The organism is Streptomyces sp. SID12488, assembly GCF_010548275.1.
Classification (GTDB): Bacteria; Actinomycetota; Actinomycetes; order Streptomycetales; family Streptomycetaceae; genus Streptomyces.
In genome coordinates, this window is record NZ_JAAGLT010000035.1 from 1 (window position 1) to 57,411 (window position 57,411).

Consider the following 57,411-nt stretch of genomic DNA (forward strand, 5'->3'; position numbering starts at 1 on the left):
CCCCCTCGGCGAGTTGTGGTACCTCAAAGAACTCGCCGGCTGGCTGCGCGAACACCACCGCAGCCGCTTCCTCCTCACCGCACCCCCACTCAACCTCCCCGGCACCCAAGGCAGCCCCCTCACACCGATCGCCACCGTCTAGGCGACCCGGTCGGCATCGAGCGCCGTTCGGTGCGGGTCGGGAATCCTGCCCCCGGTCGGCGCCGAACCGGCATTCATCCGCCGCCTCCCCGAGGTGGGTACGCATTGATCGTGTATCGTCACGCGGTGCTACAGGCAGATCCGGGAAGCCAGTTGTGGCCCCCGTGGCGATGCACCGGGTTGCGAAGGATTGGTGAGATGCCGCCCACTCGGAAGGAGCGCGGGAAGACCGAGCGCTACTACCGCATGCGTGAGAACGTGGTGGACATCGCCGTCGAGCTGTTCTCGAAGAACGGGTACACCGGCACGGGTGTGGCGGACATCGGCGAGGCGGCCGGACTGGCCCGGGGTGCCCTGTACTACTACATCGGCTCGAAGGACGCGCTCCTCGTCGAGATCCACGACCGCGTCATGGATCCGCTGCTGAAGGAAGCCGCCGCGATCGTCGAACTCGACCTGAGCTTCCAGGCCCGGCTGCGACTGCTGTCGGAATCCCTGCTCTGGCAGATCGTCAACAGGCATGACCACGTATGGGTGTTCCTGCACGAGTACCGCCAACTCCAGGGTGAGCACCGCGATTCGTTCCGTGAGAAGCGGCGGCGTTTCGAGTCGCGCATCCGTGGCGTACTCGCCGACGGGCACCGCCGGGGACTGCTCCAGGGGCGCCCGCAGGAGGACTTGGAGCTGGCGACGCTCGCGTTCCTGAATCTGCACAACTACACGTACCAGTGGCTTGGCGGCCATCGGGACAAGCGGGTCGAGGAGCTCTCCGCCTTCTACTGCGACATCTTCCTGACCGGCGTCCTGGCCGAACCCGTCGACCAGGCGCGCGCCGAGGACGAGTTGGAGCGAGGGCGGTCCGTCCTCCAGGAGTTGCGAGGCGTGAAGTCCGAGGTCGACGCCAAGGCCGAGGCGTAGGGTCCTGTTCTGTTCGTGCTGGGCGTGCGCTACGCTCCCAATAATGTACCGACCGGTCGATACTTTGATGGAGGGTCGAATGCCGACAACCGCCGGAAACCCCGAGGTCGCCGGGCGACGTGTCGTGATCACCGGGGCGGGACGCGGCCTGGGGCGTGTCCTCGCGCAGGCCTTCGACTCCGCGGGGGCGCGGCTGGGCCTGGTGGCGCGCTCCGAGGACGCACTCAAGGAGGTGGCCGGGACACTCCATGGCGACCCTCTCGTCTGCGCGGGGGACGTGCGTGACGAGGCCTTCAACGAGTCCGTCGCCGAGGGCATGGTCGAGCGGTTCGGCGGTGTGGACGCCTGGATCTGCAACGCCGGGGTCTCGCCCGGGGTCGCGACGGTGACCGACACCAGCCCCGACGCCTGGCGCCAGGTCATCGACGTCAACCTGACCGGGACGTTCCTCGGGGCGCGGGCAGCCGCGGCGGTGCTGGGCGCCGGAGGGCGGATCATCGTCACCGGTTCCGTGCTGGGCGACCGGCCCAAAGGCGGCCTCGCCGCGTACTCGGCGTCGAAGAGCGGCGTCCAGTCCCTGGTGGGGGCGCTGGCGCAGGAGCTCGGCCCGCGCGGGATCACCGTCAACACAGTGGCCCTCGGCTGGTTCGACACCGGGCTCGGCGCGCACTGGCGGCGCAGCTCGGAGCGCGACAGTGGCATCGTCGAGCACACGGCGCTGGGACGCTGGGGCACTCCCGACGATCTCCCCGGCATCTATCTGTTCCTGGCCTCCCAGTCCTCGGCCTATGTGACCGGCACGACGATCACGGTCGACGGCGGCTACTCACTGCTCTGAATGCGCCGGGTCCGTTGGCGTCACGTGACGCCAACGGACCTCGTCCGATTCTGATTGTCAGTCGGCGCTGAACACCCGTACGTCCCAGGCGCCGAGCTCCAGTTCGGTGCCTGCGGGGACCGGGCTGTCGTTCAGTACGTCGGTCAGATCGGCCGGGGCCGTGACACGGGCGGGCTCCCAGCTCCAGTTGTGGACGATGTGCACGCGCCGCCCGTCCTCGGCCGTACCGGTGGTCGCCGTGACCGAGGCCGGGAGGTTCCCCCAGAGGCTGCGGGCGGTGGGGGTCAGCCAGGTCGCCAGCTCCCGGGCGAGGTCGCGGCCCGGCACCGTCCCGACGTATGTCACCTGGCCCGCGCCGTGGCGGCGGGTGGTGACCGCCGGCCAGCGGCCGAAGTGCGGGTGGTCGTACGTGACCAGCGGCTCGGCGTCGGTGACGGTGAGGCCGTCGGCCCAGTGCAACGCCGTTGCACCGTCCGGCAGTTGGAGCGGGCCGCCGGGTACGGCACGCACCGGGATCTCCTGCGTCAGGTTGCTGAACTCGTCGTAGCTGACGCCCGCCGCGTCCACCAGACGGCCGGGGGCGAGCTCGTTGCGGGCCCGCGCCTCGTGGTCGGCGTACGCCGTGCGCGGGCCGAGGACCAGGTGGCCGCCCGCGTGGGCGTACGCGGCGAACCAGTCGAGGGTCGAGTCGGCGGCGATGTACAACGCCGGGACCATCAGGACCGGGTGGCGGCTCACCGCCTCCTCGGGGGTCAGGCCGCCTCGTTCACCGCTCGGGTCGTGGAGCTGGCGGCCGTGGACGATCCGGACCTGGCGGCCCGCGTCGAAGGCCCCCCGGTAGAAGGGGTCGAAGATCCGGTGGTAGGCGGTCTCGTCCGGGCCGCCGTCGCCCGTCGCGATCGGCGGATACTTCTGCATCAGCCACTTGCTGGGCGTCGAGTACACCATCGTGATGTCGGCGTCCGGTTCGAGACCGGCGACCAGCGGGCCCGCCGCGTCCAACTCGGCGCCCAGTCTGGCCAGTTCGGCGTACGTACGGCCGGGCCGGCCGCTGTGCGGGAGGACGCCGCCCCAGTACGTCTCGGCGCCGAAGTGCAGGGTGTGCCAGTGCCAGTACTCGATCATCCTGGCCCCGCGGCCGACCAGCGCCCAGGCGGCCTGGCGCCACTGGCCGTCGTAGGCGGGGCGGTTGTGCCACGGCTCGCCGATGGACGAGGCGTTCGTCTCTGTGACCAGGAACGGTGCCTGCTTGGAGGAGAACATCCAGTCGGCGGTCTGGTACAGCGCCCAGACACCCGTTGTCTTCCAGCGCTGCGCGTACGCGTCCGGCGTACGGTCGGGCAGCGCGAGGCCGTCCTGCATGTCGTAGTACGGGTTGCCCGACGCGATGTCGAGCCGGTCGGTCAGCTCGTCGTCCTCCACCGCCGGGCGGGTGTACGAGATGCAGGTGGTGACGAACTGGTCGGGGTTCGCGTACTCGCGGACGATGTCGGCCTGCCAGCCGATGAACTCGGTGACCTGCCGGGCCTGGAACTCCCGCCAGGCGACGTCGTACTGGGGCTGGACGTTGCCGTCCGGCGTCCACAGGTCGGCCCAGGTGGACAGGCGGTGCGACCAGTAGACGAGCCCCCATTCGCGGTTCAGGGTCTCGATGTCCCCGTACTTCGCCCGGATATGGTCGACGAAGCGCTCGAACACGCCCCGGTTGTGCAGGAGTTCGTTGCCGGGTTCGTTGTCGACCTGGAAACCGATGACCGCCGGGTGGCCGGCGTACCGTGCGACGATCTTCCGGATCACGCGCTCGGCGTGGAAGCGGAACGCGGGGTGCGTGAAGTCGACCTCCTGCCGGGCGCCCCAGCCGATGCGCTCGCCGGTGCGCCGCTCGCCGGTGATCTCCGGGTACTGGCGGGCCAGCCACGGCGGCACGGCGTACGTCGGGGTGCCGAGGACCACGTCGATACCGCGCTCATGGGCGCCGTCGAGCACCGGCTCCAGCCAGTCGAGGTCGAAGGTCCCGTTCTCGGGCTCCCAGGTCGACCAGACCGACTCGCCGACCCGGATCACGGTGAACCGGGCCTCCGCCATCAGGTCGAGGTCGGTCTTGAGCTGTTCGCCGCGGCGGTACTCGGGGCCGTGGACGGGCTGGTACTCGTGGTAGTACGCGGCGCCGAAGAGGACGCGGGCGGGCAGAACCGCCATGAAGTCAACCTCCAGTGGGGGAAGGGGAGTTGGGGCTGCATTTTCCTGGGGTACGACCCCCGGACCCCCAGCAGGAAAGCCAGCCGGTAGGTGTGAACCGGTGCGGACGTCGCGACGGCGAACCCGAGGAATGCAGGCAACTCGGGGCACATGTATGGGAGTTACTGCTTGACACCACCGGTGGCCAGGCCGCTCTGCCAGTACCGCTGGAGCAGCACGAAGGCCACGACGAGCGGGACCACCGAGACCATCGACCCGGTCACGACGAGCGCGAGCATGTCGCTGCTGGCACCCGCCCCGCCGTTCTGCGCCTGGGCGGCCCAGGAGGAGAGCCCGACCGTGATCGGGTACAGATCCGGGTCGTTGAGCATGATCAGCGGCAGGAAGTAGTTGTTCCAGGTCGCCACGAGCGTGAACAGCAGCACGGTCACCAGCCCCGGTGCCAGCAGCCGCAGCACGATCTGGAAGAAGATCCGGAACTCACCGGCCCCATCCACCCGGGCGGCTTCGAGGATGCTGTCGGGCACCGCGTCCTGCGCGTACACCCGCATGAGATACAGCCCGAAGGGACTCACCAGCGAAGGCAGGATGATCGCCCACGGCGTGTTCACCAGCCCGACCTTGGCGAACAGCAGGTACGTCGGAATGGCCAGGGCCGTCGCCGGCACCATGACCGCGCCGAGCACGAGGTTGAAGGCGGCGCCGTTCCCGCGGAAGCGGAACTTGGCGAACCCGTACCCCGCCGCAGCCGCCAGGATCGCGGCGCCGACGGCGCTGACACCGGCGTACAGCAGGGTGTTGAGCAGCCAGTGCAGGAAGACGCCGTCGTCCTGGGTGAAGGTGTCGCGGATGTTCGTCAGCAGCTGCGGGGTGTCGGAGAACCACAGGCCGAAGCTGTTGATCAGGTCCTGGGTGCTCTTGGTGGAGGCGATCAGGAGCCAGACGAGGGGGAGGAGGAAGTAGGCGAGCGCCGCGAACATGGCGATCGTCAGGGGGGTGCTGCGGCGGCCGGTCTGTCGCCCGCGCCGCTGCTTCGGCGCCTTGGGCGGGTGGTCCGTCGTACGAACCACGGTGGTCGCGGGGGGAGTTGTGGTGGTCACGCGGGCCTCCTGCGGTTCGCGGTGAGCAGGAAGGCGTACGAGATGATCACGATGAGCAGACCGAGGAGGAAGGACACCGCTGCCGCGTAGTTGATCTGCTGGCTGGTGAAGGCGAGCGTGTAGGCGTAGAGGTTGGCGGTGTACGAGCTGTCGATGACGTCCGGGACGATCTTCATCAGCAGGTTGGGCTCGTTGAAGAGCTGGAAGCTGCCGATCACCGAGAAGAGCAGGGTGAGCGTCAACGCAGGCCGCAGTGCCGGGAGTTTGATGGACCAGGCGATCCGCCAGGCCCCCGCCCCGTCCAGTGCGGCGGCCTCGTACAGGTCCTGCGGAATGGTCCGCAGGGCCGCGTACAGGATGATCATGTTGTAGCCGACGAACTCCCACGTCACGATGTTCGCCAGACTGCCGAGCATCCAGCTGTCGGTGAGGAAGTGCGGGGCGGGCAGGCTCAGTTTGTCGCTGAGCTGGGCGAACGGGCCGAAGTCCGGGCCGTAGAGGTAGCCCCACATCAGGGTGGCGACCACGCTCGGGACGGCGTACGGCACGAAGATGCCCAGCCGGATCACCCGGGACAGCCGCAGCAGACCGCTGTCCAGGGCGAGCGCGAAGAGCAGGGCGAGCAGCAGCATCACCGGGACCTGGATCACGAAGAACGTCGCCACCCGGATGACACCCTCGCGGAGCTGGGGGTCCTTGACGGCGGTGAGGTAGTTCTCCAGGCCGACGAACGACGTGCCGCCGACCAACTTCTCCTGGAACAGGCTCAGGTAGGCGGCGTAGCCGAGCGGGGCGAGGAAGAGGAGGAGGAACAGGATCATGAAGGGGGCGATGAACAGCGGGCCTGCCGAGCGTGGCCGTGCGAGGTGCCTGGCCATGTCAGGGAGCCGCCTTCACGGTGAAGCCCTGGCTCTTGGCGAACGTGGTGATCCGCGTCTGCCAGCCGCCGAGCGCGGCGACCGTGTCGGTCTTCCTGGCCAGGGAGCGGCCGACGGTCTCCGTCCAGTCGGTGGCCACCTGGTCGAGGAACGGCGGCCACTGGAAGGCGGGGTCGACCTGGGCGCTGATGCCGGCGAAGACCTCGTTGACCTTCTGGCCGCCGTAGAAGGCGGGGGTGTCGCCGATGTAACTCGCGTCCGCGAGAAGCGCCTTGGTGGCAGGGAAGAAGAACTGCTTCGTCGCGAACATCTTCGCGCTCTCGGGGTCGCTGTTGAGGAACTTGGCGAACTCGGCCGCGGCGATGGGGTTCTTGCTGGAACGGATCACGGCGGTCGTCGAGCCGCCCCAGTTGCCGGCGCTCGGCTTGGCGGCGTCCCACTGCGGCAGCGGGGCCGCCCGCCACTTGCCGGCGGTGTCCTTGGCCGAGCCGGAGAGGAAGGCCGGGCCCCAGGCCCCGACGATCCAGGTGGCGTACTTGCCCTTGTTGAGCGCGGCGTACCAGGAGTCCGTGAAGTCCGGCTCGACGCCGATGACGCCCTCCTGCGCGAGCCCGCCCCAGAACGCGCCGAGCTTCTTGGAGACCGCGTCGTCGACACTGATGGTGATGTCGCTCTTGCCGGAGGTGGCGTACGGCTTGGCGCCCGCCTGCCACAACAGGCCGTGCCAGGCCGCCACTTGGTTCGCGGCCAGGTTGGTCAGATAGACGTCCGGGTCGGCCTTGTGCAGCTTGCGCGCGGCCTCGGCGAACTCGTCCCAGGTCTTGGGGACTTCGATGCCGTGCTTGTCGAAGATGTCCTGCCGGTACAGCATGCCCATCGGGCCGGTGTCCTGCGGGACCGCCCACACCTCGCCGCCGGTGCCGCTGACCTGGCTCCAGGTCCAGTCGACGAACTGCGACTTGAGGGCGGAGACGCCGTACGGCCGCAGGTCGAGGAGGCTGTCGGTGATCGTGAAGGTCGGGATGGCCTGGTACTCGATCTGCACCATGTCCGGGGCGCCGCTGCCGGCCTTGAGGGCGGTACGCAGCTTGGTGTACTCCGGGACGCCCTGACCGGCGTTGACGGCCTTGACCTTGATCGCCGGGTACTTCTTCTCGAAGAGGGCGATCTCCTGCGCGATCTCCGGGACCCACGTCCAGAACGTCAGCTCGGTCGGGGTCTTCATCGCCTTGTCGATGTCGGCCTGACTGACCGGCTTCGACGAGGACGATCCGCTGTCGGAGCCGCCCCCGCCGCAGGCGGTGAGGGCCGCCCCGAGCGAGGCGGCGCCGGCCGCGGTGAGGAGGAGGCGACGGCTGATGGCAGAGGAGGAGACGGTGTTTCTGGGCATGGTGAACTCCGGCCGGGGCGAAAGGGAGTGGAGAGAAGGAGGCGATACGGGGGAGGGGGCCGCAGGTGGGGCTGACCGGCCTCTTGTCGGTGCGGCTACCGGTGGGGCGGGGGTGCGGTGGAGGACCGTACGACGAGGTCGACCGGTGGGTCGCTCGGCGGCAGGGGTTCCGCGTCCGGGTTCTCGATGGCGTGCAGGAGCCGTTTGAGGCCTTCCTGCGCCACGGCGTCGAACGGCTGCCGCACGGTGGTGAGCGGCGGGGTGATGTAGGCGGCGACCGGGATGTCGTCGAACCCGACCACGCTGACGTCGTCCGGCACGCGCCGGCCGGCCTCCGTCAGGGCCCGGATCAGCCCGATGGCCATGTCGTCGTTGGCGGCGAACACGGCTGTCACCGAGGGATCGGCGGCGAGTTCACGGCCCGCCGCGTATCCGGAGGCGGCCGACCAGTCGCCCACGACGACGGGCGGCTCGGGCGCGCCGTGGGCGGCGAGGGCGGCCCGCCAGGCGGTGAGCCGGTCCCTGGCCGCGAACCAGCGTGGCGGACCGGAGAGGTGATGGACCGTCACATGGCCGAGATCCAGCAGGTGTTGGGTGGCGGCCCGGGTCAGCAGATCCGCACCGCCGCCCGAGGTGACCGGGCGGGAGGCGGCGAAGGGTGACGGCGCACCGATGACCAGGACCGGCACGTCGACGGACAGCTCCGCCAGGCCCGTACCCCCGTCCTGGCCTTCGTCGATCGGCTCGGAGACGACGATGCCGTCCACCCCCTGGTCGAGGAGTGAGCCGACGGCGCCGGCGACACCCGCCGGGTCGCCCTCCACGGTGTTGACGACCCGCAGCGCGTATCCGGTGTCCCGGACGGCCCGCTCGATGCCCATGAGCAGCGACGCGGGCCCGTACAGGGCGGTGCCCAGTGTCACCACGCCGATGGATCTCGTCCGCCCGGAGGCGAGTGCCCGGGCGGCGTTGTTCATCCGGTAGCCGAGGTCCTCGGCGGCCTGGAGAACACGGCGGCGTACGTCCTCGGAGACGTACGGCTCGCTGTTGAAGACCCGGGACACGGTCTTCTGCGAGACCCCCGCGAGGCGTGCCACGTCGACACTGCGCGGTGTCGACGAGGTCGCACCCCGTCCTGTCTGTCGTGTCACGGATACTCCCGGTGGCCGGTGCCCACGGTAGCCGGAGGGTGACACCGGCTGCCGTGGACATGACGTAGAACCACGCTCGCCAGTTTTCTGACTGCGCTGTCATGACTGCGCAGTCATATCTACGCAGTCGGAGCGGGTGCGTCAAGAGTTCGCGCAATCTCCGCGTAACTTCATCGGGTTTCCGGGTAGCTACCGGGTTTGCCGAGTCGTCCGAGGAGCTACCTGTGCCGCTGCACGACATCGAGTCCCTGGCCCGTACCGCCCTGCCCGAGATGACCGACGACCTGCGGGCGCTGGTCGAGTACGAGACCCCCAGCGGCGACAAGGAACTGCTGACCGCCGGGCTCGCCGCCATCGAGACCTGGGCGGCCCGACGCCTCGGGCCGCCGGACGAGACCGTGCGCCATGACGGCGGGGAGCACGGGGACGTCCTGGAGTTCCTCTACCGGGGCACCTCGCAGACGTCGGTGCTGCTGCTCGCCCACTACGACACCGTGTGGCCGGCAGGCACCCTCGCCGAGTGGCCGTTCACCGTGACGGACGACGGCCGGGTGAGCGCGCCGGGCGCGTTCGACATGAAGTGCGGCCTGGTGCAGGCGGTCTGGGCGCTGCGCCTTCTCCGTGAACGGGACCTGCCGCGCCCGACGGTGCGCCTGCTCCTCAACGGCGACGAGGAGATCGGCAGCCCGTTCTCCCGGCCGCACATCGAGCGGCTCAGCGAGCTGGCGGCGGCCACCCTGGTGTGCGAGCCGGCGGCGGGGCCGGACGGGGACCTGAAGACGGCCCGCAAGGGCGTCGGCCTGTTCGAGGTGGCGGTGGAGGGGGTGGAGGCACACGCGGGTCTCGACCCGTACGGCGGCGCCAGCGCCGTGCACGCCCTGGCGGAACTGGTCACCCGCATAGTGGAGTTGGGCTCACGCGTACATGGCACGACGGTCAACGTCGGTGTGATCAGCGGCGGTACGGGCCGCAATGTCATCGCCGCCCACGCCCGCTGCGGTGTCGACGTACGCATCGCCGACCCCGCCGAGGCGGCCCGCATCGACACCGGACTGGCCGCCCTCACGGCCTCCGACCCCCGGGTACGGGTGTCCGTCTCCGGGGGCTGGAACCGTCCGGCGATGGTGCCGACGCCCGCCTCCCGACTCCTCTTCGAGCAGGCGCGGTCGGTGGCGGCCGAACTCGGTCTGACGATCCGTGAGACGGGCGTGGGCGGGGCGAGCGACGGCAACTTCGTCTCCGCGCTGCGACGCCCGGTCCTGGACGGCCTGGGGCCCGTGGGCGGGGGCGCGCACGCCCGCGACGAGCATGTGCTGTTGGCCCACGTTCCCGCCCGGACCGCACTCCTCGCGGGCCTGCTGATGGCCTACGCGGCATAATTCGGCCCTCACGTACGCTGGAGGAGAGGTCGGCTCAAGCGAGCGGGGATCCAGATGACGTACGAAGTGAAGATCGAGCTGAAGTCCGAACCGAAGTCCGAACCGAAAACCGGAGCCTCGGCCGAAGTGAAGGCCCCGGAGACCGCCGAAGCCGTGCGCCACGCCCGCTTCGGGCAGCTGCCGGAGCGGATCCGTGCGGAGGACATGGTGGCGGCGCAGCCGGCGTCGGTGCCGGACCCGGCGAAGGGCGCGTACAACGAGGACGAGTGGCTGGTCCGGTACTGCCTCTGAGCTGAGGGGCCGCGCCCGTCGGACGTGGGCGGGCGGGCCGCCGGAGGGATTCCGGTGGCCCGCCCGTGTGGACGTGCTGAGCGGGTCGGTCAGCCGACGTCGGAGGCGTCCAGGCGGTACAGGCCGCTGCTGGTCGACGTGGTTGATGTGGTTGATGTGGAAGTCGACGTCGACGAGCTGGTTGTCGAACCGGAGCTGTACGCCGAGGAGTTGACCGCCGTGCCGTGTGCTTTCACCCAGGTGGCGATCTCCGAGTTCGTGCCCTGGCCGGTGTCGCTGCTGACGATGATGTAGTGCAGCTTCCCCGACTTCACGAGGCTCTTGAGCTTGGCCAGGGTCATGGCGTCGTCGCTGCCCGACCAGCCGCCCATGGAGATCACCGGCTGGCCCGACTCCAGGATGATCGAGGACGCCGTCTGGTCGGTGGCCACTGCCAGCAGCCAAGTCGCCCCGTCCTGGTGCTTCTTGAGGTACGTGATCATGTCGGACGACACCTGGGTGCCGCCGCCCATCCCGCCACCACCGCCACCGGTGTCTCCGCCGTCACCGCTCGGACGCGTGCCCGACTCGGCCGCCGCCTCCGACGAACTCCGGCTGGAGGAGGAGGAGTTGCCGGACGGGGGCTGCCCCATGGACTGGTTGCCGCTGTTGCTCGTACCGCTGCTGCCAGTCGTACCGCTGGAACCCTGCGGAGCACCGCCACCGCCACCCATGCCGCCACCCATTCCGCCGCCCGTGCTGGGGCCTGCCGTCGGGTTCGTGCCGTTGGTGGAGCTGGTGGCCGCCGAGACGGAGTAGGCCGCCGGGCCCGCCAGGAGGGCGACGACCGCTGCCAGGGCCGCGATGCCCAGCAGGCGCTGCCGCTTCATGAACCGCCCGGTCAGCAGGCCGATGACCGAGACCGTGGCCGCCACGGCCACCACGATCTCCGCGACCGTGTACAGCGTGCCGGAGCCCGAGACCCGCTGGAGCAGGACGACCGCCCAGACCGCGCTCGCCGCGACCGCCACCGGGAGCACCCAGGCCCACTTCGCGGCCGAGCCCTCACGGAAGGCGCGGTACAGCATGACGCCGCCGGCGCCCGCCAGGGCCGCGATGCCCGGGGCCATGGCCGTGACGTAGTAGGGGTGGAAGGTGCCCTCGGCAAGGGCGAAGGTCAGGTAGTGCAGGACGAACCAGCCGCCCCACAGCATCAGCGACGCCCGCTTGGCGTCCGTACGGGGGGCCCGGCCGCGCAGGACGAGGCCCGCGACCAGGGCGATCAGCGCGAACGGGATCAGCCAGGAGATCTGGCCGCCCATGATCTCGTTGAACATCCGGTAGATGCCCGAACTGCCGCCGAAACTCGCGCCGTTGCCCTGCGAGCCCACCGACGAACTCGCTCCGAAGATCCGGCCGAAGCCGTTGTAGCCGATGACCAGGTCCCAGACGGTGTTGTCGGTCGAACCACCGATGTAGGGGCGGGAGGAGGCGGGGATCAGGTCGACGACCACCATCCACCAGGCGGAGGACACGACCAGCGCCACCGTGGCCAGGGCCAGGTTGCGGACGCGCCTGCCGAGCCCGGCGTTCGCCGCCCAGAGGTAGACCAGGAAGAAGACCGGCAGGACGACGTACGCCTGCATCATCTTGGTGTTGAACGCGAAGCCGATCGCGACCGCCGACCACACCAGCGGCATCAGCCGTCCGGTGCGCACGGCCTTCATCAGAGCCGCCGCGCCCAGCAGCATCAGGAAGACCAGGATCGGGTCCGGGTTGGTGTCCCGGGTGATGGCCACCGTGATGGGCGTCAGGGTGAGCGCGAGAGCGGCGATCGTCGCCGCGACGGGTCCGAAGTCACGCTTCACCATGCGGTGCAGCAACGCGACCGAGCCCGTGCCCACCGCGACCATCGGAAGCATCAACTGCCAGGTGCCGTAACCGAACACGCGGGCCGACAGGCCCATCACCCAGAGGGCGAAGGGGGGTTTGTCGACGGTGATGAAGCTGCCCGAGTCCAACGCGCCGAAGAAGAAGGCCTTCCAGCTCTTCGTGCCGCTGTACACGGCGGCGTCGTAGAAGGTGTTGCCGGTGATGGAGGAGAGGTTCCAGGCGTAGAGCGCCGTGGCCAGGAGGAGGATGCCCCACAGGGTCGGGCGGGTCCAGCGCGGGTCCTCCGGGGCGCCGGTGAACAGGCGCCGGGCGCGGGCCCCGAGACTGCCGTCGGCGGCCGGGGGTTCGGCCCGATGGCTGTGGTTCGGTGCGCTGTCGCGGGTCGGCGGCGGGGCGAGGGTCGTCATGACGCGTACTCCAAGCTGGGGGCGGGGCTGCTGATGTGCTGAGGTGCGCCGATGGCGCTCTGGCTCCGGGCTGCGGGCACGCGGTGCGGTACGGGGATCCGGGAGCGGCCGGTGAGACCGGCGCGCAGCATCCGGCGTATGCCTCTGAGGTCGTCCAGGGCGGTGCGGACGATGTCGACCCGGCTGTCGGGGTCGTCGACCCAGTCGACCGGTACTTCGTGGATGCGCAGGCCGTTGCGCTGGGCCAGGACCAGCAGCTCGGTGTCGAAGAACCAGGCGTTGTCCTGAATGTGCGGCTCCAGGGCCCGGAAGACATCGGTGCGGACCGCCTTGAAGCCGCACTGGGCGTCCGAGAAGCGGGCCGCGAGGCCGAGCCTCAGCAGGGCGTTGTACGAGCGCGAGATGAACTCGCGCTTCGGGCCGCGCACCACGTCGGACTGGCGGTGCAGCCGACTGCCGATGGCCACGTCGCTGTGGTCGGAGAGAAGGGGGGCCACCAGCGGGAGGAAGCCCGCGAGACCGGTGGACAGGTCGACGTCCATGTAGGCGACCACGTCGGCCGTCGAGCGGCTCCACACGTGCTTCAGGGCACGGCCCCGGCCCTTGGCGTCCAGATGGACGGCGTGGACATGGGGAAGGCGGAGCGTCAGATCGGTCGCCGCCTGCCAGGTGGCGTCAGTGCTGGCGTTGTCCGCGACCGTGATCCGGAACGGGAACGGGAAGGAGGCTTCGAGGTAGGCGTGGAGACGGCCGATGCTGTCGGCGAGTACGTGCGCCTCGTTGTACACCGGCACCACGATCTCGACCGAACGCTGCCGGACGCCCCTCGCGTTCGTTTCGTTCATGCCAGTGACGATCGGGGCCGTATCTGGGGCGACCCTGAGGCGACTCTGAGCGACGAATGAGAATCAGCGAACTCACAGCCTGCCCACAGAGTCGCGTTGACACGTGACTTCAGGGCGTGTGCGCGCTTCCGCCGCCCGGGTTCGCCGCCGCTATCAACCGGTCGATCAGGGCTATCAGCACATCCCGGCACGACTCCCGGTTCCGCGCGTCGCACAGCAGGACCGGCGTGCGCTCCGGCAGCGCCAGCGCCTCCCGGATCTCGTCCGGCTCGTACGGATGTTCCCCGTGGAAGCCGTTCACCCCGACGACGAACGGGATGTCCCGGCGCTCGAAGAAGTCGATCGCCGCGAAGCTGGACTCCGGACGGCGTACGTCGATGAGGACCACGGCCCCCAGCGCGCCGATCGCCAGGTCGTTCCACATGAACCAGAACCGCTGCTGACCCGGCGTACCGAAGAGGTACAGGATCAGCTCCCGGCTGAGGGTGATGCGGCCGAAGTCGAGAGCCACCGTGGTGGACTTCTTCTCCTCGATGCCGTCGAGGTCGTCGATGCCGAGGCCGGCCGCCGTGAGCGGTTCCTCGGTGCGCAGGGGCACGATCTCGCTGACCGAGCCGACCATCGTCGTCTTGCCGACGCCGAAGCCCCCGGCGATGAGGATCTTGACGGTGTCGGGCGCCGAGGTCCCGTTCACGGTCAGGCTAGAGCCGGCCAAGTCCGTCCCTCACTTTCTGGAGCAGGTCCATGTCCGTGGTGCGCGAGATCTGGCGCGGGGACTGAGCGGTGATCCGGCCGACCTCCAGCAGGTCGCACAGCATGATGACGACCACGCTCACCGGGAGGTCCAGATGGGCCGCGAGCTCCGCGACCACGACGGGCCGCGCGCACAGCCGCAGGATCCGGGCGTGCTCGGGCTGCGGCCGTCTGGCCCCGTCGGGCTGCGGCTCCACCGCCGTCACCGACGTGATCAGTGTGAAGTCGGCGCGGCTGGGCCGGGTCCGCCCGCCGGTGAGCGTGAACGGCCGTACCAGACGGCCGGCCGCGTCGCTTCCGTTCACCTCACTCGCCGGCCGCGCCGACGACCCCGGCACGCGGCGCCGCGCTGAGGTGCTCACCGATCTTCTTCACCAGCATGTTCATCTGGTACGCCACCACGCCGACGTCCGCGCCCTGGCTGGTCAGCACCGCGAGGTGGGCGCCCGGGCCGGCCGCGGTGAGGATCAGGTAGCCGTTGCGCATCTCGATCAGCGCCTGGCGTACCGGGCCGCCCCGGAAGTCCATGCTGACGCCCTTGCTGAGGCTCATCAGCCCGGACGCGGTCGCCGCGAGCCGCTCGGCGTCGTCACGCAGGAACGCCGTGGATCTGCTGACGACCAGTCCGTCCTCGGACAGCACGACGGCGTGGTTGACCTCGGCTACCCGGTCCACGAGTCCGGTGAGCAACTGGTCGAGCTCGGTGTGCGTGGCGGGGGTGGGGCGTGTCATTTCTCTGTCCTTCATCAGCGGTCTGCGGGCGGAGTCGAGGTGACCGGAGTGCCTGCGGCAGGGAGCGGTGCGTCGGATTCCAGAGGCGTGTTGTCCTCCCCATGGTCGTACTGCTCTTCGGCGTCGTCGTCACGGGCCTGGAGGGTTCCGCGCTGGAAACCGGAGAGCGAGGAGGCCGCGCGTTCCGCCGAGAACTCGTCGGGCGCGTCCTCGGACATGTCGTCGGGTGTGGTGTCCTCCAGCAGTTCCGCGGCCAGACTGGTCTGCGGCACCCGGCGCGGCAGCGGGGTGAGCCCGCCCTTGCCGGGGCCGGCGCCCCGGTCCGCCCCGACGAGGGCGGCCGGCCGGGGCGCGGAACCGGCGTCGGCGGTCCGGACGCGGGCCACGACGGGCTGCGGCTCCCGGACGCGCTCGTGGGCCTGGCGCTCCGCGGCGGCCGTGCCAGGAGCCTCGTCGGACGCCGGCTTCGCGAACGAGGAGTCCGTGTCGGGCGCGCTGAGTTCCCGTACGACGACATCGTGCGGGATCAGTACGATCGCCGTCGTACCGCCGTACGGCGAGGAGCGCAGCGTGACATGGATGCCGTGCCGGACGGCGAGGCGCGCGATCACGAACATGCCGAGCCGCAGGTCGTCGGCGAGCGCCACCACATCGAACTGCGGGGCCTTGGAGAGGTGTTCGTTGAAGGACGCGTAGTCCTCCTCGGACATGCCGAGCCCGCGGTCCTCGACCTCGATGGCCAACCCCTTGGCGACCATCGAGGCCCGTACGCCCACCGGGCTGGGCGCGGGGGAGTAGGCGGTCGCGTTGTCGATCAGCTCGGCCAGCAGATGGATGACGTCGGCCACCGCGGGCGGCGCGAGGTACACGTCCTCCTCGGTCTGCACCTCCACCCGCTGGTACTCGGCGACCTCACCGACGGCGCTGCGCAGAATGTCGATCAGCGCGACCGGCTCGGTCCAGCTGCGGCCGGGCCGCTCACCGCTGATGATGACGAGGTTCTCCTCGTAGCGGCGCAACTGGCTGGCCGTGGAGTCCAGTTCGTACAGACCCTTGAGGATCTCCGGGTCCTGGTGGGCGCGTTCGAGCGCGTCCAGCTTGGTGAGCTGGAGGTTGACCAGGTTCTGGCTCTGCCGGGCGATGCCCAGGATGACCTTCTGGAAGCCGCGCCGGGTGTCGGCGAGTTCGACCGCGGTGTGCACGGCGGTGCGCTGGGCGGCGTTGAACGCGTGTGCCACCTGGCCGAGTTCGTCGTGGCCGTAGTCCAGCGGCGGGGTGGCCGACTCGACGTCGACCTTCTCGCCCCGGTTGAGCCGTGCCACGACGTCCGGCAGCCGCTCCTCGGCCAGGCTCAGGGTGGCCACGCGCAGCCCGCGCAGCCGACGGGACAGGGACCGGGTGATGCGCCAGGACAGGATGATGCACAGCAGCAGCCCGCCGAGTCCGCCGGCGCTCAGCGAAGCGGCCTTGATCAGCAGTGACCGCGCCTCGTCGTCGCTGCGGCCGAGCAGCCCCTGGGTCTCGTCATTGATGAGCGAGCCGTACTGGACGCTCAGTTCGTCCATCGCCGCGGTCCACTGCTTCTGCGTGTCGGGCAGGGTGATCTTCCGTTCGGCACCGCCGCCGGGAGTGCCCGACGCGAGCACCTGGTCCTCGATGGAGGTCAGGGTCTGCCAGGCGCGCCCCTGGAGGATCGCCTCGGTGCGCTTCTTCGCCGTGCCGCTCAGGGACTGGATCAGCTGGTCCTCGACGACCCAGCGCCGGGCGCTCACCAGCCGGACGTACGACTCCCACTCTTTCTGGTCGAAGTGACCCGAGGGCCAGGCCAGCATGAGCTGCGAGTCCTCCTGGGCGACCAGTTCGGCCGCCTGCTCCAGTGAGACGAGCGGGCCGGCCTGCGAGGTGAGGTCGCCGTCGTCGACCTGGGAGAGCTCCTGGAACGAGTGGATCTGGTTGCCGATCATCGACGAGTACTGGTCCAGCACCTGCTGGGGGGAGATGTCGGTGAGATGGTCGACCTGACCGCGGTAGTACTCCAGGCTGCCCGTCGCCGCGATGACCGAGTACATCCGGTCCCCGATGCGGTCGGGGGCCTCCTGGATGGCCTTCGTCTGGCCGACCAGTTTCGCGACCGCCGCGTCCGTCATCTTGCGCTGCTCGTCCAGGGCGCTGCGGTCACCCCTGGGTGTGGCCAGCCAGGTGGCCGACAGGGTGCGTTCCCTCTGCAGCGCGAGTGTGGCGTCGGTGCCCATGGCACCGGTCGCCCTGCTGAGTTCCGTCTGGTCCCGCAGCCGCTGGCCCTCCGAGAACATCTGAATCGTCGTCACACCCCACATCGCGGCGAGCGTGACGCTGGGAACCAGCGCGAGCAGGATCAGCGAGAGACGTATGGAGCCGAGACGGCGCCGGGCACCTTTGCGTGGAGGCATCGTCGTCCTAGGGCGATCAGCGGTGGGCGGGAGTGACAAGTGGCATGTGACAGGCGGTGGATGACAGCGGAAACGGAACGGGTGGCGGAACACGCGTGGGTCCGCAGGATGCTATCCGTACAAGTGAGCGTACGCACCGTGAGCCCCCAAAGCTTGGTGCAGCCGTTGTACGACGGTTGCTGCGCGAGCGGATTCGGTAGCGAGCGGAAGGCGATACGGAACGTCTGCGGAAGAGAGTGGGAGCGGGAGCGGGAGTGGGAGTGGGAGTGGGAGTGGGAGTGGGACGGGAGGCCGGAGGCGGGGACGGGTGACGGGGTGACGCTCAGCGGGTGCCGTCGGCCGCGAACCTGGCGACATCGGCGATGTTCTGCTTGGTGACGAAGGCCGGCCCGGTGAGTACGGGAGCCGATCCGCCGCCGCTGAAGTTGCCGTTGGACTTGTACAGCCAGAGAGAGTCGACGGCGAGATAGCCCTGGAGGTAGGGCTGCTGGTCCACGGCGAACTGCACGTCACCGCTCTTGATGGCGCCCACGATGTCGTTGTCGAGGTCGAAGGTGGCGATCTTCGCCTTGCTGTTCGCCTGGTCCACCGACTTCACCGCCGAGAGCGCGAACTGCGCGCCCAGCGTGACCACTTCGTCGATGCTCGAGTCCTGGGTCAGCCGGGCCGCGACGACCGCGGTCACCGCGTCCAGGTCGGTGCCGTTCACGTACAGGTTCTCGGTCTGTCCGGTGAACGTCTTCTTCACACCGGCACAGCGGGCCTCCAGTCCGACGTTCCCCTGCTCGTGGATGACACAGAGGGTGTGCTTGACCCTGAGCGCGTCCAGCTTGTCGCCGAGCGCCCGGCCGGCGGTGCTCTCGTCCTGGCCGAAGAACTCCAGCAGGCCTGTCGAACGCCAGGCGTCGATCCCCGAGTTGAGACCGACCACGGGTATCCCCGCCGCCTTCGCCCCTGCGACCGCGCTCTTCATCGCGTCGGGCTTGGCGAGGGTCACGGCGATCCCGTCGACCTTGTCCTTGACCGCGTCGCGCACCAGCTCGGCCTGGGCGGCGGCATCGGGGTCACTCGCGTACGTCAACTCGATGTTGTCCTTGGCCGCGGCTGCCTGTGCGCCCTTGCGCACCCGCTCCCAGAAGGCGTCGCCCTTGGCTCCGTGGGTGATCAGGACGACCTTGAGCCGGGCGGTGCCGGCGGCGGCCCGGCCGGAGTCCGACGCGTTGGAACCGGAGGCCGAGCAGCCGGCGGCGAGGAGACAGCCGGCGGCCATACCGGCGACAACGGCCGTGACACGGGCGGATCGTGGGGAACGGGGAAGGGCGGGGGGTGTGTTCATGGAAGTGCGGCACCTCGTTGCGCGGCCGAGGAGGAGAGGGGCGTGGGAGAGGAAGGGGAGCGGGACAAAGGGGGTGTGGGTACGCCGAAATCTGCGCGATCGTCGGGTGACGTGCACTGACTGTCCGACTTTCGCTGGGGCGGAGCCAATCGGATGTGACGCCTCGTAGTCAAGTGAGCAACTAGTTGGAACCAGGGCCGACGAGCCGGTACGGGGTGTGCCGGACGAGTGTGATCCTCCTCGGCCGGTCCTGGGTGGTATCAGAAGGATTGCCGGTGTGGAGGGTGATTGGAAGGGGAAATGGCACCTCCGGTTCCCTTTCGTGCCCTGGTGTTTGCCAACCCGTCGTACGCACCGGGGGCGGCACCCGCACGAAGGCGCTGGGTGCGAACAGCCCGTTCACCCTGGCGGTGCGCCAGGGTGAACGGGCGTACGGGGACTTCGAACCGCGGCCGGAGCAACCGGGGTCACCGAACCACCGCCACCCTTCCCCCTACGGCTTCCGGGCCACCGCCCCGTACATGGCGATGTCCTCGTCCCTGATCCCCTCGCCGCTCGTGGCGTCCGGGTGCCACTTGTGGACCTGGACGATGCCCGGCTCGACCAGGTCGAGGCCCTCGAAGAAGTCCTGCGCCTCCGGGAACGTGCGCAGGCGCATCGGCATGTTGCGGGCCTTGTACTCGCGGGCGACCCGGCCCACCTCCTCCGGGGCGAACTCGGCGGTGCCGATGGACATCGCCAGGTAGCTGCCCGAGGGGAGGGGGTCGAGGAGCCGGCGGACGATGCCGACCGCGTCGTCCTCGTCCAGGACGAAGTGGACGATGGCGATCACCGTGAGGGCCACCGGCTTGGTCAGGTCGAGGGTCTCGCGGAAGTCGGGGGAGTCGAGAATGGCCTCCGGGTGCTGGAAGTCGGCCTCGATGTAAGCCGTCCGGCCCTCCGGTGTGCTGGCCAGCAGGCCCTGGGAGAGGGTGAGGACGATCGGGTCGTTGTCCACGTAGACCACCCGGGACTCGGGGGCCACCGACTGGGCGATCTCGTGCAGGTTGGGGGAGGTGGGGATGCCGGTGCCTATGTCGAGGAACTGGCGGATGCCCGCCTCCTTGGCCAGGTAGGCCACCGCACGGTTCATCCAGTCGCGGTTGGCCTTCATGTGGATCGGCAGGGCGGGCCACTCGCGCGACATGGCGTCGCCCGCTTCCTTGTCGGCGGGGTAGTAGTCCTTACCGCCGAGGATGTAGTCGTAGATCCGCGCGGAGTGTGCGTTCTCCGTGTCGATTCGGTCGGCCGGCCATCCGTTTTCGGGCACGCGGCCCCTCCCATTCAGGTCGTAAGGCTGAGGTAGGTCGATCAAGGCGCAGTAGAAACAAGGCAGTTCAGAGCAGAAAGTCTGCGACACCCGCCTTGACCCCGGCCAGGAAACTCGTCATCTCGTGCGGTGTGAAGACCAGGGCCGGACTGTCGGGATCGGTCGACTGGCGGACGGCGACCCGGCCGTCGGCGAGCTTCATCACTTCGACGCAGGCGCCGCCCGCGTCGTCGCTCCACGGCTTGGACCAGCCCCGGGTCCCGAGTTCACGGGCCGGCATGCCGTTGCGTACGGGGTGGGAGTGGCCGGAGTGGTTGGGGTGGGTGTGCGTGTGATGGGGGTGTGTGGGGTGGTGCATGTCAGAGCTCCTTGCGAATCGCACCGAGGAGGGCCTCGGTCTTTCTGGCGGGCGCCGACTGCGCGCCCAGCCGGTCCAGAGCCTCTCGATAGACGACGACGTCGTCGCCCTTGTCGAGGTACACCGCGCCGACCAGACCGCTCAGATAGACGATGTCCGGCAACTCGGGTGCTCTGAACCGGAAGAGATGGAACGCTCCGGCGCGCATCGCGGGATGCGGGCCGTTGCCGAACGGCATGATCTGCAAGGTCACATGGGGCAGCGCGTTCATCGCGATCAGATGGTCGATCTGCGCGCGCATCACCTCCGGACCCCCGACCGGCCACCGCAGCACGGTCTCGTCCATCACGATCCACACCCGCGGTGGTGCCGTGCGGGTCAGCAGTTCCTGGCGGCGCAGGCGCAGTGCCACCCGGCGGTCCGTCGCCTCCGACGAGCCGTGCGGATTGCCGGCGCCCAGCAGGGCACGCGCGTAGTCCGCCGTCTGGAACAGACCCGGCACGAACTGCGCCTCGTACGCGCGGATCTGCAACGCGGCCTGTTCCAGGCTCAGATACGCGGAGAACCAGTCGGGCAGTACGTCCCGGTAGTTGTGCCACCAGCCGCGCTTGTTGGCCTCACGGACCGACTTCAGGAACGTGTCGATCTCCTGCTGGTCCGTCACCCCGTACGTCTGCAGCAGTTTCTCGACGTCCGGCAGGCGCAGCCGGGCCACCTTGGCCGCTTCCATCCTGCGGATCGTGGAGTGGCTGACACCGATCGCCGCACCCGCGTCCCCGAACGTGAGGCCGGCGCGCGTGCGCAGCTCCTCCAGCTGTCTGCCGAGGATCATGCGCAGGACGGAAGGGGCGCCGCCCCAGTCGGTCTCAGCGGTCACACCTACCCCCTCACGCCGGGCTCAGGGTTGCAGTCTGTCACGATCATCTTTCGACGGGAGCAGCATGCACGCCACAAATTGCAAATTTCAACTTGCTGGTTGCGAGCCGTTGTTGTCAGGTGTCACAGTGTTCGTACCTTCCCGGAAACGGTGAACGACGAGAGTGAACGGCCCAGTTGGGGGAGAAGGGGTCGCAACCTGTGATGTTTTGATACGGGTTGACCTGCTCGCGGGTCACATTCGGGGCGGTGTCGCACCGGCCAGGGTGCGCAGGCAACGAAAGGCGAACGGCGATGGCTCCGCCCTCCCTCCCCCAGCCACTCGGCCGAATGCCCAGGGGTCGGCTTGCCGGCCACACGGCCAACCCCGATCACCCGCACCACTTCGGTCACTCTCCGCAGTCGGACATGTTCGGTCTGCCCGCGACTCCCGCCTCCGTGGGCGCGGCCCGCCGGAAGGCGCGCGAGCTGCTCGATGCCTGGAGGGTCGACCCCGACACCTCCGACAACGCCCTCCTGGTGACCTCCGAGCTCGTCACCAACGCCCTCACCCACACTGCCAGCGAACGGATCGTCTGCCGGCTGCACCTCTCCGCGGGGCGGCTGCGCATCGAGGTCGAGGACGAGAACCGCGGCGGGACCCTGCCGGCCCAGCGCAGGCCCGGCTCCGACGAACAATGCGGACGCGGACTCCTGCTGGTCGGCGTCCTGAGCAGCGACTGGGGCGTCCGCGACGCCCCGCACGGCTCCGGGCGCGTCGTCTGGTCCGAACTCCTCACAGAGCAGGCAGAGTTGGCGGACGCTGCCCCACCGGCGACGCCGGTCACGGCCTCGACACAGGTCGCGGTGTCGGCGTCGGTCGAGGTGCCGGCACCGGCCGGGGCACTGGCTCCCGCCGAGCTCGCGCCGACCGCCGAGAACGTGCCCGCCGCCGAGCTCGCGCCCGACGCACCGGCACCGGCCGGACCCGCACCTGGCCTGCCCCCGACTCCCGCTGCCGCTCTCACTCTCGCTCTCGCTCTCCCCATTGCCTCGACGCTCGCCGCCGCGCCCATCGCTGTGCCCGCACCGGCCCTTCCGACGACGCCCGCCGCCGGGCTCATCGCTGCGCGCGCATCCGTCTCTCCGTCGGCCCGCGCCGACGCGTTCACCCCTGTGCCCGCACCGGCCTTTCCATCGGCGCGCGCCGCTGCCCTCACCCCTGCACCCGCATCCGCTGGCCCCCCGACACCCGCCGCCGCTCTCGCGCCCCCCATTCGCTCAACGCCTGCCGCCGCGCTCATCGCTGCGCGCGCATCCGTCCCTTCGTCGGCGCGCGCCGACGCGCTCACCCCTGCACCCGCACCGGCCCCTCCGCCGACGCCCGCAGCCGCGTTGACCCCGGTGCCCGCGCCCGCCCTTCCGTCGGCGCGCGTCGCCGCGCTCGCCCCCGCACCGGCATCCGCTGTCCCCCCGACTCCACCCACCCCCCACGCTGTACAGGCCGCCGTACCCGCCTCCTGGCACCCGTCGGCCCCGCACCGCACCCGGCCCGTCCCCCACTCGGCCGAAGGAATCGCCTCACATGGACCGTATGGAACGCCAGCACCGCACCCTCCGTACTCCCGCTCCTGACCCGCGCCCGAACGGCCCGCAAGGCCCGGTGGCGCACCTGTCCCACACGCCCCAGCCGTCCCACATGCCCCACCCATTCCCCACCCCTCACGTACCTCGCCCCCTCCGGTCCGCCCCCCGCTTCACGCCCCCGCCGCTCCACGCACCCCCCTCGGCCAAGCCTCCGCGTGAGTACCCCGGCCACTCCGGTCGCCCCGGCCACCTCGTCCTCCCCGCCCGGTCGGCCACCGGCCTCGGTTGCGATGCCGTGGGGACGCCGGGTGAGCACGGGCAGCGGATCATGGACTCCCTGCCGCGTGTCGGCTGTGTCTTCGCCGATGACCAGCACTGGTGGTGGATCGTCCCGTCCGGTTCCCACCTCGGTGTCACCTGGCCGACGGGCACGCGTTACGTGGTCGGCGCCCAGCTGGCCGACCCGTCCTGGACCCGCACCCCGCCCGCGTCCCCGTCCGCCCGGCCCCGGCTGATCCATACCCCCGAGGGCGACTCCCCGTACACCCCGCCGATACCGCTGTACGTTCTCGCCTGCAGGCTGGCCGGCAGCGTTCCGAGCTGGTCGCCCGGCACGAGCGGCTGATCCCGCCGACTCCCCTGCGAATCCCCTGAGGCGAAAGGCCTCGGGGGATCTTGACGGCACAAATGTTACCGGTAACATTTGTGCCGTCCCCGCACCGTGGCGAGGACAGGGGTCAGCCGCGTTCTCGACCACGGGCGACGGGAGTCCACGTGACCGATCAACCCACCGGACGACCGGCGGTCAGTGAGCTGCGGGCCCTCTCGACGCCTCCTGCGACCCCGACCGTTCCGGTCTTCAGCCCCGTCGCCGTGGTCGCCTCCTGCGTCGGCTTCGTCCTGATCGGGGTCATCCAGGCCCTGTACGGTCCGTCGCTCCCGGCCTTCCGTGACGAGTTCGGGCTCTCCCCGTCGGCCGCCGGTCTCGGGCTGAGCGCCCACTTCGCCGGTGGGGTCGTCGGGGTGCTCCTCTTCGACCGGCTGTACGTGCGACTCGGCAACCGGCGCATCCTCGGCAGCTCGTACCTCCTGATGGCAGCCGGCGCCGCGGGTTTCGCGCTGGCGCCGAACTGGCCCGTGGCGCTGGCCGCCGCCCTGCTCGCGGGGCTGGGCTTCGGCGGTATCGACTACGGCCTCAACCAGTTGTTCGCGGTCGGCTTCGGCAAGCGTTCGACGGCGATGCTGAACATCCTCAACGCACACTTCGGCGTCGGCGCGATCCTCGGCCCGGCGCTGATCGGCGCGGTCGGCGCCGAGCACTATCCGGCCGTTTTCCTCGCCTTCTCCCTCGCCAATCTGCCCCTGCTGCTGTGCCTCCGAGGCGTACGGGAACACGTACCGCAGCTCGCCCCCGAGTCGGGCCGCCCCGGCGGGCAGGTGCTCGCCCGCAGCCTGGGCTCCGTACTCGGCGTCTTCGTCACCCTCTATGTCCTGCACGTGGGCATCGAGGCGGGCGTCGGCGGCTGGGAGCCGACGCACCTGGAGACGGTCGGATACGGGGCCACAGCCGCCGCCACGGCCACCTCCGTGTACTGGCTGATGATGACCGTCGGCCGTTTCCTGGTCGCGCCGCTCGCCCTGCGATTCTCACCGCAGTCGATCATCGCGGTGTCCTGCGCCGGGATGACCGTCTGCCTGTTGCTGGCTGCCGTACCCGGACTCGCCCCCTACGCCTACGCGGGCGTCGGTCTGTTCATCGCGCCGATCTTCCCCACCGGGCTGCCCTGGCTGAACCGGGCCGCCCCGCGGGCGCGGAGAGCCGGTGCCGTGGTCATCGCGGCGTCGATGGCCGGGGGAGTGGCCGCGGGCCCGGCGCTCGGCAAGGCCATCGAGTGGTCCGGCGTAAGGGCCGTGCCGCTGCTGTTGTGCGGGGTCTCGGCGCTGTGCCTGGCGGCCACCCTCTGGCTGATCCGCGCGACCCGGACCCACTGAACGCCCCTCCCCCCACTGAACGACTGAACGACTGAACGACTGAACGACTGAACGACTGAACGACCCCATGACCCGACCCGACCCGACCCGACCCGAACCGAACCGAAGGGAAGCCCCCGCATGCCCGCTCCCGCCCTGACAACGACGTCCGACGGTTTCCTGCTGCACGGCGAACCGTTCCGGATCATCTCCGGCGCGATGCACTACTTCCGCGTCCACCCCGACCAGTGGGCCGACCGGCTGCGCAAGGCCCGTCTGATGGGCCTCAACACCGTGGAGACGTACGTCCCCTGGAACCTCCACCAGCCCGAGCCGGGCACCCTCGCCCTCGACGGCATCCTCGATCTGCCGCGCTTTCTGCGGCTGGCCAGTGCGGAGGGGCTGCACGTCCTGCTGCGGCCCGGCCCCTTCATCTGCGCCGAGTGGGACGGCGGTGGGCTGCCCTCCTGGCTCACCACCGACCCCGACATCCGGCTGCGCTCCAGCGACCCCCGCTTCACGGGCGCCATCGACCGCTATCTGGATCTGCTGCTGCCGCCCCTGCTGCCCTACCTCGCCGAGTCCGGCGGCCCCGTCATCGCCGTCCAGGTGGAGAACGAGTACGGGGCGTACGGCGACGACACCGCGTATCTCGAACACCTCGCTCAGGCCCTGCGCTCGCGTGGCATCCGGGAGTTGCTCTTCACCTGCGACCAGGCCAACCCCGAGCACCTCGCGGCGGGCAGCCTCCCCGGTGTGCTCACCACGGGCACCTTCGGCAGCAAAGTCGAACGCTCCCTGGCCGAGTTGAGGGCTCATCAGCCCGAAGGGCCCCTGATGTGCGCCGAGTTCTGGATCGGCTGGTTCGACCACTGGGGCGAGGAGCACCACACCCGGGACGCGGCCGACGCCGCCGCCGACCTGGACCGGCTGCTCTCGGCGGGCGCGTCCGTCAACATCTACATGTTCCACGGCGGCACCAACTTCGCCTTCACCAACGGCGCCAACCACGACCACGCCTACCAGCCCATGGTCACGTCCTACGACTACGACGCCGCCCTCACCGAGAACGGCGACCCCGGACCGAAGTACCACGCCTTCCGTGAGGTGATCGCCCGGCACGCGCCCGTCCCCGACGAGCCGGTTCCCGCGCCGAGTGTCAAACTCCCGCCCACTGTCGTCGAGTTGGGGCAGCGATCGCCCCTGCTGCCGAACGTGGGGCTCCTCGCCAAGCCCGTGCGCACCGAGGACCCGATGACCATGGACGAACTGGGACTGCGCGCCGGGTACGTGCTCTACCGCACCACCGCTCCCCTCGCGGGCGACGGGCTGCTGCACTTCGCGGGCGGCGTGGGCGACCGGGCCCAGGTGTTCGTCGACGGGGCCCCTGTCGGCGTACTCGAGCGCGAGCGGCACGACGAGTCCCTGCCCGTCCGGATTCCCGCTGCCGGAGCGGCGGTCGACGTGCTCGTGGAGAACATGGGCGGGGTCAACTACGGGCCGCGCATCGGCTCACCCAAGGGGCTCCTCGGGGCGGTCACCTTCAACGGCACCGCGCTGCACGGCTGGGACAGCCACCCCCTCACCCTGGACGACCTCAGTGCGCTGCCCTTCGCCCCCGCGGACGCGACCCCGGCCGCCCAACCCGCCTTCCACCGGGGCACGTTCGAGGTCGTCACCCCCGCCGACACCTTCCTGTCGCTGCCCGGCTGGACCAAGGGCCAGGCCTGGATCAACGGCTTCCACCTCGGCCGCTACTGGAACCGCGGACCGCAGCGCACCCTCTACGTGCCCGCGCCCGTTCTGCGGCAGGGCGCCAACGACCTGCTGCTCCTCGAACTGAACGCCACCACCTCCGTGCGGGCCCTGCTGACCGACACCCCCGACCTGGGCCCGGTGAAGCCATGACCCGCCACTCCCTCCGGGTCCCCACGGCCACCGAACCCCCGCTCACCGGCCACCTTCCCTTCTCCGACGCTCCGGGAGCCGCCGACCCGATCGAGGTGACCAACCGCTTTTTCACCCGCGGCGGACGCCCCTGGTTCCCCGTCTCCGGCGAGTTCCACTACACCCGCTATCCGGCCGCGGAGTGGGAGGAGGAGCTGCTGAAGATGAAGGCGGCAGGGGTGACGGCTGTCGCCAGTTACCTCATCTGGATCCACCACGAGGAGACCGAGGGCCGGGTCCGCTTCGACGGCGACCGCGACCTGCGCCGCTTCGCCGAACTCTGCGCCCGCCACGGCCTGGACCTCATCCCGCGCATCGGCCCCTGGAGCCACGCCGAGGTGCGTAACGGAGGCCTGCCCGACTGGCTGCTCGCCCGCACCGGCGCACCCCGCACCGACGACCCCGCCTACCTGGAACCCGTACGCGGCTGGTTCACCGCGATCGCCGAGCAGCTGAAGGGGCTCGACCGGGCGCACGGCGGCCCGATCGTCGCCATCCAGATCGAGAACGAGCTGTACGACCAGCCCGGGCACCTGCTCACCCTGAAGCGGATGGCGCAGGAGGCCGGGCTGAGTGCCCCGCTCTGGACCTCGACGGCCTGGGGAGGGGTCCAACTCCCGCCGGACGAACTGCTTCCGCTGTACGGCGGCTACACGGAGACCTTCTGGACGGAGTGGGACGGCGGCTGGTCCGACACCTGCCGCAAGCACTTCTTCTTCACCCACCAGCGCGACGACGAGGGCATCGGCGCCGATCTGCGGCCGACGCACGTGCGGGGTGGCGAACCGGCGCCGACGGACCGATTCCCCTGGGCGACCTGCGAGCTGGGCGGCGGGATGGCCGTGGCCTACCACCGTCGGCCACGCGTCGACGCCGCCGACATCGGCGCCCTCGGACTCACGAAGATCGGATGCGGCTCGGTCTGGCAGGGCTACTACATGTTCCACGGCGGCACCAACCCGGCGGGCGAACTCACCACCCTCCAGGAGTCCCACGCCACCGGCTACCCGAACGACCTCCCCGTCCTGACGTACGACTTCCAGGCGCCGCTCGGCGAGTACGGGCAGTACCGGCCCTCCTACGACGAACTGCGCCTCCAGCACCTGCTGTTGGCGGACTTCGGCGAACGCATCGCGCCCATGGAGTCCGCGCTGCCCGCGCGAGCGCCTGCCGGACAGGGCGACCGGGAGACGTTGCGGTGGGCCGTGCGGAGCGACGGCGACTCCGGTTTCCTCTTCGTCAACAACCATCAGCCGCACGAACAGTTGCCGGACCATCCGGACACGTCGTTCACCGTCGAGTTCCCGGAGGCTCCCGAACTGACCTTTCCCAGTGTGCCGGTGACGGTGCCTCAGGGTGCCTATTTCTGCTGGCCGTTACGTCTCGACGTCGCCGGACTCCGGCTCGACTGGGCCACCGCCCAGCCGGTGTGCACGTTCGACGTCGGCGGACGAACCGTCCTGGTGCTGGCCGCCACGGACGGAATCCCCGTCGAACTCGCCCTGGACATCGGGACGTTGAGGTACGTGCACACGCCCATGGGGCAGGTCGAGTCCGCCGACGGACGCTTCCTCGTCACCGGACTGCGGCCCGGTACGGACGCCCTCGTCGAGGTCGGGACGGTGGACGGCGGCCAGGTCGGCCTGCTGGTGCTGGACGCGGCGACCGCCCGTACCGCCTACCGGGGCGTGGCCTGGGGCGCCGAGCGGCTCGTCCTGTGCGGCGCCGGGGGCGGCGACGGCAGCGGGGTCGTCTTCGACGAGCCGGCCGGGGAGGTACGGGTGCACAGCGCGGCGCCGGAGACGTCGTTCGCCGTGCTGCCCGCGCCCGAGAGGCCTCCCGGTGCGAACCTGGCGGCAGCCCCCGACGGGGTGTTCACCCGCTACACGCTCCCCACCGGCGGCGCCTTCGGCACCCTCGACGTGTCCCTCGTCCGGGCCGCCGAGGCCGCCGCGGACACCGTCACCGGTGTGCTGGACCGGGCCGGCGCCCCCGCCGACAAGTACTTCGACACGTCCGCCGCCGAGTACCTCATCGACGTCCCGGACGAACTCCCGCGCACCGGAACGCTGTTGCGCGTCCACTGGACCGGAGACGTGGCCCGCGCCCATGTCGGGGACGCGCTGGTCGCCGACCAGTTCTTCTCGGGGCGCGTCTGGGAGATCGGCCTCGACAGGCTGCCGGACGACGCCCTGCGCGCCGGCGGCGGGCTGCGGGTGAAGGTGCTGCCGTTCGCCGCCGACGCACCTGTGCACCTGCCGGTGCCCATGCCGGTGGGGGAGGCCGGGATCACGCGGGCCGAGTGGGTCACGGTCCGGACTCACGTGATCGGAGGGTAGGGCCTTTCCGGTGGTGACCCGCGTCCGGCGGCCTATCCTGTGGGCCAGCCGGGCGGGGCACGACCGCCACGGGACGAAGCCGAAGGAAGCGACCCCCATGACCCGAAGTGCCGGTGGCGGCGCCGCTCCCAAGGGACGCAGCCGGCGCAACTTCGCGGGCACGAGGCCGGTGATGGACGACGTGGCACGCCTGGCCGGTGTCTCCAAGCAGACCGTGTCGCGGGTGCTCAACGACAATCCGGCCGTCCGGGCCGAGACCCGCGAGTCCGTGCTGGAGGCCATGCGGTCGCTCGGGTACCGGCCGAGCCGCAGCGCGCGTTCGCTGGCCAGCGGACGGACCCGGATGCTCGGGGTGATCTCCTTCGACGCGGCCCGCTACGGGCCCGCCTCCACGCTCACCGCGATCAACACCGCCGCCCAGGAGGCGGGTTACCTGGTCAGCTCCATCGCCCTCGACACCGCCGACCGGAACACCGTCGTCCAGGCCGTGGACCGGCTGTCGGCGGAGGGCGCCGACGGGGTCATCGCCATCGCCCCGCAGCGACGCGTCGGCAGGGCACTCGCCGAGGCCCACCTCGACATCCCCCTCGTCGTGATGGACAACGCCCTCGGCGACGACACCCCCATGGTCACCGCGGACTCCCGGGGCGGAGCGCGCCTGGCCACCGAACACCTCCTGGGCCTCGGCCACCGTACGGTCCGGCACATCGCCGGACCGACCGGCTGGACGTCCGCCGAACGCCGGGCGACGAGCTGGCGCGAGACCCTGGAGAAGGCCGGGGCCGAGGTGCCCGAGCCGCTCGTCGGCGACTGGAGCGCCGACTCCGGGTACGAACTGGGCCGCCGGCTCGCCCGCGATCCGGACGTCACCGCCGTCTTCGCCTCCAACGACCAGATGGCGCTCGGCGCGCTGCGCGCCTTCCACGAGGCCGGCCGCCGGGTGCCGGACGACGTCAGCGTCGTCGGCTACGACGACATCCCGGAAGCCGCCCATCTGCTGCCCCCGCTCACCACCATCCGCACCGACTTCCAGGAGATCGGCACCCGGTCCCTGCGGCTGCTCCTCGCGCGGATCGACGGCCGGGAGGAGACGGGCGCGGACGCCGGCGCCGTGGTCTCCGTCATCCCCGCCCACCTCATCGTGCGACGCAGCACGGGTCCCGCACCGGCCCAGGGCCTGCCGGGCAGGTCCTAGGACGGTCCGGCAAATGGGGGTGGGGAAGGAGCGGGTGTTGGCACGCGCCCTCCCAGAGGGACCCAGCGGCGTTGCTGTCGGTCGACAACGCTCCGAGGCGCCTCCCTCCTCCGCCTCACAGCCGCACGCACCCGGCCTCGCTCCTTCCCTCACCCCTGATCTGCCGGTCCGTCTAAACTGGCGCGGTGGTGACAGGTTCGGACAACGCCGGTTTAGACGATCCGTCCGCCGAGGTGCTGGCGGAGGCCGCCGGGACCTTCGGGCTGCTCGCCTCGCCCGCCCGGCTGCACATCGTGTGGGCGCTGGCGCAGGGCGAGAGCGATGTGACCGGGCTCGCGGAACGGGTCGGCGGCGCGCTGCCCGCCGTCAGCCAGCACCTCACCAAACTGAGACTCGCCGGCCTCGTACGGTCGCGGCGCGAAGGGCGCCGGCAGGTGTACTTCGTCGACGACCCGGACATCGTCACCGTCGTACGGCTGCTGATCGGGCGGCTGACCGACCGGGCCGAGGGCGCCCCCGTACGGCGCCTCCGCGGAGTCTGATCTCGGGACGCCGCACCGCCTCGACAGCTTCCCGCGCGCTCTGACCGACGCCGACGCCGAGGCGCGGCCGGCGAAGGTCGGGGAGAACGTCCTTCCGGCCGCCCGGCCGCCCGGCCGACCCGACTCGGCGGGCGGCGGCCGGGCTCGGCGCCGTGGGGCTGCTGGTGCCGCTCTCCCCGCTCGGCCCGCCGCTGGGGCCGGCGGCCGCCGGGGCCGTACCACGCGCTTGTGGCGGTCGTACCGGGGCTGTACGGGGGTTCCCTCGCCGTCGCCCGGCGGTGGCTGTTCCCGGCGCGGGCCGGCCGGGTCAGCCGTAGCTGAGGTTCGAGCAGATGTTGTCGTCCGCCGAGCGGGCTCCCTCGGTGACGTCCTTCGGGATGGCGGTGGGCTGCGGGGCGGCCGTGGGGCCACCCTTGTACGACTGGCCGACGACCACGTTGACGCCCGGCGCCGTCACCGGCTGGATGGCCGCGCCGGGGAAGACACGGGCCGCCGTCTGGGCGTCGGACTTGTGCCCGGGGCCGTACTCGATGATGGTCGCCGTGTGGTCCTGGCTGCTCGCGGTGGCCGTGCCGGTGACCGTGAAACCGTCGGCGGTCAGCTCGGCGGCGGCCTTCGCGGCCAGGCCCGTGACGGTGGTGCCGTTGTAGACGGTGACGGTGATTCCCTTGCCGGACACGGGAGTCGGGGTGGCCGTGGGACCGGCGCTCGGCGAGGCCTTCTTCTTGCCGCTCGCGTCCTTGCCGTCCAGGGTGCGGTCCGCCTTGAGGGCGGCCCAGAGGTCACTCGCGTCGGGTTCGACGATCGCGACACGCGCGCCCTGGTACCGCCAGGGAATGGTGACGAACTTCGTGTTGTGCAGGTCGATGTCCTTCAGCGACATCGCGAAGGAGATCAGCTTGTCGGCGGAGCCGAGACCGGGGTCCACGGTCAGGGACTTCGTGGCCGCGTCGGCGAGCGGGAGCAGCTTGGTCGCGCTCAGACCGTTGCTCTTCACCTCCTTCAACAGGCTTGCCACGAAGGCCTGCTGGCGCTTGATGCGACCGATGTCGGAGCCGTCGCCGATGCCGTGCCGGATGCGGACGTAGTCCAGCGCCTTCTGTCCCGAGACCGTCTGCTCGCCCTTGTGGAAGAGGACCTTGCCGCGTGTGGTGCGGTTGGGGTTGAGATCACGCTGGTACACGTTCTGGGGGAGGCACACCTTCACCCCGCCCACCACCTCGGTCAGCGCGGCGAAGCCCTTGAAGTCGACGACGACGGTGTGGTCGACGCGCAGACCCGTGATGCTCTCGACCGTGTTCTGGGTGCACGCGGGGTTGCCCTTGGCGGTCTCGCCGACCGAGTAGGCCTCGTTGAACTTGACGCCCTGCCGGGCGGTCGTCCACTTGCCGTCGGGCAGCCTGCAGGGCGGGATGGTGACCAGGCTGTCGCGGGGTATGGAGACGGCCACGGCGTTCTTGTGGTCGGCGTAGATGTGCAGCAGGAACGCGGTGTCGGAGCGGCCGATGTCGTTCACGTCGCCGCCGCCTAGCTTGGCGTTGCCGTCGTTGCGCGCGTCCGAGCCGATGACGAGGACGTTCTCGCCCTTGGACGAGCCCGCGGCGGGCCGGTTGTCCGAGATGCCGCCCGCGTCGAAGGTCTTGATGTCGCCGTCCAGCTTCAGATAGACCCAGCCGGCGCCGGCCGCGAGCAGCAGCAGGAGCGAGAGGCAGATCGCCAGTGCCAGCCGCCCACGCCGACCGGGCTTGCGCCGCCGGGTGCCTGCGGCGGACCGGCGTCGCCGGGGTACGGCAGACCTGCTCGTGCTGGTGGTCATCGGCGCCCTTCTCACGTTTCACCCTGGTTGTACAGTTGCGCGAAGTGGCAACTGTTGTGTGAGACGAAGGAAAGGGCGGTGAGGTTGTGCTCCGGAACGGACTTGAACCCTGGCACCTGCTGGTCGTGGCCATCGTGGTCATCGTGCTGTTCGGCTCGAAGAAGCTGCCGGACACGGCGCGTGCCCTGGGACGCTCGATGCGCATCCTCAAGAGCGAGGCACAGGCACTGAAGGCCGACGGGTCGGCGAGCGCGTCGGCGGGGGAGGGATCTTCGCAGGTGAGCGGTGGTTTCTCCGCCGAGCCTGCCGAACATGCCGACCGCCGGGCCGAGCCCGTTGTCGCCGAGTCGGTTGCCGACCGCCGGGAGCCCGTCGTCGATCGATAAGATCATTCGCATGGCCGCTTCCGAACCGACCATCCTCGCGACCTCCGGCGGACATCGCGCCGGCGGCCGGACCATGGTGGAGTTCGACTCCCTGGTGCATCACGCCGTCGACCTCTCCGGCGTGCACGGCCGCAGACCGCGCGTCCTGTACGTCGGTACGGCCATCGGGGACGCCGAGCACTTCACCGCCCGCATGGGCGAGGCCGCCCGGGTCGCGGGCTTCGACCTCACACCGCTGCAGCTCTTCCCCATGCCCAACCTGGACGACGTCGAGGGCGCGGTGCTCGAACAGGACGTCGTCTGGGTCATGGGCGGCTCGGTGGCGAACCTGCTGGCGGTGTGGCGGGTGCACGGCCTCGACCGCATCATGCGGCGCGCCTGGGAGGCCGGCGTGGTGCTCAGCGGAGTGAGCGCGGGCTCCCTCTGCTGGTTCAGAGGGGGCACCACCGACTCCTTCGGCCCCGAACTCCGGCCGCTGACCGATGCTTTGGGCTTCCTGCCGTACGGCAACGGAGTGCACTACGACAGTGACGCGGGCCGCCGCCCGCTGGTCCACCGGCTCGTCGCCGATGGCACCCTGCCCACCACGCACTGCACCGACGACGGGGTCGGCCTCGTCTACCGAGGAACCGAACTCGTCGAGGCGGTCGCGGAGTTGCCGGGCAGGGGTGCCTACATCGTCAGGTGTGAGGGTGACGCGGCGGTGGAGGAGCGCATCGAGCCGCGCAGGCTGCCTTCGCCGCCTTCGTGACCGTCGTCCGCCGCTGCGGGCCCGGTGGAATCCGTGGATTCCGTCGCGTCAGGGGCCGCCATGGCGGCTTTGCCCATCTGCTTGTCCTTGCGCCGCTGGCTGCGGCTGACACGCGGATCCTGGTCGGGAAGCCAGCCGAAGGCCATGCAGCTGCCCACGGCTCCCAGTGCGAGCCCCACGAAGAAGCCGCCGAGGTTCGAGGTGACCCAGGTACCCAGCGTCAGCATGATGCCGACGATCGAGTAGAACAGGCGTTGCGCGGGGTTGAAGAGGATCAACAGACCGCACACCACCATCAGCGCCGGCAGCATGAAGCCCGCCAGGCCCTGCATACCCAGGTGCACGACGATCTTCAGGGAGACCTTCATCGTGATGAGGATCTCCACCCCGCCCAGGGTGAGCAGCAGCCCGCCCAGGAACGGACGGTGGGCCCGCCAGGTTCTGAAAGCGGGCCCCACCTCCTGTTGGTCCGTGCCCAACATCAGCAACCCGACTCGCTGAAGCTGAGCTTCAGCCCGGGCAGCTTGAACACGGCTGCCGTGGTGGCGTAGTTGGTCGACCGCAGGTTGGCGATGCGGACGGAGTCCGCCTGCTGACTGAAGACGCCGGCCGGACCCTTGACGCCCGCCTTGGTGAGCGTGCTGGCGTCGTTGCCGATCTCGATGTTGCTGAAGGACGCGTCACCCGACTGCTCGGTGCCGTCGAGCGTCAGGTCGGTCGCGGACACCGGAGTGCCGTTGCCGCCCGCCTTGATCAGCAGGTTGATGCCGCCGAGGTCGACGCTCTGACACAGCTTGGTGATCGTCGCGTTCTTGATCGCGGTGGTGATGACCAGGACCTGGCCGCCGGTGTCGCCCTCGTTCGGGCTGTTCTCGATCATGTGGTCGAGCGCGCCGAACTGCTCGAAGCCGGTGCCGTTCATCTCGGTCGCGGTGACCGTGAACGGCATGCCCGAGATGGCGAACTGAACGCCGAGAGCGCCCTGTGCGGTGAGAACCGCGAGCGTGGCGGCGACCAGGGTGGCCGGCACCGCCATGACGGCGGCACGGCGCGCACGGACCCGCCCGCGTCGTTCGGCGCCCTTTCCGGCACCTTCGAAGAATTCGGACACGTTGTTGGATCCCGTGGCCCCCGCACCCTCGGAAGCGTTACCGCTTCCTGGCTGCTCGGGGTTGGATCCGGCGGACGACGAGGCGTCCGAGGACGAGGCCATGGCTGCTCCCAGTACATAGTCAACTGCGTCAATGCTGGTCAAGCTCGATTGGCACGTTGTCCTGGCGCGGACAGCGGCTGCGGCGTACGTCTCCTTGCAACTCCCGGCGGTTGCAAGGGCTTTCACGGTTACGCCCCAGTAGCCGCCGAGGAAGTTACCCGTGGTTACTTTGAAGGGTCAAGGGAGTTGTGGAAAAAGGGTGCGGATTATGCTCCACCTGTGACTTCACGGGGCGATCCAGGGCCGTTCGAGGGGTCCGAAGGGCCCTCGGAGGGGTGTCCGAGGGGCGCCACACATGTCGAGGGTGCGTGTCGATGCCCAAGGGCAAGCCGGACGGGAAGTAGGACGGAAAGTCCGACGGGAGGCATCAACTTCTGTTCGATGTCTTGACGTTGACGGCCCCTCAGGTCTAGAACTCGACCTGGTTTCCCCGGATCCGTGGCGCCGGATCCGCAGCGATGCGAGTCATCGCTCTTCCCGGACTCATTGCTCATTCCGAAGTCCGCCCCCGAGGCACCGGCACGGCCGTTTCCCCCCTGGGCCGCCGTCGGTTCGCCCTGTCCCGCCCGGTCCGGCAGGAAGCCTCCCTCCAAGCCTTCCTGCCGGTCACCGGCCGGTTGTCGTTGCCGGTCCGTCACGTACGGAGAAGGCGTCACGGGCCGGCGACGGCGTCATTCCCGCGTCCTTCATACGGTCCGCACGCGCACTTTCGCGTGTCCCGACCTCTTGGACACCACCCCTCAACACCCCCAGTTCCAGAAAGAGGCACCCGCAATCATGCGTACTCGTACCCGCTCCGCCCTCGCCCTCGCCGCGGCCGTCGCCGGGCTCTCGGTCGCCGCGGTCACCCCCGCGTCCGCCGCCGACACCGTGCTCACCGTCAACAGCGCGGCCGGCGACGCCGTCGCCGTGGGCGACGTCCTCAGCGCCTCCCTCGCCACCGGCACCGCCGCCACGCTCCGCTCCAGCGCGACCGGCACCAGTGGTGTCTCGTGTGCGGCGTCGACCTTCACGGCTGCGGTCACCGACAACCCGGCGGCGCCCGGTAGCGCCACCGAGTCGGTCACCGCGCACACCTTCGGCACTTGCACCAGCAACGTCCTGGGTGTGCTCGGTGTCAACAGCGTGACCGTCAACAACCTCCCGTACACCACCGTGGTGGGCTCCGACGGCTCCGTCGTCGTCAGCCCGGCGGCGGGCTCGGTCATCCAGACGACCGTCGTGCTGCGCACCCTGCTGGGCACCATCAACTGTGTCTACCAGGCGCCCAGCCTGACGGGTACGACCGGCGCCGACGACAACAGCATCAACTTCACCGCCCAGGCGTTCACCAAGACGTCCGGCTCGTCGCTGTGCTTCGCCAACGGCTACTTCACCGCCAAGTACGCTCCGGTGACGGACGTGACGCAGGGCGGCGCCACGGTCTTCGTCAACTGACGAACCATCAATGAACGGCTGAGCTGCCGGTGTTCACCGGCGGCGCAGCCGCAGGACGAGGGCGGCGACCACGGCGAGCAGTACCGCCGCGGCGCCGGCCGCGACAAGATGCCGTGACCCGGTGCCGTCGGTGGCCGACGCCACCGGCGCGCCGGCCACGGTGCTCCCGGTCTGTGGGGCGGCGGAGTCGGCGGACTCCGCCGCCCGTCCCGTTCCCACGGCCTGCTCGGGCTGCTCGGACGGATCGGCCGAAGTGCTGGGCTCGGCGGACCTCGACCGTGCCGCGGGGGACGCGGTGGCGGTCGGCGCGGATTCTCCGGAGCTGTCGGAGGCGCCGGTGCTGCCGGTGGCGCTCTTCGCTTCAGGGAACACCACGTCCGAGCACGAGTAGTACGTGTCCGCCGTGCTGGAGTTCTGCCAGATCGTGTACAGAACATGGTGACCGGTCCGGTCGGACGGCAGCGTCATCCCGAAGCGGTAGGCGTCACCCGTCATCGCGGGGTCCTTGACCTCGGCGAACGGGCGGTCCGGCAGGTCGGACCAGTTCAGCGGGCCCGACGGGTCGTACCCGGGCTTCGTCAGGAACATCTTGAACGTGCCGGTGTGCGGGATCGTCGAGCGGTACGTCATCGTCAACCGCGCGCCCGGCGCCAGTGTGGTCGAGGGCCAGTCGGAGCGCGCGAGGTCGAGTCCCCGGTAGGCGGGCAGCCCGCCGCTGCACAGTCGGCCGTCGGGGATCACCGCGCGGTCCCGGCCGTTCACGTCTCCGACCCGCACGTTGTCCCAGAAGGTGAAGGGCTCCCCGCCGTTCGCGGTGACCGCCGCCCGGCAGGCCGCCGTACGGGCCAGGCTGCCGCCGTCGGGGGAGCAGGCGTAGGCGCGACTGACCGGCGAGGTCGGGGCGCCGTGCGCCTGAGCGGGACCCGCCGCGGACAAGGTGAGCAACAGCGGTGCCGCGAAGGCGGTGGTGCCGGCGAGTGCGGCGGCCGAGAGAGTGCGGCGGTGGGCGGTCATCCGGGACGTCTCCTCGACCAGGGGGAACAGGTCTGCTTTCGGGCAGTACGGGAAGCAGGCGTGCCGCGTTCAATCGACGGGCGGCGCCGGCAATCCCCCGCAACTCGCCCAACCCGGTCAACCGCCCGTCATGCAGGGACGGTTTCCGGCTTTCGAGGGTGTGGATCCGGCCTGATCGAGGGTTTCCCCTGTATCCGGATGACCTGCTCTTTGCCTACTGTTCCACCACAGCCGCCCCATAGGTAACCCCGGAACGGGCCGCTCGCGCTTGGCCGGCCGCCGCGCCGCTTTTCGAACCGCACCCCCCGCCGCTTCACCGATGAAGCGATTCGCCCGCCACTCCCCGCTGCCCGCGCTGCCCGGAGTACGGCACCGAAAGGCAAGCCCTTGCGTACTTCATCCACCCGTGCCACGGGGCGGAAGCTGATATCCGTCGCCGCGGTCTCCGCCGCCCTGCTGGCCGCGGCCACCACCTCGGTCGCCGTCGCCCAGGAGCCCGTCGCTCCCGGCGTCACCCTGGACGCCGCCGCGCAGGCGGTCGCCGCCCCGGCCGAACGGCTCATCGTCGGCTACAAGGCCGGAGCGTCCGAGGCCACGTCGAACCAGGCCGCCGACGCCGACGCCACCGCCAAGGGCAAGGAGGCCGGCGAGGACCTGGACTTCCAGCGCCGCCTGGGCACCGGCGCGGCCCTCGTCGACCTGGGCGAGGAGCTCAGCAAGGCGGACGTCGCCGACGTCATCGCCCAGTACAAGGCCGACCCGCAGGTCGCCTACGTCGTGCCGGACCGCCTCAAGAAGCCGATGGCGGACCCGAACGACACCGAGTACGCCAAGCAGTGGGACCTCTTCGAGGCCGCCGCGGGCATGCGCGTCCCGGGCGCCTGGACCACCGCGACCGGCACCGGCGTGACCGTCGCCGTCATCGACACCGGCTATGTCACGCACTCCGACGTCGCCGCGAACATCGTCGCCGGCTACGACTTCATCGCCGACACCGCGGTCTCCGTCGACGGCGACGGCCGCGACAGCAACCCGGCCGACCCGGGCGACTGGTACGCGACCGACGAGTGCGGCGCGGATACCGGGTCCAGCAGCTCCTCCTGGCACGGCACGCACGTCGCGGGGACCATCGCCGCCGTCGCCAACAACAGCAAGGGTGTCGCGGGCATCGCGTACAACGCGAAGATCTCCCCGGTCCGCGCGCTCGGCAAGTGCGGCGGCTACGACTCCGACATCATCGACGCCATCACCTGGGCGTCCGGCGGCACCGTCTCCGGTGTCCCGGCCAACGCCAACGTCGCCAAGGTCATCAACATGAGCCTCGGCGGGGGCGGTGCCTGCTCCGCGGCGACCCAGAGCGCCATCACCGGCGCGTTCAACCGCGGCACCACCGTGGTCGTCGCGGCCGGCAACGAGAACGCGAACGCCTCCACCTCCAACCCGGCGAACTGCAACAACGTCATCACCGTCGCCGCGACCGGACGCACCGGCGCCCGGGCCTCGTACTCCAACTTCGGCTCCGTCGTGGACATCTCGGCCCCCGGTGGCGAGATGTCCACCGGCACCGCCAACGGCATCCTCTCCACGCTGAACTCCGGCACGAAGACCCCGTCCACCGAGTCGTACGCCTACTACCAGGGCACCAGCATGGCCACCCCGCACATCGCGGGCCTGGTCGCGCTGATGAAGTCGGCGAACTCCTCCCTCACCCCGGCCCAGATCGAGACGGCCATCAAGAACAACGCCCGTGCCCTGCCCGGCAGTTGCTCGGGCGGCTGCGGCGCTGGTCTGGCCGACGCGACCAAGACCGTGCAGGCCGTGAGCGGCACCGGCGGGGGCACGACGGGGACCGTCTTCTCCTCCAGCACCGCCGTCTCCGTCCCGGACAACGGCGCGGCCGTCGAGTCCTCGATCGCCGTCACCGGCCGGACCGGCAACGCCCCCTCGGCTCTCCAGGTCGGCGTCGACATCACCCACACCTACCGCGGTGACCTGGTCATCACCCTGGTAGCGCCCGACGGTACGACCTACCCGCTGAAGGCCTCCAGCACCTCGGACTCCGCCGACAACGTGAACACCACGTACACGGTGGACGCCTCCAGCGAGACGGCCAACGGCACCTGGAAGCTGCGTGTCCAGGATGTGGCCGCCTCGGACACGGGCAAGATCAACAGCTGGAAGCTCACCTTCTGATCTTGTGGCCCAGGGGCCCAGTGGGTGAACCACACACCGGTTCAGGTGAACTGACGGTGTGACATGAGCGGGCGGGTCGGTCGGCGTGGATGGACGCCGGCCGGCCCGCCGTCGTATCTACGAGCCCTCGCGCTCGTCACTCGCCACCGGGCCGCCGAACTCCGCCCGATGCTCCACCGCCCACTCCCGGTACCCGCGCGCCGGTCGGCCGAGCAACTCCGCCACGGCCGACTCGACTTGCGCCTTCGACCCGTGCCGCCCCCGCGCGGCACTCTCCGCGAGGGCGTGGGCCACTGGCTCCGGATAACGTGTGAGAAGCCCTCGAAGTATCTGGTCATCCGTCAACTCGACGAACTCCAGCGGCCGTTGCAGCAACTCGCCCAGGATCTGCGTCTGTTCCACCGGGGTGACCCCTGCGGGCCCGGTCAGCGCGTACGCCCGCCCCGTGTGCCCCGCCGGGTCCGTGAGCGCCCGTACCGCCACATCCGCGATGTCCCGCGGGTCGATCGCCGCGGTGGCGACGGTGCCGTTCGCGCTCCGCACCACGCTCTCCGCCCGGATCGAACGGGCCCAGCCCAGCGTGTTGGACATGAAGGCACGCGGTCGCAACAGGGTCCAGGACAGACCCGAGGCACGCAGCAGCCGCTCGTTGCCCCGCTGCCACTCCGTGACCAGGTCCATGGCGTCGGGTTCGGTCACCGACAAGGTGGTCAGCTTCACGATGTGCCCGACTCCCGCCGCGCGGGCGGCCGTCAGGAAGTTCTCGTCGTGGGCGTGCGTCAGCGGATTCGCGGTGACGAGCAGCGCCGACCGTACGCCGGTCAGCGCCCGGCGCAGGCTCACGGGGTCCTCGAAGTCGCCGCCCACCACCTCGGCGTGCGCACCCGCGAGGGCGGCGGCGCGCTCGGGGTCGCGGGCCAGCAGCCGTACCGGCTCGGTGGGGGGAAGACGCCGGGCGACCAGGCGGCCGACGGTGCCGGTCGCCCCGGTCAGCAGGATCAAGACGCCTTCAGGCCGAGGGAGTCCATCGAGCAGAGCACCCGGACACCCCGGTCCGCCCTGCTGTCGAGGCCGAGCAGTAGTCCCGGCACCGCGATGCTCGGCAGGATGTGCGCCCACAGCACGGACAGCCGGTGGCCGAGATCGGCCCGGTCGCTCATCGCCCGGGACATCAACTGGATGCCGGTGAAGCCGCCGACCAGCAGGTCCACCGTCTCCGGCGGATCCACCGTGGGCAGCAACTCGCCCTGCTCGCGCGCGTGTTCCATCAGGGACGTCAGCCGCTCCGACCACTGCCGGAAGGGCTCCCCGTGATCCACGTGGCTCGGCGTCTCCTGGTCCACCGCCAGCCGGACACTGCCCCGCAGCAGGGAGTTGGTCAGCAGCCGCTGGCCGACCACGAACGTCATGTCGATGATCTCCTGCAACTTGCAGGGCTGCGCCGGCACGGTGCCGAAGGGCACCTGCTCGGCGAGCACCGCCTGCGCGAGCGATTCCTTGGAAGGGAAGTGGAAGTACAGGGCGCCCTTGGTGACCTCGGCCCGCTCCAGCACCATCGCGATGGTGGTGGAGGTGTAGCCGTGCTCGTCGAAAACCGCGCCCGCGGCTTCCAGGATCGCTCTGCGCGTCCTGATGGCGCGCTCCTGCTTCGCCATAAGAGCCCCTCCCTGGCGCCCAGTCGGCCGATGTCCGCAGCAGCGCCGAATGTGGTGCCGCGCTGTGCGTGACGGCGCGTCGTCAGGTGCGCCGGAACCCGCCGATCATAGGGCCGGACCGACTGATCTCGTTGAAAACAAACCGGTCGCCTCGTACTCTATCGCTCACCTAAGCGGGCGCCTTTCCGTCTGCCAGCCATACGGGGGACCGAGGGAGAGACATTGCTTCCAGTGCCGCAGTCTGCCGAAATCCCAGTCATGACGGCCGGTGTTCCGCGTCAACTCGTGCACCGCGCGTCGATCGCGGAGACGTTCCCCACCGGCTGGTCCCGTACCGAGACCGACCGGTTCAGCGTCTCCGCGCAGTGGCCGCGGGTCCACTGTTTACACGTGTCGCCGGACCGGACGACATACGATCCGCTGCTCGTCGTGGAGACCGTACGGCAGGCTGGAACTCTGCTCAACCACGCCGCGTACAAGGTGCCGTTGGACCATCGCTTCGTGCTCCAGGAGTTCCGGATCACCACGTTCCCCGAGCGCCTGGGCGTGGGGCCGGTGCCGGCCGAACCGATCGTCGACATCACCTTCTCCGACATCCGTCATCGAGGCAAGCGCCTGGTCTCGGCCCGCTACGAGGCCGACGTACGGCTGGACGGAGCGCTGGTCGCACACGCCGACGTCGCCTTCACCTGCACCAGCGGCGCCGTCTTCGGCAGGCTGCGCGGCGGCCGTACGGCGGCCACCGTGACCGCGCTGCCCGTTCCGCCGGGTCTGCCCGCCGCCGACGTGGGCCGGGGCTCGGCGGCGGACGTGGTCCTGGCGCCGCCCCAACAGGTGGAAGGTCACTGGCAGTTACGAGTTGATACCGGTCATGCTGTTTTCTTTGACCATCCACTTGACCACATACCGGGCATGTTGCTCCTGGAGTCCGCCAGACAGGCCGTGCTGGCACGAACGGGCTCCGGCAGAGGCCTGATACCCGTGTCGTTCGACACGACTTTCCATCAGTTCGCCGAACTGGACCTGCCCACCTGGATCGAGTCCACGGACGAAGGTGACGGGGCGCTGAAGGTGGTGGGAACGCAGGAGGGACGCACGGTTTTCGAGTGTGTGGTGGGTACTGCGGAACGGTCGGCTATCTTGTACGGCGAGTAATAAACAAACGGCATATCCCGTTTTTCTCAGGGGAGTTCGGGAGCACCGGTAGGTGGGGAGGGGTGTCGCCGATGGCGAGGCAGTTACGCGCCGAGCAGACCCGCGCGACGATCATCACGGCCGCGGCCGACCTGTTCGACCGCCACGGATACGAAGCGACCAGCCTGAGCGACATAGTCGAGCACGCCCATGTCACCAAGGGCGCCCTCTACTTCCACTTCGCGGCGAAGGAGGACCTGGCCCACGCCATCCTGGAGATCCAGTCCAGGACCTCCCGGCGGATGGCCAGAGACATCGACGGCCGCGGCTACTCCTCGCTCGAAACGCTGATCCGCGTCACGTTCGGGATCACGAGGATGGCCGTCGAGGGTCCGATCGCCAGGGCGGGGCTGCGCCTGGCCGCCGGTGATGTCACCGTACGGCCGCCGCTGAGACACCCGTTCCGCGAGTGGTCGGAGATGGCCTCCGGGAAACTCCTCGGCGCGGTCAAGGAGTCCGACGTGCACCCGGACGTCGATGTCGACGCGATGGCGCAGTCCCTCGTCAGCTTCTTCGTCGGCAGCCGTATGGTCAGCCGGGCGGTGGAGCCGGTGGGACGCCAGCCCCGCCGGACGGCGGACATGTGGCGGCTCACCATCCGGGCGCTGGTGCCCACACCCAGGCGGGCACGGTACCTGGGTCTGGTCGCGCAGTTGGAGCGGGAGATACGGGCGGTGGCCTGAGACGGGCGGGGCGGGCCGTCTGATCCGGTGGGGTCCCGGGCTGTTCCGCCTTCACCCGATGACGTCCGGGGCCGCGCGTTTCGCGGACGGTACCGTGAGGCGCATGCCTGCCTCCGACTCCGTGTCCCCGCCCGTGATCCTCAGCAACGAGCCGGGCTCGTTCCCCTGGAGCGTGCTGGCCGAACGGCATCCCGCGCTCATCCAGAAGGTGCGGGACGCCTTCCCGTACGGCCCGGAGCAGCACCGCGCGCTCGACGCACTCCTCAAGAACTGCGCCGAGGGCGTCGTCGAACCGCTCCCCGCCGGCGCCGAAGACCGGGAGCAGTGGGAGGACTGGGGCACCCGGGAGTACGCGGGCCGGTCCTGGTTCGATGTGCCGTGGCTGTGGGCGGAAGGGTACTTCTACCGCCAACTCCTCGAAGCGGTCGGGTACTTCGGGGGCGGCGGAAGCGGTGTGGGTGAGGGTGCCTGGCGGGGGATCGACCCCTTCCGCCCTTTCAAGCTCGCCGAACTGGACGCTCCCGAGACCGACGAGGAGCTGGCCGCGCTCGACGACCTGGTGGGCGGGCCGGAGGAGGAGCAGGCGCGCGCCCTGCTCCACGGGTCGCTGTGGGGCAACCGGGCCGACCTCGGCTTCCGGCTCTCCGGCGCGGACGAGGGAGGGGAGGCGGCAGGACTCGTCGCCGACGACAGCGAGGCCCTCTGGTCGCTGCTCCGGCCTGCCCGACCCGGAGGCGGCACGGTGTGTCTGGTCGCGGACAACGCGGGCCGGGAACTCGTACCCGACCTGCTGCTCCTGGACCATCTGCTGACCCGGGGGTACGCCGAACGAGCCGTCCTGCACGTGAAACCGCACCCGTACTTCGTCTCCGACGCGACCACCGCCGACGTGGTCGACGCCCTGCGCCGGCTGATCCGGGCGCCGGGGGCCGCCGCAGCGTACGGCCGCCGCCTCTGGTCCGCGCTGGCCGAGGGCCGTCTCGCCGTACGCGCCCACCCCTTCTCCTGCGCACCGCTCCCGTACACGGCGATGCCCGGCGGCCTTCGCGAGGACTTCGCCTCGGCCACGGTCACCCTGATGAAGGGCGACCTGAACTACCGTCGCCTCGTAGGTGACCGCCTCAGGCCCCCCACCACGCCGTTCGCGGACGTCACCGCCTACTTCCCCGGCCCGGTGGCCGCCCTGCGCACGCTGAAGTCGGACGTGATCGTCGGCCTCGATGCCCGTACCGAGTCGGCGCTCGTCGCCGCGGAGGGGCAGCGCTGGCGGACGAGCGGCACGCGTGCGGTGATTCAGGTGTCGGCGTAGGCGTAGGCGTCGTTGGAGTGCTCGCAGTGCTCGCATGTCGAGTGAACTCACAACGCCCGTCCGGAATCCCGGAATCGGTCCTGATTCACGCGATGGTGTGATCATGTCCTGCCCCGTGGATGGCAGGTCCGGGGCACGGGTAGGGCCCCGCCCATGACACAGCCGTTCGTACTCCCGCACTTCTACATGCCGTATCCCGCGAGGCTGAACCCGCATCTGGACGAGGCGCGCGCCCATTCGACCGTCTGGGCACGGGAGATGGGAATGCTGGAGGGCTCAGGCGTCTGGGAGCAGTCCGACCTCGACGCGCACGACTACGGATTGTTGTGCGCGTACACGCACCCCGACTGCGACGGACCCGCCCTCTCGCTCATCACCGACTGGTACGTGTGGGTGTTCTTCTTCGACGACCACTTCCTGGAGGTCTTCAAGCGCAGCCAGGACCGCGACGGTGGCAAGGCCTATCTGGACCGGCTGCCCCTGTTCATGCCGCTCGACCTCTCGACTCCCGTACCCGCGCCGCAGAATCCGGTGGAGGCGGGCCTCGCCGATCTGTGGGCACGCACGGTTCCGGCGATGTCCGTGGACTGGCGCAGGCGGTTCGCGGTCGCCACCGAGCATCTGCTGAACGAGTCGATGTGGGAACTGTCCAACATCAACGAGGGACGGGTCTCCAACCCCGTCGAGTACATCGAGATGCGCCGCAAGGTCGGCGGCGCGCCCTGGTCGGCGGGGCTCGTGGAGTACGCGACCGCCGAAGTGCCCGCGTCCGTAGCCGAGTCGAGGCCGCTCAGGGTGCTGATGGAGACCTTCTCCGACGGCGTCCACCTGCGCAACGACCTGTTCTCCTACCAGCGGGAGGTCGAGGACGAGGGCGAGCTCAGCAACGGCGTGCTCGTCCTGGAGACCTTCTTCGGGTGCTCGACCCAGGAGGCCGCCGACACCGTCAACGACATCCTCACCTCACGGCTCCACCAGTTCGAGCACACCGCGCTCACCGAAGTGCCCGCGGTGGCCCTGGACAAGGGCCTCACGCCGGACCAGGTCGCCGCGGTGGCCGCGTACACGCGCGGGCTGCAGGACTGGCAGTCCGGCGGCCACGAGTGGCACCTGCGTTCCAGCCGGTACATGAACGAAGGGGCCCTGGAGGAGTCGCGGCCGTTCGGAGTCGGCGGTTTCGGCACGTCCGCCGCCAACATCGGCGCACTCCTGGCCTCGGCCGGTGCCGAACGCCTGCGCGCCTACACGCACGTGCCCTACCAGAAGGTCGGCCCGTCCCTGCTGCCCGATTTCTACATGCCGTTCGGGCTCACTCTGAGCCCGCACCTGGACGGCGCCCGGTCCCGTCTCGTCGACTGGTCGCACGGCATGGGCATCCTCCAGGAGGGCGTCTGGGACGAGGACAAGCTCGCGGCGGCCGACCTGCCGCTGTGCGCGGCCGGCATCCACCCGGACGCGACGGCCGACGCCCTCGACCTCAGCTCCGCCTGGCTGGCCTGGGGCACCTACGGCGACGACTACTACCCCCTCGTCTTCGGCCATCGCCGTGACCTGGTGGCGGCCCGTCTGTGCACCGAGCGCCTCTCCGCCTGCATGCCCATCGAGGGCGACGGGTTCCCCGTGCCGGTCAACGGCATGGAACGCGGCCTGATCGACCTGTGGCGGCGTACCACGGTCGGGATGACCGCCGACCAGCGGCGCACGTTCCGTGCCGCGGTGGACGTGATGACCGAGAGCTGGGTGTGGGAACTGTCCAACCAGATCCAGAACCGTGTCCCCGACCCGATCGACTACCTGGAGATGCGGCGCGCCACCTTCGGCGCCGACCTCACCATGAGCCTGTGCCGGATCGGCCACGGCCGGGCGGTCCCTCCGGAGGTCTACCGCAGCGGCCCCGTCCGGTCGCTGGAGAACGCGGCCGTCGACTACGCGTGCCTGATCAACGACGTGTTCTCCTACCAGAAGGAGATCGAGTACGAGGGCGAGATCCACAACGGCATCCTCGTCGTCCAGAACTTCTTCGGCTGCGACTATCCGACCGCGCTCGGCATCATCCACGATCTGATGACCCAGCGCATGCAGCAGTTCGAGCATGTCGCCGCCCATGAATTCCCCGTCCTGTACGAGGACTTCAAGCTCACGGAGGAGGCACGCGCGACCATGGACGGCTATGTGGCCGAACTGCGGAACTGGCTGGCCGGCATCCTGAACTGGCACCGGGAGGTCCCCCGCTACCAGTCCGACCACCTGGCCGCCAGGTCCCACGGCTTCCTGCCGGACCGCAGCTCGCCACTGCCGATCGGCTGAGGGCTCCCTGGCCGCTGGTTCGCGTTCGGCCGACGATCTCCAGTCGTTGTCCGTCGGCCGAGGTCGCGGGCCCGCTCCGTCGCCTCCCCGGCGAGCTTCCCGTACGCCCGCGGCGGCGTTCCCGGAGAGCTCGCCGAGTGCCGAGTGCCGCGTAGGCGGAGGCCGGCAGGGCGCGGGCCTCCGCCAGGAGGTCCGCGCCCTGCCGGCGCGCGGGTCAGGGCGCAGCACTCCTCGGCGATGGAGCGGCTGGGGTTCCTCCCGTGCCAGAGCCGCAGGGAGGTGTCCCCGGGGTCGGCCGGCGTGACGCGCAGGGTCGCCCCCGTGGCTGTGGCTGGCCTGCGGCAGCAGGCCCAGCTTCCGTTCGAGGCGAGCCTGCGTCGGACGGGCCGACAACCGGGCCCGGACCGTGTTGTGGCTACCCATGTCCGACCCCGCGTCAGTCTCACTCGTTCGTGGCTCGTGGTGCGCCCGTGCGCCGGGTAGAGCACCTGGCGGAGGCGAACCATGGAACAGACTGCGCTGCGTCCCAAGCCGATGCCCGGTCAGGAACCGGCCGGCGGCACCACATCCCGCCCGACCCGGCGCCCGCATGCCGCGCGCCGACGCGGCCGACGGCTGACGACCCTTCTGCTGGGCCTGTTCATCGGGACCGTCCTGGTTCTCGCGGGCGTCGGGCTCGGCACGCTCGGCACCACGGTGATCGGCATGGGCAAGCTCGCGGACCTACGGCGTCAGGCGGGAGACGGCGGGCAGAAGGGGTGGCCGGGGGAGGGGGCAAGTGCGCGGGGCGGCGCGGCCGCAGGGGCCGGTTCCCCTACCCGGTCCGCTTCCGGGGCGGGCCCTTCCAGGTCGCCGTCGGGCAGTGCGAGCTCGGCCCCCTCGCCCTCGGCCGTGACCGCGACGCTCGGGGTCGAGGCCGTGGACGCCGAGAAGGCGGGAGCCCTGCTCGTCGGCGTCCATGTGCCGGGCCCGGGCTACACCGCGGGCCTCGTTCGGGGCGACGTACTCCTCGCGTTCGGCGGGAACAGGATCGACTCGGCCTCCGATCTCGCCCGTGTGGTCGCCCACGCCCGCCCGGGTTCGGAGATCACCCTCACGGTCATGCATCGCAGCGGCGGCTACCAGCAACTGGTGGCGACTCCGGGCGTCGTCACCTGACCGCCTCGCCCTCCCGCTTACACGACCACCCTGAAGTGGCTGGTCAGCCGCCCGGTGTCGTCCAGTACGTGAAAGGCGAGACCGACCGGCGCGTCCCGGTCCGCGGCCTCCTCGCCCTCCCAGGGCAGCCGGAGGGTCCAGGTCACCCCCGGGCCGACGAGCAGCGGGCGGCCGGCGAAGACCGTGACGGCCGGTGTGTGCGCGTGACCGGTGATGAGCCCGGCGATCTGGGGCCGGCGCTCCATCAGGGCGGCCAGTCGGCCGGGTCGGTCCAGCCGGTGGGCGTCCGGCAGGGGATGGTGCAGGGTGACGGGCGGATGGTGGAAGGCGAGCAGTGCCGGGACACCGTCGTCCAGTTCGTCGAGCGTTCCGTCGATCCAGTCGTACGTCTCGTCGTCGAGGGAGCCTTCGTCGCTGCCCGGCACACTGGAGTCGCACATCAGGACGGCGGCGTCGTCGAAGACGTGCGCGCTGTTGACCGGCCCCTCGGCGGCGGGCAGTCCGAGCAGCGCCTTGCGGTAGGGGGCGCGGCTGTCGTGGTTGCCAGGGCAGGTGAGTACCGGGAAGGGCGCGTCACCGGTGCGCAGCCCGAAAATGCCTGCCGCCTCCTCGTACTCGGCCTCTGTGCCGTGGTCCGCGATGTCCCCGGTCACCAGCAGGGCGTCCAGGCGCCCCGGTAGCTCCCACAGCCGGTCGCGCACCTGTTCGGCGCGCGCCGTCGACCGCGCGGTTCCGTCGAGGTGCAGATCGCTGATGTGGGCGAGTACGAGCATGACCTTCCGCCTCCCTTAATGGTTCGGGTAGATCTAAGCATTAGATCTAATGGTTACTCAACTCCCATCCGTTAGTTGAACGGGTCGGGGCAGGTGACACAGGTGCCGGGGGCCGTCAATCGGCTCGCGCCGTCCCGTGCATCCGGGCAGGATGCTGCCCGTAACCCCTGGCTCTTCCACGGAGGTCCGGATGACCGGCAGTACGCCCGCGCCCTTCACCGCCGCCGACTACCGGGCCCGGATGCGGCGCGCCGCACGCGCGGCCGAGGACGCGGGGCTCTCCGGGCTCCTGGTGGCGCCGGGACCCGATCTCGTCTGGCTCACCGGCTACGCGCCCACCGCGGTCACCGAACGCCTCACCCTGCTGGTCCTGGCCGCCGGACAGGACCCGGTCCTCGTGGTCCCCGCCCTGGAGGCCCCGGACGCGGCGCACGCGGCGGGCGCGCCCGCCCTGACTCTGCGCGACTGGACCGACGGCAAGGACCCGTACGCGGCCACCGCGGGCCTCCTCGACGCGGCAGGCCGCTTCGGGGTCAGCGACAACACGTGGGCGCTGCACCTGCTGGCACTCCAGCAGGCGCTGCCCCGCAGCTCGTACGTCTCCCTCACCGACGGGCTGCCGATGCTGCGCGCGGTGAAGGACGCGGCGGAACTGGCACGCCTGGCAGCCGCGGGCGCGGCTGCCGACGCAACGTACGAGGAGATCCGGAAGGTTCCCTTCCGCGGTCGCCGGGAGAGCGACGTCGCGGGTGACCTGGCCGATCTGCTGCGGCGGTTCGGGCACTCCCAGGTCGACTTCACGATCGTCGCCTCCGGCCCCAACGGCGCCAATCCGCACCACGAGGCCGGCGACCGCGTCATCGAGCACGGTGACATGGTCGTCCTCGACTTCGGCGGGCTTCTGCACGGCTACGGTTCCGACACCTCCCGCACGGTCCACGTCGGCGAACCGGACGCCGAACAGCGCAGGGTCCACGACATCGTGCGCGAGGCCCAGGAAGCGGGCTTCCGGGCCGTGCGACCCGGCGCGGCGTGTCAGGACGTCGACCGGGCGGCCCGCGCGGTCATCACCGAGGCCGGGTACGGCGAGTACTTCATCCACCGCACCGGCCACGGCATCGGCGTCACCACACACGAGCCGCCGTACATGATCGAGGGCGAGGAACGGCCCCTCGTACCCGGCATGTGCTTCTCCGTGGAGCCCGGCGTCTACCTGCCCGGACGCTTCGGCGTACGCATCGAGGACATCGTCACGGTCACCGCCGACGGCGGTCGGCGCCTCAACAACACGACTCGCGAGATGGTCACAGTGGACTGACCCCACGCCAGGAGCCCACCCCCGCCCTCACCCCCGGACGACAGCGGCGCGACCATGACCCAGGTACCGACACCCACCGCGGACATCGTCCGCCGACTGGTCCGTTCCCTGCTCGCGGGCGGCGCCGTCGGCACGGGCGGTCCCGACGTCCGGCCCGCCGACGTGGGTGGCGAGCACTCCACCTGGTGGGTCGGCTCCCGGCACGTACTGCGCCTGGCCCCCGACCGGGAGACGTCCGCGCGACTGCGCCGCGAACCGCGTCTGCGCGACCTCGTACGCCCGCACGTCGGCGTCGCCGTCCCCGCCGGAGTGGCGCACGGCGAGTGGGCCGACGGACTGGCCTACACGCTGGACACCAGGCTGCCCGGCGGCTCGGCCGAGGAACACGACGTCTCCGCCGTCGGCGAGGCCGACCTGGCCGCACTGCTCACAGGGCTCCGCGAGGTGCCCGTACGCCAGGCCGAGACGCTCGGGGTGCCGCGGGTCGGGCCACGCTCCCTGGAGGCGCTGCGCCGGGCCGCCGAAGGCGCGGCCGAACGCCTCGCCGCGGCCGACGAGTTCGACCCGGCGCGGCTCCACCAGCTGACCCCGTCCGCCACCGCACAGCTCGCCGCGCAGGCCGGTACGGCGGTCCTCGTCCACCACGACCTCAAGGGCGAGCACCTCGTGGTGAGCCCCGACGGGCGGGTGCGCGGTGTCCTCGACTGGACCCACGCGGTCGTCGGCGACCCGGCCGAGGACATCGCCGGTCTCGCCCTCGCGGTCGGCTCGCCCGCCGCCGTACGGGCCGCCACCCTCGCCGGGTACGCGGCCCGCCCCTGTCTGCGCGGCCTGTGGCTCGCCCGCTGCGACACGGTCGTCCGGCTCGCCGGGAGCCTCGCCGGCCGCGACGCAGGCCCGCCGCCGCTCCTCAGGGTCCAACTGCGGCGCGCGTGGGAGGCGATCCTGCTGGAACGGGTCACCGAGCTGCGGGAGGAGGACGAGGAGGGGTAGGTCCCGCCCCCGTGCTCACCCCTGCTCCAACACCACACAGGACTCGCCGGGAACGTGCAACAACCCGTCCGCGCCCGGCAGTTCGACCGGCTCCCAGGCGGCCAGCACCCGCGCCCGTCGCGGGCCCAGGGGAATCGCCGCCGACTTCGGGGCGAGGTTCGCCACGACACGTACGTCCCCGCGCCGGAAGGCGAGCCAGCGGGCCTCCTCGTCGTACGCGACCTTGATGTCAGAGAGGTCCGGGTCCGTGAGGTCGGGCTGGGTGTGGCGCAGGGCGATCAGGTCCCGGTACCAGGACAGCACGCGCGCGTGCGGCCCGCGCTCGGGCTCCGACCAGTCGAGGCAGGAGCGGTCGCGGGTCGCCGGGTCCTGAGGGTCCGGCACGTCCTCCTCGGCCCAGCCGTGCGATGTGAACTCCCGTCGCCGGCCCCGCCGTACGGCCTCCGCGAGCTCCGGGTCCGTGTGGTCGGTGAAGAACTGCCACGGGGTGCCCGCCGCCCATTCCTCGCCCATGAACAGCATGGGTGTGAACGGCCCGGTGAGCATCAGTGCGGCGCCGCAGGCGAGCAGTCCGGGGGAGAGGGAGGCCGAAAGGCGGTCCCCCTGGGCGCGGTTGCCGACCTGGTCGTGGGTCTGCGTGTAGCCGAGCAGCCGGTGCGCGGCGACGCCGGTGCGGTCGAGCGGGCGGCCGTGCCCGCGGCCCCGGAAGGACGAGTACGTGCCGTCGTGGAAGTAGCCGCCCGAGAGCGTCTTGGCGAGCGCGGCGAACGGGGCCCGCGCGAAGTCCTCGTAGTAGCCCTGCGACTCACCGGTCAGTGCCGTGTGCAGGGCGTGGTGGAAGTCGTCGCTCCACTGGGCGTGCAGTCCGAGACCGCCGCCCGCGCGCGGGGTGACGATCCGCGGGTCGTTGAGGTCGGACTCGGCGATCAGAGACAGCGGCCGGCCCAGGTCGGCGGCGAGGGTGTCCACGGCCTTCGACAGCTCCTCCAGGAAGTGGCACGCGCGCGTGTCCCGCAGCGCGTGCACCGCGTCCAGCCGCAGCCCGTCGATCCGGTAGTCGCGCAGCCAGGCCAGCGCGCTGCCGAGCAGATACGCCCGTACCTCGTCCGAGCCGGGCGCGTCCAGGTTCACCGCGGAGCCCCAGGGCGTCTGATGCGTGTCCGTGAAGTACGGGCCGAAGGCGGGCAGATAGTTGCCGGACGGTCCCAGGTGGTTGTGCACGACGTCCAGGACCACCCCGAGACCGAGCGCGTGCGCCCGGTCGACAAAGCGCTTCAGCGCCTCGGGGCCGCCGTACGGCTCGTGCACCGCCCACAGCGAGACCCCCTCGTACCCCCAGCCGTGCCGCCCCGGGAACGGGCACAACGGCATCAGCTCGACGTGTGTGACGCCCAGTTCCACGAGGTGGCCGAGCCGCTCGGCCGCCGCGTCCAGCGTGCCCTCGGGTGTGTACGTGCCGACGTGCAGCTCGTACAGGACCGCGCCCGGCAGCGCGCGCCCCGCCCACTCGGTCTGCCAGGTGTGACGCCCGTGGTCGACGACGGCGCTCAGCCCGTCCGGGCCGTCCGGCTGGCGGCGCGAGCGCGGGTCGGGCAGCACGGGGCCGTCGTCCACGGCGAAGCCGTAACGCGACCCGTCCCGGGCCTCGGCCTCGCCGGACCACCAGCCTGTGCGCTCCGGATCGCGCTCCAACGCGCGCGTGCCCGAGTCGCACTGGAGCGTCACACGACTGGCCTGCGGTGCCCACACCTCGAAGTGCACGGATGGATCCCCTTACTGTGCCGAGCGGTGCTCACCGGGACGTAGCCCGTCCCATGGTGCTTCAAACGCGGACGGTCCGCGTTTGAATCTTCACGTTTGCCGGGCGTGTCGTCAGACCGGCCCGGCGGGCCGCCGTTTCGGCGTTCTGTGGACACCCCGCGCGCGCTGCCCGACAATCACGAACGTGACGTCGTCCTTCGAGTTCCACACGTACCCGCCGCGGCTCTCCGACGCGGAGCGCGACCGGGCGCTGAAGGCGCTCCGGGAAGGAGTCGCTCTCGGCCAGCTCTCGCACGACACGTTCATCCGGCGCATGGAACTGGCGCTGGCCGCCCGCCGGTCCGACGAACTGGCCGTCCTCACCGCCGACCTGCCCACCGAGAACCGCCTGTCCCGCCTGGTGTTCGGGACGGTCGAAAGGGTCTCCGGCTTCACCGTACGGCTGCGCAGGGCCTGGCAGTCGGAGCGGCTCCCCAAGCTGCTGCTGCCCCACCCCGGCAACGGCCACCCGCTGCGCATAGGGCGCGACCCCGCCAACGGCCTGCGGCTCACCCACGAGACGGTCTCGCGGGTCCACGCCGAACTCCGGCACCAGGGCGGCCTGTGGGTGCTGCGCGACCTCGGCTCGACCAACGGCACCACGGTCAACGGGCGCCGCGTGATCGGAGCTGCCGTCGTCCGGGACGGCGACCAGATCGGCTTCGGGAACATGGCGTTTCGTCTCTCGGCGGAGTGAGAGCGCTCCCGCAGGGCTGCTCCCCGGGAGCAGTTCACTTTGCGTGCCGCGGTGTTGACGCACCCCCCGAGCCGTGACTGACTGTGCGTACGTCATGTACGCCAAGTGAACCGACGGTCCTGCTGTGGAGGTTTGTCCTGTCGCCTCTCCTCCGCTACCCGTCCGTGGACGAGCTGGCCGACCGGGCCGCCGCACTCGTCGCCCGCCACCCCGCCGACGCCCGGCTGCGCACCGTGGGCACCTCACGCGCGGGCACGCCCCTGTGGCTGCTCTCCGTGGGGCACGGCAGCCGCCAGGCCCTGGTCGTCGCCGGACCCCACGCCAACGAGCCCGTGGGCGGCGCGACCGCCCTCCGGCTGGCCGAACGGGCCCTCGCCGACCCCGGACCGGCCGTCCGCGCGGACGCCACCTGGAACCTGCTGCTGTGCCTCGATCCCGACGGCTCGCGTCGCAACGAGGGCTGGCTGGCGGGTCCCTACACCCTCGGCCACTACTTCCGGAACTTCTTCCGGCCAGGCTTCCGGGAACAGCCCGAATGGCTGCCCGACGGCGCGGCCGGGGCCGCCCTGCCGGAAACCCGCGCGCTGCTCGCCCTCCAGGACGAACTGCGGCCGTTCTTCCAGTGCTCGTTGCACGGCGTCGATGTCGGCGGCGGCTTCGTGGAACTCACCCGCGACCTGCCGGGCCTCCCGCAGCGCGTCGCCGAGACGGCGGCCCGGCTCGGCATCCCGCGCGAGCTGGGCCCCTACGACACCCTGTACTGGCCCAGTCTGGGACCCGCCGTGCACCGGATACCGCCGCCGAGGCGTGCCGGCCTGGCCGCCGCCATCACGGAGGCCGCCGTCGAGTCGACCTGGTTCCATCCGCAGCCGTACGGCACGGTGACGGCGGTCGTCGAGGCGCCCATGTGGGGCGTGGCCGCCGTGGAGGACGACACGCGTCCCGCCGACGCCGACGCGGTGCTGCGCACCGTCAGCCACACGCTGCGGCACGACTCGCGGTATCTGGAGGCGGCCCTCGGACGGCTGCGGCCCCACCTCGCGCGCGTGGGGGACGCGGACCGCCTCCTCGCCCCGGTGGACGACTATTTACTGGTCTGCCCCGGTCTCGCCGACGCCTGGGACCCCGACACGGACGACGGCACCGGGCGCCCGCTGCCGCCGCTCAGCACGGCCCACCTGGCCGCTCTGCGCATCGCCGGGCGGCGGCTGGCGCTGCGTACGGCGGGGCTGCTGCACCAGCTGGCGCGCGATGCGGGTCCCGGGGCCGCCGACGTCCTGCGCGAGCTGGACCGGCTGATCGACGAGTGGTGCGCCGACTACCGCGTCGGCTGCGGGGCACGCTGGATACCGGTCGCCCGTCAGGTGGAGTACCAGTCGCGGGTGGCGCTCGCCGCGTTCGAACTGGCGGGCCGCAGCACGCGCGCGGGCTCACGTTCGGGTGAGTCGGGCTGGGGTGCGGGGGCCGCGGTGCCGATGCACAGGGAATGACCCACACGATCAGCACCGGCAACACGACCAAGCCCGTCCGGATCATCAGGCTCGTCCCCGCCGCACGAGCGGTACGCGGTGCGCTGCTGGCCGTCGGCCTTCTCCTCGCGGGCTCCACCCCGGCCCAGGCGGTCCCCCAGGACGACGTCCGGGGCAACTGGCTCTACGTCACCGTCAGCCGGGGCGAGTCGGGCGCCGAGGACACCCGCGGCACGCTGGTGCTGTGCGACCCGCCCCTGGGGCACGCGCAGGCGGCCCGCGCCTGTGCGGAACTCGCCGCGGTGGACGGTGACATCGGGGGCATCCCGCCGAGGAAGACCCTCTGCCCGATGCTCTACTCGCCCGTCACCGTGCACGCGGAGGGAGAGTGGAACGGCCGCCCTCGGGAGTACGACAGGACCTTCTCCAACGGATGCGAACTGGGGGCGAGGACAGGGGCGGTGTTCGCCCTGTAGGGACCGTGGGGCGCCCTGGCGGCGGACAATTTCGCTGACTCCTGCCGACTATCGGCGGGGAGCGCCCTCGCGCGCGTGGCGGGCCGCTGCCATCACCGTGCGGGCCTGGTGCTCGACCTGATGCTCCAGGGGGACCCAGCGGGCCCGGAAGCGGTCCATGAAGGCCTCGCTCCAGGCCGCGACCAGGTGTTCGAGGCGCGGTGCCGCGCGGTCGTCGGTCTCCCGCAGGACCCGCAGCAGCATCGCGGCGGCCCGCAGCGGCAGTCGGCGTCCGAACGCGTCCACGCTGCCGACGTACGCCATCGTCGTGTCGGCCGGTGGCATGTGCGTCCAGTCGGCGGCCAGCCCGGGCACCAGCTCCAGCGCCCACCGGGAGGCCCGCAGCAGTGGTCCCTCGGCGCCCGCCAGGCGCGGCAGCGCGTCGTCGAGGACCCGTTCGACCTCCGTGCCGTCCCGCAGCAGCCGGCTCGCCAGTCGCCGTATCGCCGCCGCCGGCGCGGGATGCGGGGCCGGGTCGTCCACCAGGTCGCTCGCCCACATCGGGACCTCGACGACCGCCGTCAGACCGCCGTACCGATGGGCGTGGTACCAGGTGCTGTGCCGCGCGTCGTCCGGCATGCTCGGGTACGCCACGTCCGAGCCCGGCGCCGGCATCACGTGCACGCCGGGCCCCGAGGCGGGCCAGCCCGCCGCGTCCGAGGCGCCCGTCTCCACCGGGATGTGCAGTTCCGCCGCCGACTTGGCGAACGGCTCGGCCAGCCCGGGGATGTCCTTCGTCAGCTGCACCCAGCTGCCACCCACGTCGGTGCCGTGCAGGGTGACCTGGAGATAGGGCCGCAGTTCGTCGATGACACCGGTCAGGGCACGGGTCTCCGGCGGCAGCCGGTCGGGCGGCAGCACGGAGGGCGCCCACTCCGGCTGCTCGGGCCCGGCGGGCCGGTAGAAACCGAGGTGGTAGTCGAGCAGGCTGCGCGGCGTCGGCGTGACGTGCAGGCTGGCACCGTCCGGGTCCGCGCACAGCAGGAAGTGCCAGGAGACGCCGGTCCGCAACTCGCGGTCGTGCACGGCCCGTTCCGCGAGCGCCAGGAGCGTGGAGCCGCCCGTGGGTTCGTTGGCGTGGGCGCCCGCGACGACGAACACCGCACGTCGTGCGTGGCCCACGGACAGCAGGTGCAGGGGCCGTCCGGCGCGGGAGAAGCCCACCTGCCTGAAAGCGCACAGGCCGGGCCGGTGAGCCGCCAACGCCCGGGCGGACGAGACGAGTTCGTTCACACTGGGGTAGCGCTGCTCCGGCAGGAGACTCACCCCCGTCTGGTCCACCCTGCGTCGCAATCCGCAGTACCCCATGGCGTCCAGGAACTGTCAAGAAGGTGGTGGGGCGGCTCCAGGGGGCGCCAAGGAGCATTCACCGCCGACGGGAACGGTCAGCAGGGACATCTGCCGTGCGGGACGGCCGCCCACCGCCCTCCGGTGGTGCGAACCCGTGCCGGTGGCCCGGCGCGAAGGGGGCGACGGCGCTCACCACCACGCGCCGGTGGTCCCGCACGGGCGCCCGGAGTGCGCGCCCCTGTGAGCCGGGCGCTGAGACGCTCACAGGGGCGCGCGCAGAAGTGTTAGCGCCCCTGTCCGCCCCCGCCCCGCCCCCGCGCCCTCACTCCTCGCCGACACGCTCCAGCAGCGCCACCGGCAGCCGCGCGAAAAGCTCCTCCGCGCGCGCGTGCCCGGTGAACTCCCGCTCCGGATCCAGCAGATCGGCCCACCGGCCCGGCGGCAGCGGCAACCGGGTGTCGTGCCAGCCGCCGGTGTCCGCCAGCCGCAGGGACAGCCGGGTCACCGCCGTGACCACCTCCCCGGAGCGCGCGAACGCCACACAGTGCGCCGCCCCCGGGCCTTCCGCGACGAGCGGCGTGTACGTCGCCGTGTCGCCGAACACCGCCGGGCGCCGCGCGCGCAGCCGCAGTGCCGCCACCGTCAGCTCGTCCTTCTCGCCGGGGGCCTCCGGAGGGA

The 57,411-nt window shown here is 70.8% G+C and carries 50 protein-coding genes (1 of these 50 only partly in view); 25 read left to right on the forward strand and 25 right to left on the reverse strand.

Translation table 11 applies throughout. The features are described from left to right. Window positions 1–339 precede the first annotated feature (339 nt). Both G3I56_RS36150 and G3I56_RS36155 read left to right on the forward strand, forming a co-directional pair. Window positions 340–1,059 (forward strand): TetR/AcrR family transcriptional regulator, encoded by a 720-nt coding sequence (locus tag G3I56_RS36150; protein WP_164416608.1) that lies wholly within the window; start codon window positions 340–342, stop codon window positions 1,057–1,059. 79 nt (window positions 1,060–1,138) lie between these two features. Then, window positions 1,139–1,897, forward strand: a complete 759-nt coding sequence (locus tag G3I56_RS36155; protein ID WP_203691509.1) for an SDR family oxidoreductase — start codon at window positions 1,139–1,141, stop codon at window positions 1,895–1,897. 57 nt (window positions 1,898–1,954) lie between these two features. On the opposite strand, the gene G3I56_RS36160 is transcribed toward G3I56_RS36155, so the two are convergent. From G3I56_RS36160 to G3I56_RS36180, 5 genes are all read right to left on the reverse strand, one after another. Further along, on the reverse strand, window positions 1,955–4,096 hold the full coding sequence (locus G3I56_RS36160; RefSeq protein WP_164416610.1) for a beta-galactosidase: 2,142 nt from the start codon (window positions 4,094–4,096) through the stop codon (window positions 1,955–1,957). 161 nt (window positions 4,097–4,257) lie between these two features. Beyond that, entirely contained in the window at window positions 4,258–5,088 is an 831-nt protein-coding gene (locus G3I56_RS36165; protein WP_239135312.1) for a carbohydrate ABC transporter permease, read from the reverse strand. Between the two features lie 104 nt (window positions 5,089–5,192). Next, window positions 5,193–6,074, reverse strand: a complete 882-nt coding sequence (locus tag G3I56_RS36170; protein ID WP_164416611.1) for a sugar ABC transporter permease — start codon at window positions 6,072–6,074, stop codon at window positions 5,193–5,195. Between the two features lies 1 nt (window position 6,075). After that, window positions 6,076–7,464, reverse strand: a complete 1,389-nt coding sequence (locus tag G3I56_RS36175; RefSeq protein WP_164416612.1) for an extracellular solute-binding protein — start codon at window positions 7,462–7,464, stop codon at window positions 6,076–6,078. Between the two features lie 95 nt (window positions 7,465–7,559). Next, the gene (locus G3I56_RS36180; RefSeq protein WP_164416614.1) at window positions 7,560–8,615 is read right to left on the reverse strand and encodes a LacI family DNA-binding transcriptional regulator; all 1,056 of its coding nucleotides are present in this window, start codon (window positions 8,613–8,615) and stop codon (window positions 7,560–7,562) included. A 224-nt stretch (window positions 8,616–8,839) separates the two neighbouring features. On the opposite strand from G3I56_RS36180, the gene G3I56_RS36185 reads away from it, so the two are divergent. Together G3I56_RS36185 and G3I56_RS36190 are read left to right on the forward strand one after the other, a co-directional pair. Further along, entirely contained in the window at window positions 8,840–9,994 is a 1,155-nt protein-coding gene (locus tag G3I56_RS36185) for a M20 family metallopeptidase (RefSeq protein WP_164416615.1), read from the forward strand. A 54-nt stretch (window positions 9,995–10,048) separates the two neighbouring features. Then, window positions 10,049–10,285: a hypothetical protein gene (locus G3I56_RS36190; RefSeq protein ID WP_164416607.1), complete on the forward strand. Its 237-nt coding sequence runs from the start codon at window positions 10,049–10,051 to the stop codon at window positions 10,283–10,285. 89 nt (window positions 10,286–10,374) lie between these two features. Here the strand turns inward: G3I56_RS36190 and G3I56_RS36195 are convergent, their stop codons facing one another. From G3I56_RS36195 to G3I56_RS36240, 10 genes are all read right to left on the reverse strand, one after another. After that, window positions 10,375–12,564: a glycosyltransferase family 39 protein gene (locus tag G3I56_RS36195; RefSeq protein ID WP_164416616.1), complete on the reverse strand. Its 2,190-nt coding sequence runs from the start codon at window positions 12,562–12,564 to the stop codon at window positions 10,375–10,377. Continuing rightward, on the reverse strand, window positions 12,561–13,409 hold the full coding sequence (locus tag G3I56_RS36200) for a dolichyl-phosphate beta-glucosyltransferase (RefSeq protein ID WP_164416617.1): 849 nt from the start codon (window positions 13,407–13,409) through the stop codon (window positions 12,561–12,563). The genes G3I56_RS36195 and G3I56_RS36200 overlap by 4 nt, the downstream gene beginning before the upstream one ends. Before the next feature lie 109 nt (window positions 13,410–13,518). After that, window positions 13,519–14,124: an ATP/GTP-binding protein gene (locus tag G3I56_RS36205; protein ID WP_164416618.1), complete on the reverse strand. Its 606-nt coding sequence runs from the start codon at window positions 14,122–14,124 to the stop codon at window positions 13,519–13,521. Continuing rightward, window positions 14,111–14,467, reverse strand: coding sequence for a DUF742 domain-containing protein (locus G3I56_RS36210; RefSeq protein ID WP_164416619.1), 357 nt, complete (start codon window positions 14,465–14,467; stop codon window positions 14,111–14,113). The genes G3I56_RS36205 and G3I56_RS36210 overlap by 14 nt, the downstream gene beginning before the upstream one ends. A gap of 1 nt (window position 14,468) precedes the next feature. Next, complete coding sequence (locus tag G3I56_RS36215) at window positions 14,469–14,894, reverse strand: roadblock/LC7 domain-containing protein (protein ID WP_006377390.1); 426 nt, start codon at window positions 14,892–14,894, stop codon at window positions 14,469–14,471. Between the two features lie 14 nt (window positions 14,895–14,908). Then, on the reverse strand, window positions 14,909–17,323 hold the full coding sequence (locus tag G3I56_RS36220) for a nitrate- and nitrite sensing domain-containing protein (protein WP_164416620.1): 2,415 nt from the start codon (window positions 17,321–17,323) through the stop codon (window positions 14,909–14,911). Window positions 17,324–17,645: 322 nt separating this feature from the next. Further along, window positions 17,646–18,659, reverse strand: a complete 1,014-nt coding sequence (locus G3I56_RS36225) for a substrate-binding domain-containing protein (RefSeq protein WP_164416621.1) — start codon at window positions 18,657–18,659, stop codon at window positions 17,646–17,648. Window positions 18,660–19,152: 493 nt separating this feature from the next. Then, window positions 19,153–19,968: an SAM-dependent methyltransferase gene (locus G3I56_RS36230; protein ID WP_164416622.1), complete on the reverse strand. Its 816-nt coding sequence runs from the start codon at window positions 19,966–19,968 to the stop codon at window positions 19,153–19,155. Between the two features lie 67 nt (window positions 19,969–20,035). Continuing rightward, a complete protein-coding gene (locus tag G3I56_RS36235; protein ID WP_164416727.1) occupies window positions 20,036–20,248 on the reverse strand; it encodes a DUF397 domain-containing protein in 213 nt (70 codons plus the stop codon). A 79-nt stretch (window positions 20,249–20,327) separates the two neighbouring features. Beyond that, complete coding sequence (locus tag G3I56_RS36240; RefSeq protein WP_164416623.1) at window positions 20,328–21,203, reverse strand: helix-turn-helix transcriptional regulator; 876 nt, start codon at window positions 21,201–21,203, stop codon at window positions 20,328–20,330. A 407-nt stretch (window positions 21,204–21,610) separates the two neighbouring features. Between G3I56_RS36240 and G3I56_RS43425 the strand changes: the two genes are divergently transcribed. The 7 genes from G3I56_RS43425 (at window position 21,611) to G3I56_RS36275 (ending at window position 30,762) form a co-directional block, all read left to right on the forward strand. Then, complete coding sequence (locus G3I56_RS43425) at window positions 21,611–22,816, forward strand: ATP-binding protein (RefSeq protein WP_239135310.1); 1,206 nt, start codon at window positions 21,611–21,613, stop codon at window positions 22,814–22,816. Between the two features lie 247 nt (window positions 22,817–23,063). After that, window positions 23,064–23,393: a hypothetical protein gene (locus G3I56_RS44330; protein ID WP_343240157.1), complete on the forward strand. Its 330-nt coding sequence runs from the start codon at window positions 23,064–23,066 to the stop codon at window positions 23,391–23,393. Window positions 23,394–23,581: 188 nt separating this feature from the next. Further along, window positions 23,582–24,760, forward strand: coding sequence for an MFS transporter (locus G3I56_RS36255; protein WP_164416728.1), 1,179 nt, complete (start codon window positions 23,582–23,584; stop codon window positions 24,758–24,760). Window positions 24,761–24,880: 120 nt separating this feature from the next. Next, window positions 24,881–26,647, forward strand: coding sequence for a beta-galactosidase family protein (locus G3I56_RS36260; RefSeq protein WP_164416626.1), 1,767 nt, complete (start codon window positions 24,881–24,883; stop codon window positions 26,645–26,647). Further along, the gene (locus G3I56_RS36265; protein WP_164416628.1) at window positions 26,644–29,025 is read left to right on the forward strand and encodes a beta-galactosidase; all 2,382 of its coding nucleotides are present in this window, start codon (window positions 26,644–26,646) and stop codon (window positions 29,023–29,025) included. Before G3I56_RS36260 ends, G3I56_RS36265 begins: the two co-directional genes overlap by 4 nt. Window positions 29,026–29,122: 97 nt before the next feature. Further along, window positions 29,123–30,220: a LacI family DNA-binding transcriptional regulator gene (locus G3I56_RS36270; protein ID WP_164416630.1), complete on the forward strand. Its 1,098-nt coding sequence runs from the start codon at window positions 29,123–29,125 to the stop codon at window positions 30,218–30,220. Between the two features lie 185 nt (window positions 30,221–30,405). Further along, entirely contained in the window at window positions 30,406–30,762 is a 357-nt protein-coding gene (locus tag G3I56_RS36275) for a metalloregulator ArsR/SmtB family transcription factor (RefSeq protein WP_164416632.1), read from the forward strand. A gap of 307 nt (window positions 30,763–31,069) precedes the next feature. Here G3I56_RS36275 and G3I56_RS36280 read toward each other — a convergent pair whose 3' ends face one another. Next, window positions 31,070–32,578 carry an LCP family protein gene (locus G3I56_RS36280; protein WP_164416634.1) on the reverse strand — a complete coding sequence of 503 codons (1,509 nt, stop codon included), beginning with the start codon at window positions 32,576–32,578 and terminating at the stop codon, window positions 31,070–31,072. 86 nt (window positions 32,579–32,664) lie between these two features. On the opposite strand from G3I56_RS36280, the gene tatA reads away from it, so the two are divergent. Further along, window positions 32,665–32,964, forward strand: coding sequence for a Sec-independent protein translocase subunit TatA (tatA, locus tag G3I56_RS36285; protein ID WP_164416636.1), 300 nt, complete (start codon window positions 32,665–32,667; stop codon window positions 32,962–32,964). A 10-nt stretch (window positions 32,965–32,974) separates the two neighbouring features. Continuing rightward, complete coding sequence (locus G3I56_RS36290; RefSeq protein WP_164416637.1) at window positions 32,975–33,715, forward strand: peptidase E; 741 nt, start codon at window positions 32,975–32,977, stop codon at window positions 33,713–33,715. On the opposite strand, the gene G3I56_RS36295 is transcribed toward G3I56_RS36290, so the two are convergent. Together G3I56_RS36295 and G3I56_RS36300 are read right to left on the reverse strand one after the other, a co-directional pair. Continuing rightward, a complete protein-coding gene (locus tag G3I56_RS36295; RefSeq protein ID WP_239135311.1) occupies window positions 33,637–34,197 on the reverse strand; it encodes a DUF6114 domain-containing protein in 561 nt (186 codons plus the stop codon). The genes G3I56_RS36290 and G3I56_RS36295 overlap by 79 nt on opposite strands. After that, window positions 34,197–34,928: a DUF6230 family protein gene (locus G3I56_RS36300; protein WP_164416639.1), complete on the reverse strand. Its 732-nt coding sequence runs from the start codon at window positions 34,926–34,928 to the stop codon at window positions 34,197–34,199. Before G3I56_RS36300 ends, G3I56_RS36295 begins: the two co-directional genes overlap by 1 nt. Window positions 34,929–35,705: 777 nt before the next feature. Here G3I56_RS36300 and G3I56_RS36305 point away from each other — a divergent pair. Beyond that, the gene (locus tag G3I56_RS36305; RefSeq protein ID WP_164416641.1) at window positions 35,706–36,365 is read left to right on the forward strand and encodes a Tat pathway signal sequence domain protein; all 660 of its coding nucleotides are present in this window, start codon (window positions 35,706–35,708) and stop codon (window positions 36,363–36,365) included. A 33-nt stretch (window positions 36,366–36,398) separates the two neighbouring features. On the opposite strand, the gene G3I56_RS36310 is transcribed toward G3I56_RS36305, so the two are convergent. After that, window positions 36,399–37,379, reverse strand: a complete 981-nt coding sequence (locus G3I56_RS36310; RefSeq protein ID WP_164416643.1) for a lytic polysaccharide monooxygenase — start codon at window positions 37,377–37,379, stop codon at window positions 36,399–36,401. 387 nt (window positions 37,380–37,766) lie between these two features. Between G3I56_RS36310 and G3I56_RS36315 the strand changes: the two genes are divergently transcribed. Beyond that, the gene (locus G3I56_RS36315; RefSeq protein WP_164416645.1) at window positions 37,767–39,572 is read left to right on the forward strand and encodes a S8 family serine peptidase; all 1,806 of its coding nucleotides are present in this window, start codon (window positions 37,767–37,769) and stop codon (window positions 39,570–39,572) included. Window positions 39,573–39,689: 117 nt separating this feature from the next. On the opposite strand, the gene G3I56_RS36320 is transcribed toward G3I56_RS36315, so the two are convergent. Together G3I56_RS36320 and G3I56_RS36325 are read right to left on the reverse strand one after the other, a co-directional pair. Continuing rightward, window positions 39,690–40,574, reverse strand: coding sequence for an NAD(P)H-binding protein (locus G3I56_RS36320; protein WP_164416647.1), 885 nt, complete (start codon window positions 40,572–40,574; stop codon window positions 39,690–39,692). Further along, window positions 40,571–41,227, reverse strand: coding sequence for a ScbR family autoregulator-binding transcription factor (locus tag G3I56_RS36325; RefSeq protein WP_164416649.1), 657 nt, complete (start codon window positions 41,225–41,227; stop codon window positions 40,571–40,573). Before G3I56_RS36325 ends, G3I56_RS36320 begins: the two co-directional genes overlap by 4 nt. A gap of 258 nt (window positions 41,228–41,485) precedes the next feature. Between G3I56_RS36325 and G3I56_RS36330 the strand changes: the two genes are divergently transcribed. The 5 genes from G3I56_RS36330 to G3I56_RS36350 all read left to right on the forward strand — a co-directional run bounded on the left by G3I56_RS36330 (window position 41,486) and on the right by G3I56_RS36350 (window position 47,878). Continuing rightward, a complete protein-coding gene (locus G3I56_RS36330; protein WP_164416651.1) occupies window positions 41,486–42,382 on the forward strand; it encodes a ScbA/BarX family gamma-butyrolactone biosynthesis protein in 897 nt (298 codons plus the stop codon). Window positions 42,383–42,453: 71 nt separating this feature from the next. After that, complete coding sequence (locus tag G3I56_RS36335; protein WP_164416653.1) at window positions 42,454–43,104, forward strand: ScbR family autoregulator-binding transcription factor; 651 nt, start codon at window positions 42,454–42,456, stop codon at window positions 43,102–43,104. A gap of 103 nt (window positions 43,105–43,207) precedes the next feature. Beyond that, window positions 43,208–44,413, forward strand: a complete 1,206-nt coding sequence (locus G3I56_RS36340; RefSeq protein WP_164416655.1) for a damage-control phosphatase ARMT1 family protein — start codon at window positions 43,208–43,210, stop codon at window positions 44,411–44,413. Between the two features lie 153 nt (window positions 44,414–44,566). Further along, complete coding sequence (cyc2, locus tag G3I56_RS36345) at window positions 44,567–46,720, forward strand: germacradienol/geosmin synthase Cyc2 (protein WP_164416657.1); 2,154 nt, start codon at window positions 44,567–44,569, stop codon at window positions 46,718–46,720. 504 nt (window positions 46,721–47,224) lie between these two features. Continuing rightward, window positions 47,225–47,878: a PDZ domain-containing protein gene (locus G3I56_RS36350; RefSeq protein ID WP_164416659.1), complete on the forward strand. Its 654-nt coding sequence runs from the start codon at window positions 47,225–47,227 to the stop codon at window positions 47,876–47,878. Between the two features lie 17 nt (window positions 47,879–47,895). Here G3I56_RS36350 and G3I56_RS36355 read toward each other — a convergent pair whose 3' ends face one another. Further along, the gene (locus G3I56_RS36355) at window positions 47,896–48,651 is read right to left on the reverse strand and encodes a metallophosphoesterase (protein ID WP_164416661.1); all 756 of its coding nucleotides are present in this window, start codon (window positions 48,649–48,651) and stop codon (window positions 47,896–47,898) included. Window positions 48,652–48,841: 190 nt separating this feature from the next. Between G3I56_RS36355 and G3I56_RS36360 the strand changes: the two genes are divergently transcribed. Continuing rightward, a complete protein-coding gene (locus G3I56_RS36360) occupies window positions 48,842–49,969 on the forward strand; it encodes an aminopeptidase P family protein (RefSeq protein WP_164416662.1) in 1,128 nt (375 codons plus the stop codon). Window positions 49,970–50,023: 54 nt separating this feature from the next. Beyond that, entirely contained in the window at window positions 50,024–50,962 is a 939-nt protein-coding gene (locus tag G3I56_RS36365) for an aminoglycoside phosphotransferase family protein (protein WP_164416664.1), read from the forward strand. 15 nt (window positions 50,963–50,977) lie between these two features. Here G3I56_RS36365 and treZ read toward each other — a convergent pair whose 3' ends face one another. Next, on the reverse strand, window positions 50,978–52,723 hold the full coding sequence (treZ, locus tag G3I56_RS36370) for a malto-oligosyltrehalose trehalohydrolase (protein WP_164416666.1): 1,746 nt from the start codon (window positions 52,721–52,723) through the stop codon (window positions 50,978–50,980). Between the two features lie 184 nt (window positions 52,724–52,907). Here treZ and G3I56_RS36375 point away from each other — a divergent pair, with 184 nt between their 5' ends. The 3 genes from G3I56_RS36375 (at window position 52,908) to G3I56_RS36385 (ending at window position 55,404) form a co-directional block, all read left to right on the forward strand. Next, window positions 52,908–53,459, forward strand: coding sequence for an FHA domain-containing protein (locus tag G3I56_RS36375; protein WP_164416667.1), 552 nt, complete (start codon window positions 52,908–52,910; stop codon window positions 53,457–53,459). Window positions 53,460–53,623: 164 nt separating this feature from the next. After that, entirely contained in the window at window positions 53,624–54,949 is a 1,326-nt protein-coding gene (locus G3I56_RS36380; protein WP_343240158.1) for a M14 family zinc carboxypeptidase, read from the forward strand. Continuing rightward, entirely contained in the window at window positions 54,946–55,404 is a 459-nt protein-coding gene (locus G3I56_RS36385; protein WP_164416669.1) for an SSI family serine proteinase inhibitor, read from the forward strand. The genes G3I56_RS36380 and G3I56_RS36385 overlap by 4 nt, the downstream gene beginning before the upstream one ends. A gap of 48 nt (window positions 55,405–55,452) precedes the next feature. Here G3I56_RS36385 and G3I56_RS36390 read toward each other — a convergent pair whose 3' ends face one another. Both G3I56_RS36390 and treY read right to left on the reverse strand, forming a co-directional pair. Then, complete coding sequence (locus G3I56_RS36390) at window positions 55,453–56,709, reverse strand: M14 family zinc carboxypeptidase (RefSeq protein WP_164416672.1); 1,257 nt, start codon at window positions 56,707–56,709, stop codon at window positions 55,453–55,455. Between the two features lie 346 nt (window positions 56,710–57,055). Further along, window positions 57,056–57,411, reverse strand: the 3' end of a protein-coding gene (gene treY / locus G3I56_RS36395) for a malto-oligosyltrehalose synthase (RefSeq protein WP_164416674.1). The gene runs 2,041 nt beyond the window's last position; the window shows 356 of its 2,397 coding nt (coding positions 2,042–2,397); its start codon lies off the right edge, out of view; its stop codon occupies window positions 57,056–57,058.

Bases quoted from the DNA above. Each gene is read 5' to 3' on its own strand.
- G3I56_RS36150 (WP_164416608.1), top strand. From the start codon at position 340: ATGCCGCCCACTCGGAAGGAGCGCGGGAAGACCGAGCGCTACTACCGC.
- G3I56_RS36155 (WP_203691509.1), top strand. From the start codon at position 1,139: ATGCCGACAACCGCCGGAAACCCCGAGGTCGCCGGGCGACGTGTCGTG.
- G3I56_RS36160 (WP_164416610.1), bottom strand. From the start codon at position 4,096: ATGGCGGTTCTGCCCGCCCGCGTCCTCTTCGGCGCCGCGTACTACCAC.
- G3I56_RS36170 (WP_164416611.1), bottom strand. From the start codon at position 6,074: ATGGCCAGGCACCTCGCACGGCCACGCTCGGCAGGCCCGCTGTTCATC.
- G3I56_RS36175 (WP_164416612.1), bottom strand. From the start codon at position 7,464: ATGCCCAGAAACACCGTCTCCTCCTCTGCCATCAGCCGTCGCCTCCTC.
- G3I56_RS36190 (WP_164416607.1), top strand. From the start codon at position 10,049: ATGACGTACGAAGTGAAGATCGAGCTGAAGTCCGAACCGAAGTCCGAA.
- G3I56_RS36195 (WP_164416616.1), bottom strand. From the start codon at position 12,564: ATGACGACCCTCGCCCCGCCGCCGACCCGCGACAGCGCACCGAACCAC.
- G3I56_RS36200 (WP_164416617.1), bottom strand. From the start codon at position 13,409: ATGAACGAAACGAACGCGAGGGGCGTCCGGCAGCGTTCGGTCGAGATC.
- G3I56_RS36215 (WP_006377390.1), bottom strand. From the start codon at position 14,894: ATGACACGCCCCACCCCCGCCACGCACACCGAGCTCGACCAGTTGCTC.
- G3I56_RS36220 (WP_164416620.1), bottom strand. From the start codon at position 17,323: ATGCCTCCACGCAAAGGTGCCCGGCGCCGTCTCGGCTCCATACGTCTC.
- G3I56_RS36225 (WP_164416621.1), bottom strand. From the start codon at position 18,659: ATGAACACACCCCCCGCCCTTCCCCGTTCCCCACGATCCGCCCGTGTC.
- G3I56_RS36235 (WP_164416727.1), bottom strand. From the start codon at position 20,248: ATGCCGGCCCGTGAACTCGGGACCCGGGGCTGGTCCAAGCCGTGGAGC.
- G3I56_RS43425 (WP_239135310.1), top strand. From the start codon at position 21,611: ATGTTCGGTCTGCCCGCGACTCCCGCCTCCGTGGGCGCGGCCCGCCGG.
- G3I56_RS36260 (WP_164416626.1), top strand. From the start codon at position 24,881: ATGCCCGCTCCCGCCCTGACAACGACGTCCGACGGTTTCCTGCTGCAC.
- G3I56_RS36265 (WP_164416628.1), top strand. From the start codon at position 26,644: ATGACCCGCCACTCCCTCCGGGTCCCCACGGCCACCGAACCCCCGCTC.
- G3I56_RS36270 (WP_164416630.1), top strand. From the start codon at position 29,123: ATGACCCGAAGTGCCGGTGGCGGCGCCGCTCCCAAGGGACGCAGCCGG.
- G3I56_RS36280 (WP_164416634.1), bottom strand. From the start codon at position 32,578: ATGACCACCAGCACGAGCAGGTCTGCCGTACCCCGGCGACGCCGGTCC.
- G3I56_RS36290 (WP_164416637.1), top strand. From the start codon at position 32,975: ATGGCCGCTTCCGAACCGACCATCCTCGCGACCTCCGGCGGACATCGC.
- G3I56_RS36295 (WP_239135311.1), bottom strand. From the start codon at position 34,197: ATGTTGGGCACGGACCAACAGGAGGTGGGGCCCGCTTTCAGAACCTGG.
- G3I56_RS36300 (WP_164416639.1), bottom strand. From the start codon at position 34,928: ATGGCCTCGTCCTCGGACGCCTCGTCGTCCGCCGGATCCAACCCCGAG.
- G3I56_RS36305 (WP_164416641.1), top strand. From the start codon at position 35,706: ATGCGTACTCGTACCCGCTCCGCCCTCGCCCTCGCCGCGGCCGTCGCC.
- G3I56_RS36310 (WP_164416643.1), bottom strand. From the start codon at position 37,379: ATGACCGCCCACCGCCGCACTCTCTCGGCCGCCGCACTCGCCGGCACC.
- G3I56_RS36325 (WP_164416649.1), bottom strand. From the start codon at position 41,227: ATGGCGAAGCAGGAGCGCGCCATCAGGACGCGCAGAGCGATCCTGGAA.
- G3I56_RS36330 (WP_164416651.1), top strand. From the start codon at position 41,486: ATGACGGCCGGTGTTCCGCGTCAACTCGTGCACCGCGCGTCGATCGCG.
- G3I56_RS36335 (WP_164416653.1), top strand. From the start codon at position 42,454: ATGGCGAGGCAGTTACGCGCCGAGCAGACCCGCGCGACGATCATCACG.
- G3I56_RS36340 (WP_164416655.1), top strand. From the start codon at position 43,208: ATGCCTGCCTCCGACTCCGTGTCCCCGCCCGTGATCCTCAGCAACGAG.
- cyc2 (WP_164416657.1), top strand. From the start codon at position 44,567: ATGACACAGCCGTTCGTACTCCCGCACTTCTACATGCCGTATCCCGCG.
- G3I56_RS36350 (WP_164416659.1), top strand. From the start codon at position 47,225: ATGGAACAGACTGCGCTGCGTCCCAAGCCGATGCCCGGTCAGGAACCG.
- G3I56_RS36355 (WP_164416661.1), bottom strand. From the start codon at position 48,651: ATGCTCGTACTCGCCCACATCAGCGATCTGCACCTCGACGGAACCGCG.
- G3I56_RS36360 (WP_164416662.1), top strand. From the start codon at position 48,842: ATGACCGGCAGTACGCCCGCGCCCTTCACCGCCGCCGACTACCGGGCC.
- G3I56_RS36365 (WP_164416664.1), top strand. From the start codon at position 50,024: ATGACCCAGGTACCGACACCCACCGCGGACATCGTCCGCCGACTGGTC.
- G3I56_RS36385 (WP_164416669.1), top strand. From the start codon at position 54,946: ATGACCCACACGATCAGCACCGGCAACACGACCAAGCCCGTCCGGATC.